We start from the raw sequence: 57,671 nt of genomic DNA on the forward strand, positions 1-57,671 counted from the left end.
CTTGTGGTCCTGCTAGTCCTTGTCTTGTGGTCCTGCTAGTCCTTGTTCTCCCTGTGGTCCCGCTGGTCCTTGTTCTCCCTGTGGTCCCGCTGGCCCTTGTACTCCTTGCGGTCCTGTTGGCCCTTGTTCTCCCTGCATTCCTATCGGGCCTTGTTCTCCTTGTGGTCCCGCTAGTCCTTGCTCTCCCTGTGGTCCCGTTGGTCCTTGTTCTCCTTGTGGTCCCGCTGGTCCTTGTACTCCCTGTGGCCCTGCTGGTCCTTGCTCTCCCTGTGGTCCCGCTAGTCCTTGCTCTCCCTGKAGTCCTGCYGGTCCTTGTTCTCCCTGTGGTCCTGCTAGTCCTTGTTCGCCTTGTGGTCCCGCTGGTCCTTGTACTCCCTGTGGCCCTGCTGGTCCTTGCTCTCCTTGTGATCCTGCTGGCCCTTGCTCTCCTTGTGATCCTGCTGGCCCTTGCTCTCCTTGTGATCCTGCTGGCCCTTGCTCTCCTTGTGATCCTGCTGGCCCTTGCTCTCCCTGTGGGCCCGCTGGTCCTTGTTCTCCCTGTGACCCTGCTGGCCCTTGTACTCCTTGGGGTCCTACTGGTCCTTGTTCTCCTTGTGGTCCCGCTGGTCCTACTGGGCCAGGAGGACAAATACAATCACAAAATTCACAACAATCACACGGTCGTATGCCCATAGTGAATAACCTGCCTTTCATCCCATTTATGACAGATTATGCTGTTGTTTATTGACTGCTTGGACAAATGTAGAAACAATCGAAAATTCTTAAAAACAAGATAGTGACGCAGGGATGGTCTAGAAGGTTTCGTTTAAGCTGCGGTAGCATTAGGGACGATTCTCCTGCTTCTAATTACAAACGGTTGCTCTACTTAAAGAATAGATAAAAAAAAGATCAAGGCACTAATACCTTAATCTTTTCTTGAACATGCATTCCCCGTATGAAATTAGGAATTACAAATAATATTGACGTTTTTTGTTGTGTTTGCTGTAACAAACAAACATAAAAATCATGGGTTAGGCAGTTTGGGTATTTACTTCAGCTGGTTCACATTGTTGTAAATCGTTTAATACTTGCTGATTGATGACTTGATTAAAATCAGAAGGTGGCTTTAAGGAAATTCCTCTCCGATTTGCAACAGAAATAATTATTCCTAGTTCATAATACATACATTTTGAAAGAATGCCCGTTTCAATATTTTCAATAACTTGTTTATAGAAACGGATTAAAAATTCAACAGGTAACTTTTCATAAAAGTCCATTTTTACTCACCTCTAAATTCACTAAAGAAAGCCCTTTCATTTAGTATACCATAACTAGTTAATCAATTGTGTATAAAAGTCAAAAAAATCAGAATATGGATCACAATAACGATTGGCATAATTTACTGGTTGAAAAATGACCCTTGGTAATTATTATTAGTATTAGACAATATTAAACTAGGTCTTAAGAACCTAGTCTAGGGTATTTTACATAACAGGGAGAAATATGAAATACACGGGAAGAGTGACTTTATTATTACTATCGCTTACAGCTTCAATAATTGAGTTTTTATTAGGCATAGACATAGAAAGATTTGAAGTATACTTTGATATATCTGCTGCAGCTTTAGCTTGGTATGTTGGTGGACTTTACGATAAATTAAAATTTCTATCTTTTAAAGATTATTTAACCAAAATTAATAATAGAAGATATGCGGATCAAGTGATCCCCAAGTTACTATACAAGGGAAAGTTGATTAAAAAACCTATAACATTATTCAGTTTAGATATGAACAATTTTAAAAGCATAAATGACAATTATGGTCATGGTACAGGTGACAATGCCATAAAGAAAATCTCAGAATTACTAGTAAACAATATTCGCAAAAATGATTTAGTTTTTAGATGGGGTGGAGATGAGTTTCTTATTGTTACTCCAAATATAGGGAAAGAAGGCGCTGAGAATCTTGTTCATCGTATTAATCATGCAGTCGATAATGAGATGAAAAAGTTCAATAATGCAAACATTAATTTGGGAATATCTATCGGGTTTGCCGTATTTCCTGAAGATGGAAAGACCTTCGATCAATTGCTCACAATTGCAGATAAGAAAATGTATAAGGTAAAGGTTTCAAACAAGTAAAAGTGAATTACATTATATCCATAAACTCTGTTACTACCGGGAGGCGACGCTTAAAAAAGCATCACCTTTTTCTAGTTTGATTATAAAAACAGATTGTGAAGAAAAGCAAATAAAGTAATTGGATGGTTCTTAGCTGTGATCGATTTGAAAAAGATGAATACATAGATGAACTGATATATAGAACCCCCCTGGGCACTCAGGTTGGCAGCAAGACTATTGACTAAGCCACCGTGGAAATTTTTGTGCTATCAAAAGCTATGTTTTTGGGAGGAAATAAGATTTAGAAGATAACATTCCGAGGATATCCAAAGAGTTTGTAATAATTTTCAAATTACATGCCATAACGAACATCCCCATAACCCGGGAACTTACTCACCCTTATTACAAACGCCGCTTTCGACTATTATTTCACCTAAAATAAAACAAAAGCCTTTATAGCAACTGAATTCTCGAATCTAATCAAACGTTTAATTAGCACAATAATATTCAAACAAACGATTGATTAGATGCTAGAAACCCCCTTTAATTAAACGAACTCTTGCTAGTTTTTAGGAGCAATTTCTGTCGAGGAACAGTCACTGGCTTTGATCTACTTCTTCTATAAAAACATATAAAAACTATAAATCTACATAATTTGACACGTATTGAAACTAATCAAACGATTGTATAAAAACGGAAACAAACCTGGTAATAAAGAGATTTGATTATAAAATGGGTAGAATTTTGTCACTCAGATTTATTGTAAGAACGTCAAGATTGTTTAATTGTTTAGCTCCTCCCAATTCATCAAATTGGCTGTTAGATCCTTCCACTAAAGTGGTGCGTCAGGAGTAAGAAACCAGCACCTTTATTTGAACCACCTAAATAAAACTAGTAATCCTTAAGAAACTAATGATAAAGATAAGGATAAGAAACGTAAAGAACCGCAATATCAAATCAGCCAGTTTCAACTATTCACAAGTCAAAAGTCAAAAGTAAGCGTCAAATAGCCCCTTATCCTGATTTTAGGATAAGGGGTTATTTGACGCTTACACCATTTAAAACTCAATTCTTTAATGGATGTCCTTTTAATGGATACAATACTTTCTTTCTAAGAGTGATTGATCAACCGCTCCAAATCTCACGATACGGCTATTGACTTCTGGCAATAGAGTGGGTGATGTTTTTCTGCACCGAAAGGTGCAGGAAAACACCGCCTATTCCCCCCTCTAATCTAGCGTATTGGTTAAGTGCAGTAGAACCGTCCCCTTGCATACCCTTGCATACTATAATCGTTGAATTAATGTCATAACAGGTTAAAAAATCATCATATCTCTTAGCAGGTAATAGTCCAAGCCTTCCATATTTATGAACATATATTATTATAATTCTCTAAGAAAGGAAGTGTATGAATGGGAATTATATGTCCTGGTTGTAGTGGGATTGTGAATGGAACCATTGATGATGCCACAGTTGTTTTTATTGATAATCAAATTTCAGAACAAGGTACAATCACTTTTACAGGAAATTTGTGTTCAGCTTCACCAGAGCTTAGTACCTTAACTATTACGTTCTTAGATATTGGTGGTTCACCCGCTAACAGAAGTTTCACCTTTACCGCAACTTCCTTTACGGGTATATTCTGCAGCCCACAACCAAGTGGTACCTGTACAATGTTTGTAAACGGTTTTGGTGAATTTGCTGGTGATAATAATCAATGGAGTTTCCATGTAGAACTAGGAGATGGAAATGATATAAATCCAGACTACGGGGCGTTTGAAATATCTAATTTTGCATTTCAAGCGATTACCAGTACTCCTGTACTAGCAACAGGTAGTATAGAAATTGACTGTTTGAACTAGGTTTGTTGCAAAGATCTACTACCCTTTTCTAGCAATGGATACCTATCAATCTTCGACAAATTCGGGGAGTGACATATCGTACTAAACAGAGAATTATAGATAAGCAAAAGCTTAGAATCCCTAATGTAAAATGATTTTATGAATTACATGTCTCTTCAAACATTTGTCTATCAGCATAATCTAAGTTAAATTAATTATTTGTTCATGAATGGTTTAAGTATTTATCTTTAATAAATTCGGGCCCCTCTAGGGCTTTAGATCACATTGTATTAGGTGTTTGAGACTATAGACCTCGTGGGTGTCAGCGTTATGAGTCTTGTCCTGCAAATACGAATAATACGTGAAAATCAGAGTTAATATTTGCTAGGTGATATCACTGCAGGATGAAAACTCGAGATCCCTTCACGTTCTAGAGGAGCCCTATATATAGTTCTTGATAGTCGAATCTTCCAAAAATGGATATGGGAGGTTTATTTAAGTTCGGCTGAACCAAAATTAACCTCAAACCGTCCCATGGTCTTCCCTAGGTCTTTTTACTTTCTCCCCGAAGACCCAAATAGCCTCATTTTCCCGATGATTGTATTTTTCACGGCTTCTCGTCCGGAGGCGAGGTAGCTTGTGGCATCGTAGAGGTCAGGATCCCGACTTAGTTGGTCGCGGATGACTTTGGTAAATGCCAAATGGTTATCAGCGTTCACATTAATTTTTGCCGTTCCCATTGAGATGGCCTTTTTAATTTGTTCCTGGGGCAGACCGGAGCTACCGTGTAAGACTAATGGTATGTTCGTTAAGGCTGCGATTTCCTTCATACCGTTAAAGTCTAATTTAGGTTCTCCTTTGTAAATCCCGTGGACAGAACCTAATGCTGGGGCAAGGAAATCAACACCGGTTTGTTTAACCAATTTTTCACAGTCCTTTGGATTGGCATAGACGGGATTGGATACCTCCACCACACCGTCTTCTTTGCCACCGATATTCCCGACCTCCGCCTCGACCGAGACACCATGTTGATGGGCGTAGTCGGTAACCTTCTTCGTGATTCCAATATTTTCGCTTAAAGGAAAATGTGAGGCATCAATCATCACCGAAGTAAATCCGGCATCTACCGCCATTTTACAGCTATTAAAACTAGACCCGTGGTCCCAAATGAAGAGCAACCGAAACCGTGATCTTCATTTCTTTTACTAACGCTTTTACCAATTCAACAACAACAGAATAACCGCCAAAATAGCGCACGGCTTGTTCCGTTACCCCTAAAATAACTGGAGACGTTTCTTCTTCTGCAGCAGCCAAAATGGCTTGTGTCCATTCGAGATTGTGTATGTCAAAATGGCCAACGGCATAACCGTCTTGTAACGCCTTTACCGCCATTTCTTTGACCGAAACAAGCGCCATCTCCATCCTCCTTCCTTCCCTGACTTTCACTCTGGCTTTACTGAAGCTTTGCTAGAAGCTCTCTTATGAATGCAGGTTCGTCCTTCGGTGTTCTGGAAGTAATGATATTTTGGCTGACAACAACTTCTTCGTCGATATAATGGGCACCGCTATTCATCACGTCATCACGAATGCCTATGTAACAGGTGAGTGTTTTTCCAGCTAATATATCGGCACTAATCATTACCTGTGGTCCATGGCAGATTCCAGCCACCACTTTTGAGTTTTGATTTAGATCTTTCACAAACGAAACAACACCCTCGTTTACCCTTAATTCCTCGGGTGCACTGCCACCTGGAATGACAACCGCATCAAAATCAGCCGCATTTGCCTCTGAAGCCGCCAACTCTGTGGTATAGGTGACAGTTTTCTGCTTTCCCTCACAAAGAATACCCTTTTCTGTGCCAACGATAACCGCTTCATGACCGGCTTCCTTAATGGCCTCATACGGATTTTTTAATTCAGAATCCTCAAAATCACTTGCTACTAAAAATGCTACTTTCGCCATGGTAAAAATTCCTCCATTATTTAGTATTTTTAAAAGCAAAGCTCCTACCCTAAAGTAGAAGCTTTTTTTACAATCAATTAATTAGTAAGATGCTGGTAGTACTCATATGCTTCTTTATCTGTATACCCTTTATGAACAACCATGTTAACAGCTTGAATCATCTCCTCTGGATAAGCGGATTGGAAAATGTTTCTTCCCATATCTACACCAGCTGCTCCACCTTGAATCGAGTTGTAAGCGAGCGTAAGCGCATCTGCCTCTGGAAGTTTCTTGCCGCCTGCTACCACTAACGGAACAGGACAAGCCGCTGCTACCTTTTCAAAGTCCTCACAATAATAGGTTTTGACGATTTGGGCACCAAATTCAGCCAGCATCCTTGTTGCTAATAAGAAAAATTTAGAGGTGCGCTCCATTTCTTTTCCGACTGCAACAACACCCAACGTTGGAATGGAATATCTCATACCCAGGTTAACAGCCTTGTTTAACTCTTGAATCGTTTCCTTTTGACCGTCAGCACCAATGAAGGTTTGGATCGCGATGGCACTTGCATTCATCTTAATCGCATCTTCAATATCAACCACCATGGATTCATGGCTCAGGTCATCCTGGAGAACACTGGATCCGGAAGAAGCCCGTAAGGCAATCGCCTTATTAAAGGTTGCAGGAACGCTGCTGCGAATCGCACCCCTCGTACCCATTAAACAGTCTGCATAATTAGCCAGGCGTGGAATCAGCAGATCCAATCTTTCTAACCCGGAAGTTGGCCCCATGAAATATCCATGGTCAAACGCCAGCATAACCGTTTTACCTGTTTCAGGGTTAAAGATCCTTGATAACCGGTCCTTCATACCCCAATCATAATTGTTTGCACCTTTAACATGGAAATTACCATTGTTTGCGAATGGAATAGTCTCAGAAAAATCCTTTGCGTTTTTGTTTCCAATAATATCTGCCAATTCTCTCTCTCCTTAGAAATTGTAGTCTTTTGTATTATCTTTCGTGAACACAATTCGCTCTGGCAATACAATGATTCCGGAATCATCTGCTTCATAATCGTATCCTTGAATATTGTTTGACTCTACCTTAACAGAACCCATATCAGGAACATCAACAGAGTCGCCGACTTTTAGATCATTTCCTTTTGCTAACCAGTAAGCCACGTAAACAGCAAGAGCACCTTGGTCTTTAACATCCCATAAGCCATGGTTGTTAATCGTTCCATTTTCAATAAATGATCTCATTGAATTTGGAGAAGCAAATCCTGTAATAATAACATCTTCAGCCTTCAACCCTTTATTTTCAGCTGCTTGTGCCATTGCAGGAAGAGCAGTGGAGTCTGGGCAAATAACCGCATCAATATCAGGATATGAATCTAGGATACTTTCTCCAACCTGTAGTGATTTTTGTTCATTAGCATCACCATATTGAGTCGTAACAACCTCCCATTTTGGATAGGTTTTCTTGATATATTCGTTAGCATAAGTTACCCAGGCGTTTTGGTCCGGAACAGTTGGGCTTGAATAGAACCAAGCAATCTTTTTCGCTTCATCAGGGTTATCCATTTGTTCTGCAGCCATATCAACAAGCATTTTTCCTAAGATTCCCGGTGTACCTTGGTTGATATATACCGAACGGAATTTCGGATCAACATCGGAATCCCATGTTACAACTTTAATGCCGGCATCCAATGCCTTTTTCAAGGCTTGATTCAAACCGTCAGAAGAGACAGATGAGATGGCAATCGCATCCGCACCGCTGTTTACAGCACTATTGATAATTTGTACTTGGTTGGCAACCGTACCTTCAGGTGCGCCATCGTACTTCACTTTGAAACCTACCTTTTTTGCCATCTCTTGTGCACCATCGTTACCAGATTCGAAGAAAGCATTTCCTGTCATTTTCGGGATAAACACAACTTGAATATCTTTATCATCTTTTTCCTTTCCTCCGTCGCCAGAGGTACCTTCATTGGAACTACATGCAGCTACAAATAGCATCATAATTGCCAATACGATTACTAGTTTAAAAGATTTCTTTTTTCGCATTGCTACTTAACCCCCAATAGTATGATTTTTGGTTTTCGTGATTCTTTTAATATTGAATCTGAAATCAGGATTGATTCCCAAGAAAGCAACTGACACAATCAGAAGGACCCCTGTAGCCAACCCGATATATTGAGTTGATACTCCAGCCATTTGTAACCCCACCTGCATGAATCCCAAGATAATGCTGGCTAACGCTGTCCCGATAACACCCCCTTTACCTCCAGTGATTAACGTTCCTCCCAATACAACAACCGTTAGGATGGGCATAAGATACTCAGCACCATAGTCAGATCTTGCACTTCCTAAATAGGAAGTTAAAACAACCCCCGCAATACCCGCAGCCATACCGGACAAAACATAGGTACTGGCAATCATTCTCTTCGTATTAATGCCAGCGTACTCTGCTGTATTTTGATTAATCCCTGTCAGGTAGATATATCTGCCATACCGCGTGCGGTGCAGAAGGATATACGCGATGATAAACATAATAATGAAGATAACCACTGCGTTCGGAAGTCCGAAGACTTGACCGTTGGCAAGTTGGCCAAACATTTCCGGAAACCCGGAGATCCCTTCATACGTACTGACACCAGACATTCCCACCAACACAATCGCAATTCCGCTATATAACAGCATACCGCCAAGGGTGATGACCATCGCCTGAACCTTTCCATAAGCAATCAGGATGCCATTTAGAAGCCCGCATAATCCGCCGATTAAGACGGCACACAGGACTGAAATCCAAATATTTAGACCCACCACTTGAGACAACAGGCCCATCACAACAGAGGCTAACCCAATAATGGATACACCTGATATGTCAATTCCTCCAGTAATGATGACCAATGTGACAAAAAATCCAATAATGGCGATGGGGATAAAATCATTAAAGCTATTAAGCAGGATGGTGACATTCCAGAATCTTGGATTCAACATCCCAAAAACCACAATTTCCATCACGATTAAAAATACCAGCATGAGGTTCCATTTCGGAATTTTCTTTAACATGTCAACTCTAAGCCTCCTTCTGCAGCACTCTTGCATTTAACCGTAGCTTCTTCGCTTTTTTGCTAGCATTTAAGGCAAGCAAAGCGTCGACCACTACAATGATGATTAAGAGTGAACCCGAAATCGTATCATTCCAGAATGCAGGTACTTTCATATAAATAAGAGCAGAGTTGATCGATACTAAGATAATGGCTCCCAATGCCGCCCCGACAACCGTTCCAATGCCGCCAATCAAGGACACACCGCCAAGGACACAGGCCGCTATGACCGTTAACTCAATTCCTGCTCCAGCATTTGTTGAGACAAAGCCAATTTGACTAACAAAGATCAGTCCAGCTAAGGAAGCACAGATTCCTGAAACAACAAAAGAATAAGCAATGTAACGGTTAACGGGGATACCCAAGGAAACAGCACCATCCTTGTTGTCGCCAATTGCATAGTAATACCTTCCCCTGCTGCTTTTAGACAGGAACAACTGAACGAGAACGACCCCGATAATCACCATCACCGTCAATAAATTGACCCCAAAAATTTCCGTATTCGAGAGCCCTTTCACATTGGCAGGGATATTTTCCACCCATTTACCATCCGTGTAAATCACTTGAACGACCCGCGTAATTGAGAGAACAGCAAGCGTCATAATAAAGGAAGAAATTCTCAATTTGATAACGCCAAATCCATTAATCAGACCAATAATTAATCCAATCACTATGGCCGCAAGCACGGCAACAAAAATATTTCCGCCGTCCCTGAGGATGGTTCCACTAACCGCCGCACTTAAGCCCAGTGTTCCGCCGATGGAAATATCTAAATTCCCTGTTAAAAGAACAAAGGTCATACCGACAGCTAGAACGATATAAAGCAAACTGCTTTTCAACGATTTATCGATATTCTGCAAGGATAAATAGTCAGAGTTGATCATGCCCACCACAACGAACAGAATAACGAGAAATAGGAGGGTTCTAAATTCCCGAAGTTTGATTATGTTTGTAACCCTAGACATGCGCCTTATCACTTCCTTCGTATGTTCCAAAAGCTGCTTTCATCACATTGGTTGCATTAATTTCGTCCAAGCTCAAGACAACATTGCTCGTCCCTTGATAAACGGCATAAATGCGGTCGCTGATTCGTTCAATCTCTTCCAGGTCGGAGGAAATGAGCAGAATCGAAAATCCCTGTTTTTTCAATTCGGTGATGATGGAATAGATGTCCCCCCTCGCAGCAGCATCAATCCCTCTTGTCGGTTCATCCATGATGATTAATTTCGGGTTCATCGATAAAGCCCTGGCGATCACCGCCTTCTGTTGATTCCCACCTGATAGCGATTTGAGTTCATCATCTTGAGAACTCAATTTAATTCTTAATCTATCAATATACTGACTTGCCACTTTCTCTTCTAGTTTCTTCTTTATAAAGAGACCTTGTTTTTTAATAATCTGTGCTGTGATATTATTTCGTACTGAACTTATTGAAAAAATACCATGCAAGAACCGGTCTTCCGGTATGTAAGCTAACCCACTGTCAACGGTTTCATTAATCGATAGCTTCGTAATATCTTTTCCATCAAGAGAAACACTACCTGACTGGATCGGATTAATTCCATAAATCGCTTCGGCAATCTCCGTCCTGCCTGCTCCGACAAGACCGGCAAGTCCAACAACCTCACCCTTGTAAACTTCAAAACTTATATTTCTGAATCCATCACCCGTGATATTTTCGACCTTAAGGATAGGTTCCTCCCCTTTACGGTTAATGATCCCTTTTTCAAATTGATCCTCATAATTTGCTTCGTTTCCAACTGGAAGCAATCCTTGGATTAACATATCTTTTGTAAATTCTTCGATTCTTCCTTTTAGCGTTACTTTACCGTCTCTTAAAATGACAGCATGTGTGGAAATCTGAAAGACTTCATCAAGACGGTGAGTTATATAGAAGATTCCTACCCCGTTTTGCTTTAGCTGCTGGATCACCTTGAATAAAGACTCTGTTTCAGAAAACGTCAAGGTAGAAGTTGGCTCATCGAGAATTAATACTTTTGAATTTCGTAAGAGTCCTTTAATAATCTCTAGTTGCTGTTGTTCAGCGATACTTAAGGTTGCAGCCATACGATTCAAATCGAGATTCCAGCCTAACTCTTTGATGAGTTTACTAGAATCATCTCTTACTTTATTTTTACTTTTTTTAAAGCCAATCGTCAGGTTTTGTTCAACTGTCATATTGGGAAATAACAACGGTTCCTGAGGCACCAGATAAACGCCTTGTTCATGAGCCGAGTTCGGATTTAAGTGACCAGCCCTTTCACCATTTATTTCAATGGCTCCTGCATCGGGTTGATAAATCCCTGTAAGGATTTTCATTAAGGTACTTTTCCCTGCACCATTGCCGCCGATGATTGAGATTACCTCAGACTCATTCAACTCTAGTGAAATCCCCTGTAAAACTATATTCCTATTAAATGACTTGTGGATATTCTCCAATCTCACTAAGTTCTTCGGTGTTTTCATAATAACCCCCTACCTTAGCACCGTTTTATGTAACCGTTTTCTATATTTTATAAATTCATTATATTCCAACACATTTTATTAATCAACAATCTTTTTATTTGTTTCAAAACTTTTTATTATTTTTCCAACTTCTTAGTTTGTTAAAAGTAGATTCATTGACTCCCCCTCTCAAAACATTAGTAATACCAAGGTTTTATCTGTAAAACCGCTGAAGTATAAGCTGAATTTAAAAATAAAACAGCAACAAAAATAGGGTCAACACGTATTGACGAAAGGAAGATTTTGTTGGTATATTTGTTTTATCACCAAACATTAGTAGCACAATAGTTTTTAAACGAAACTTTTGTTAGCTTTAAAAATAACCAGTAAAGAGTGAATCACATGACATACGAAAATAGCCTCATTATAAAAATTGCATGGAAATATTACAATGAAGGAATGACCCAAAATGAAATTGCGGAGTCGCTAAACCTGTCCAGAATGAAAGTGATTAAGTACCTGGATATCGCGAAAGCAAATAACATTATCCAGTTTAAAATTAACCTGAACCAATTCGTTGACATGGATCTGCAGAATAAAATCAAACGGAAATATGATTTACAGGATATTTATATCGTTCCAGCTGCCACCCAAAACCCGCTAGACAGTCTAACCATAGCAGCAGCCCAATATATAGAAGATAGAATTACCAGTGACACGATGATTAACGTCGGGTACGGGCAAGCTGTCTCCAGGACGTTGGGGCATTTAAATATCTCTACTAAATATAAGGTCACCTTTGTCTCACTATCCGGCGGCGTAAGATTTTACATCCCGACAGCTGTCGATTCATCATCCGATTATTATACAAATCCGAATTACAGCCATTACATAATGCCAGCTCCCTTGGTGGTATCTGATCATCGGCTTGCCGAGCAGCTGGTCAAGGAACGCCCAATCAGGAAAATTTTTGAGATGATTCCTTATTCCAATATTACGATTATTGGAATCGGAGCTGTAAATGATAAGGCCACCCTTGTGAAAGAAGGATATTTAAGCACCACCGAAATAGAAATCTTTAAATCAATGGGTGCCGTAGGGGATTTATTGAGCCAATTTTATGATATTAATGGCAATGTTTTAGACCATAAATTGCATACACAACTGGTCAGCACCGATATTAATCTGTTGAAATCACTGAACCAAGTCGTTGCCGTAGCCGGAGGTTTGGAAAAAAGAGAAGCCATTATTGGTGCATTAAAAGGAGGGTATATTGATGTATTAATTACCGATGAAGAAGTCGCCAAAAGCCTGCTGGAATAAGAAATAGATTAGATGGTGGTAGAAAGGGAGATGGAATCAATGGAAAAGTATTTAATGGCGATCGATGCCGGAACCGGCAGTGTCAGAGCCATTCTATTTGATACACTAGGCAATGAACTTTTTGTAACCCAAGCAGAATGGACACATAATGAAGACAAACGATATCCTGGTTCAATGGACTTTGATATCAACAGAAATATTGAAATCATTATCGGACTAATTAAAGAACTGCTAGCTAAAAGCCAGGTGAATCCAGAAGACATCGCAGCCATCTCCACCACCAGTATGCGTGAAGCAATTATCCTTTATGATGAAGATGGCAAAGAGCTTTGGGCCTGTGCCAACGTTGATTCACGGGCAAATGATGAAGTGGCCAATCTTTATCAAATCAGCGACACCATTGAAGAGGACATTCATCAGATTTCTGGACAGACGTTTTCTTTAGGGGCCATTCCACGTATCCTGTGGGTGAAGAAAAACATCCCTGAAACGTATGACAAAATCAAATACGTGACCATGCTGAATGACTGGATTACCTATCGTCTAACTGGTGTTATTTCAGTTGAACCTTCCAACGGCTGCACAACCGGGCTGTTTAATCTAAAGAAAAGAGTGTGGGATCCAAGCATCTCGGAGAAAGTCAGCCTGAGAATGGATATTTTTCCGGTTGTAAATGAAAGCGGCTCCATTATTGGCCCTGTAACCGAGGAATTCGCGAGGCTGACCGGACTAAGCGTGCAAACACTCGTTGTTGCCGGCGGCGGTGATGCCCAACTAGGCTGTATCGGCATGGGCGTGATCAACGAAGGTGATGCCGCTGTTTTGGGCGGTAGCTTCTGGCAATATGAATATACATCCAACCAAGTCGAAATCAATGATTCTTGTAATGTCAGAGTAAACTGTCACGCCATCCCTAATACGTGGCAATATGAAGCCATCGCCTTCTTCCCTGGACTAATCATGCGATGGTTCAGAGATACGTTTTGTGAACTCGAAGCCTATTTACAGAAGGAAACTGGGGAAAGCATTTATACTCAAATGGAAAAAAGAGCAAAGGATGTTCCTGCCGGCTGCCATGGAATGGTCTGTACTTTTTCGGATAAAATGGATTACTTCTCCTGGAAGCATGCGGCACCAAGCTTCATAGATTTTAAGATTGATAGTTCCTTTAATAAGGCAACCTTCTATCGGGCCATCATGGAAAATGCAGCGTTTGTCACGAAAGGAAACATCGAATGTGTATCCACAATTACCAACAAGACACCAGAATCAATTGTTTTTGGCGGCGGGGCCTCAAAAAGTGACCTTTGGTGCCAAATTGTATCCGACGTTCTCCAAATGAACGTGAAAGTTCCCGTTGTCAAGGAATCTACAGCTCTTGGCGCAGCGATATGTGCAGGGGTAGGTGCTGGTATTTACGGAAGCTTTAATGAAGCTATCGACCAAGTGGTTAAATTCGAGAAAAGTTTCGAGCCAAACGAAACAAACCGCGCTGTTTACGAGGAATTATACAAAAAATGGGAAGCTGTTTACAAAGTTCAATTAGAACTAGCAAATCAGGGCATTACCGATCATATGTGGATTGCCCCTGGCTTATAAACGATTAAAAGGAGAGATGAGAAATGACAGTGATCAACGAGCTTGAAAAAGAATACCGATTTGGCGACAGCGGCCCTAAGTATCTATTAAGAGGGCCACGCATGAACTTTGGAGTCGTCGCCCTTCAGCCAGGACAGGATTTCACCGCCCATTATCATAACATTATGGAAGAAAACTTCTTTGTCCTCGAAGGAGAACTAGAAATTCATATTGATGGTGAAATCTTCCAATGCAAACCAGGCGACTTTATTCACGTGGAACCAATGAAAGTCCACTACTTAATCAACAAAGGTGACACCGTCTTCAAAGCCACCTTCATGCTCGCGCCTTATCAAATACAAGACAAGGTGGATGTTGATTACAAGCCGTACGCGAAGTGAAAGCACTAAGGAAACGGTTCTTATAGCGGACAACAGAAATTTTGCACGCAAAAAGGCACAACTAGCATTAATAGCTAGCTGTGCCTTTAATGTTTTTTAAGCAGAAGATTCATACTCAAAATTCCTGGTTGTCAGACAAGAATGAAGTCGCGGCCTCTGGTTTGTTGGCATCCACTCTGCAAGAGAACCGTCCCTATGTACTTTTTCATCAGTTTAAATACCGTACTCATACCAGCCAAAGAGCTGCTTAAAAGAAAACTCTAACTTTCCAGGGTCACATCAGAACCGTCCCTATCCACTTACTCCATTAATAATAAGAGGTTGTTTATAAATTGGTCGTAGGTTTTTGATTTTAGTAGTAGGTGTACATTTTCTGGGTCTGATAGGATTTTGATGAAGCTATCATAGATATCGCGAAAGATGCTTCGTTCGTCTTTGTTTAAAGCAATTAGGGCAATAATTTGGACAGAATGGTTTCCCCAATTAACGGGTTTGTCATTTAATACGATCGAAATCGCTGACTTGACTGCGTTCATTTGCATCGAGTGTGGCACAGCTACATTGTTATTAAAGGAAGTGGAGGACATTCTTTCTCTTTCAATGATGTCGTCAATACCCCTGTTTTCAATAAATCCTAACTGAACCAACTTATCTCCAAGAAACCTAATGATTTCAAATTCATTATTTAAGTAAATATTATGTTGAAACAAATGGGGATCGAAGAGGCTGATTAGATGATTTTTCAACTTCGTGCGACTACGTTTCTTGTTAATTTTCGTTATGCCCTGTTGAATTTTCTGAATGTCCTCTTCTAAAATAAATGGGTTTAAATGGACCATTTCATGTTCGGTTATTTTTGGAAAATGAACCGTTGTGATAATTAATTCGGAGTCAATTTGCTCGAAATCACTATCAATTTTGGTAATCACTCTACTGATCTCAATTTGTTCTCCGAATGAATCCTCAATTCTTTTTAACATCGGGATGTGCATATTATAATACTCCGGGCAGATAACCGTGCAGGTTATTTTATATTCTAGCGCTTTTTGTCTTTCTAGAAAGGCACCAATATGGAAGGCAATATAGGCAATCTCGTCTTCGTTGATTTGAATATTTTCCTTTTTTTGTATCTCATTCGAAATAAACACGGCCAAATCATAAATAAGTGGATATGAAGATTTAATCTGCTTAGTTAATGGATTTTTGGACAAATAATTATGCCTTGCCCGGTTGATTAAATTGCGTATGTGTAGGATAAATTTTATTAGAAATTCATCCCCATACATATCCACCAGATAATATTCTTTTACTTTTTGGATGATTTCATTTACTAAGTGAATATAACGCTGCTCAATATATTCCCCTAGGTTTTCGTTGTTTAAGTTGTCATAACTTAATATGGTTGCCTTGCTAATTAATAGAATCGTTAAGTAGTTAAGCTCTGCACCTTCAAACGTTGTCCCAAATTTAGATTTTATTAACTTGGCGATCTCTAATGCTGCCTGATATTCTTTCGTATTAGTTAATGCCTTTATATTTTCTTCCGAAATGGTTCGATGCTGGCTGACCCGTTCTGTTGCAATGACGATATGAAGCAGGATGTTCCCGATTGTGTACTCATTTATATAAAGATTATAGGAGGACAACACTTTAATCAGTTCGTCCTTGAAATCTTTTAAATCATAACCAAAAGCGGCTTGGATACTTCCTATACGCAAAAAATGGTCCTTTGTTTCTTCGTAAAAAATATGGCTCATCAACTTTCGTTTATCTTGTTCAAGTCCACTTAAAATGATTAAGTCACCGTCTCGTTTGAAGGATAAATTAAATTTCCCCAAAAGGCTTTTGGCCTTTTTTAAATCACCTTCAATCGTAGATGTACTGACATAAATTTCCTCACTCACGTCAAATATATCCATACCTTCAGAGTGGGTAAACGATTGCTTTAATAGGTAATATAGACGCTCTAGCGGTGTCAACCCTCTAGGTGTTTCTGTAGGATTTTCCCGCAGAAGCCCATGGTAAACGCTTTCGTTTATTTGGTACCCAAGGTTAGAGGATATGATTAATAGGGACGGAGAGGTGTTTTCATTTATTTCATTGATATATTTACGGATACTCCTGGTCGATACAGAGAATTGTTTAGCTAAGATATCCGCCTTTACCCAATCATTCTTATTTAACAAGAATTGTACAATCTCTTTCTCTCTCTCCTTTTTCATGCTACAAAAACCCCCACAGGTCTATTTATCGTTAGTTTTCCACTTATATAGTGTAGTAAAACCCATACTAAAATGAAAGGTTAAAAAAGTTCCTACCCCCCGGAACTTTTTTAACTTGAGATGGTGCTCTAAAAAGTTAGACAATAGCCTCAGAAAGTATCATTCAAAATGGGAGGAATTAATGATGACAGAAAAAACAATTCTTTTAGTATGCGGTGGGGGTGCTTCCAGCGGATTCATGGCCCAAAACATTCGAAAAGCAGCGAAAAAAAGAAATATTGAACTAAATATAATCGCGAGAAGCGAGTCCGAGGTAGAAGAATATCTGAATGAGATCCAAGTCCTGCTCATCGGCCCACATCTATCCTATATGGAAGTGGATTTACAAGCCAAGGTGAGCGCCTATAACATTAAGGCTGCGGTGATCCCGCAAACCATTTATGGTCTTTTGGATGGGAACAAAGGTCTGGACCTGATTTTAGAGCTTCTTGGCGAAAAATAAACTAGACCGGGGGTTATACGATTGAACACATTTATTAATTGGATGAACCAAAACTTTACGCCAAAAATGAATAAAATAACGAGAAATGTGTGGGTTTCTTCAATTCAGGAAGCCATTATGGCGATTTTGCCGCTGATTCTTGTAGGATCGCTGATTACATTGATTTCAATCTTGAATAATTATTTTTCAAACATGCCCAATTTTTCACCGATCACTACGTTTTCATTTGGTCTTATTAGTCTATTTGTTGCACTATTAGTTCCTTATTTTATTATGGAAAAAAAGAAAAAGAATGATCGAAAAATCATCTCAGGATTAACAGGTCTTTCCCTTTTTCTCATGCTGCTTACGCCTAAGCTTACAGACGACGGCGGGATCACCTTCACGTTGGAACGTTTCAGCGGAAACGGCATGTTTGTTGCTTTGATTGTCGGCCTTTTAGTTGGAGCATTCATGTATCTTTTCTCTAAATTCTCTTTCTTTAAAGGTTCAAGTTCGCTTCCAGATTTTATTATTATATGGTTTGACACGATAATCCCGATCACGATTCTTTTGCTGTTCGGATGGTTATTTACCTTCCAGCTGAATGTTGATTTGTATGATTTAATCATAAAAGTTTTTGAACCCGTTACATCAATTGCCCAAAGTTTCACCGGGTTTGTATTCATCGCTTTTCTTGGTGTTTTCTTTTATTCTTTTGGAATTAGTGCCTGGGTTCTGTACTCCATTATTTTTCCGATTATGCTGGAGGGTATTCAACAAAATATCGATGGTGTCGCTCAAAATATCAATACAATGGAAACTCAAACGGCTTGGGTATGGATTGGAGGTATGGGAACCACATTACCTTTGGTACTGATGATGTTATTCATGGCAAAGTCCAGCCATTTAAAAGCCATTGGTAAAGTAACGATTGTACCGTCTATTTTCAATATTAATGAACCTGTCATTTTCGGTGCTCCGGTAGCTTTTAATCCGATTTTAATGGTTCCGATGTGGTTGAATGGTTTAATTATACCTGCAATCACGTACGTGGCACTCACCTGGGATTTTGTGACAATCCCTGAGAGACTTTTTCAACTATGGTATATGCCGGTTGGAATTTCTTCCATGCTAATTAACTCCGATTTCCGCGGATTAATTTTATTAGCTGTCGTTGTAGTCGTATCTTGGTTGATTTGGTTTCCGTTTTTCAAGGTGTATGACTTGCAGCAGTTTAAAAAGGAAAAAGAATAGTAGAAATGAATTTGGAGGTTTAGACATTGAACGACCACAACACAAATGATATCAATGAAGTATCGATGAAGATTATCCTACATGCCGGTGACGCAAGATTAATCATTAAAGAAGCACTGGACTGTGTGGCAGCTTGTGAATTTGATGCGTCAAAGCAAAAGCTCGTTGAAGCGAAAAAGAAAATTACCGCTGCCCACGCTGCACAGACTGAAACCATCCAAGGTGAAGCCCGTGGTGAACAGATTGCTTTCTCCCTGTTGTTTGCCCATGCCCAGGACACTTTAATGACCATCATGAGCGAATGGAATACGGCCAATCATATCGTTCGCCTATTTGAAGTGTACGATGAACGCTTAAAAAAGCTAGAAGAAAAATTTTAAATCAACAGTAAATGCCAGGTGGATCGTATAGTCTGGCATTTACCTTTTCAGGAGTTTGTCAGATTAGGAGGAGTGAGCAGGTATGAAAAAATTAGAATTTCCAAGAGACTTTTTATGGGGGGGCAGTATTGCTGCTCATCAATGTGAGGGTGCATATCAGGCTGATGGAAAGGGCCTTGGCCATATGGACTTTGTAACAGCGGGAAGCTTTGGAATGGAGCGTAAAATCACGAAGACCATTGAGGGGGGAAATGTCTACCCTTCACACGATGGGATTGACTTCTATCATCGCTATAAGAGTGATATTGCATTGTTTGGTGAGATGGGATTTAAAGCCCTGCGTATTTCCATGGACTGGTCCCGTATTTTCCCTCATGGGGATGATGATTCACCAAATGAAAAGGGATTGGCTTACTATCATCAGGTCATCGATGAACTTCGAGCACACCAGATTGAACCGATTATTACGCTATGTCATTTTGAGATGCCGATAGAAGTGGTACATAAATACCGTTCCTGGCTAAGCAGGGATACGGTTGAGTTATATCTTCGGTTCTGTGAAACCGTGATGAAGGAATATAAAGGGAAGGTACGCTACTGGGTAACTTTTAATGAAATGAATCATTTAGAAATCCAGAGTGATTTTTCTAATACTTTTACTTATATGATTACAGGCCTACAGTATTCTGATCTAGATGATAAGGAGCAGCAGCTTGCGACAATTGGATATTATATGACTTTAGCGAGTGTGAAAGCAGTTAAACTCGCACATGAAATTGATCCGGATAACCTGGTTGGCTGTGTTTTTGGCCTCACCCCTTGTTACCCAAAGTCTAGTAAACCCGCTGATGTATTGCAAGCTTTTAAAGATACGGAAAGGGATCTATACCAAGTTGATGCGATGTGCAATGGAACGTTTCCTTTATATAAACTGAAAGAGTATCAGCGGAGAGGTATTACGTTACCAATAGGCGAAAGTGATCATCGTGCCTTTAAGGAAGGAAAAATAGACTTTATCGGGTTAAATTATTATTCCAGTGACGTTAGTTCGGCTGAACGTGATGAAAATGCTGATTCCTCTTTGTTTGGTGGAATAGCGAATGAGCATCTAGAGAAGTCATCATGGGGTTGGTCCATCGACCCAACGGGATTACGGTATATGCTGAATTACTTGGATCATCGATATGGCCTTCCGATTATGATCACCGAAAATGGTTTAGGTGCTGTCGATCAAGTGGAGGAGGATGGCAGCATCCAAGATGATGACCGCATCGATTATCTGCAAAAACATCTAGATGCAGTAAAGGCTGCTATACAAGAAGATGGTGTCGATTGCATTGGCTACTTAACGTGGGGACCCATCGATTTAGTTAGTGCAACCACGGGCGAAATGAAAAAACGGTACGGATTCATCTACGTCGACAAACAAGACAATGGCAGTGGAACACTCGAGCGAAAAAAGAAAAAAAGTTTTTACTGGTACAAGAAACTAATAGCTACAAATGGGGAGTAACAAAGATGGGTTCTGCTGCCTTTTTACGGAAACAGCAGAACCGCGTCCCCGCGTACTTGAAAGAGGTTTTATAATAAAATGGTGAAATTTCCAATATCCTTAACCCTCTGAAGTGCATGTTCCTTATCGCCATTTTTGATGCTAATCAACGATTAATTAAATCCACCACAACCACCGATAAACAAAGGTTTTCTTCTGAGCAGAGCGGGTGTCTGACCTCCTCACAGGTTTCCATCATTATCTACTGCTAACTGAATTAAGCGGCCATGCTCAAAATAATATAAAAAAGCCCATCACGGGCTAAGTGATGAGCTTAATGAAACGACTATCCTCCACACAATATTACCAATTTATTTGAATATGAAAATTTCGGGTCGCGCTGTGACGTGGATCCACATCTACACCTTTTTCCCATATCCAAAAGCACCATATGTTTCACATGTATTCCCAGCAGAAATGGAAGCACTTTTTAAAGCGGTGGTAATATCCTGGGTAACGAAATAGGATGTGATAAACCCAGCTATAAATGAATCCCCTGCTCCCATCGTATCAACAACTTCTGCCGAAATTGGTGACTGTAGGTACTTGTTCCGGCCATCAGAACAAATTGCCGGCTTTGCTCCCTGTGTTACAATCACAATCTTAACACCCAATGTATGGACATATTTGATTAATGAACCAATTTCTTCATCACTCATACCACTTCCGGAAAAGAAGGCAAATTGGATATAAGGACAAACCATATCTAAATATACCTTACTCCACTTGCTCTTTGTTGAAAAATCAAAAGAAATGGGCTTAAAGCTTAACCTTTGTAATTCATGTTCAATATAACTGTTTATACTTGTATGAATCACGTCAAATTCGCCAATATAGTTTAGGTCATCCTCCGTAAATCGCAGGGTTACTTTTGATTGTACGCGCGAATCCCTATTTGTCCCTTTAAAGACCCGATCTCCGTTTTCATCTAAAGCAACATATGCTTTTCCGTTTGGTCCATACATTTGGCGAATTCTTGTCGTATCCACCTGTTCCTGTTGCAATACATCAAGAACATGCGCAGCTTCTAGATCATTACCGATTATCCCTATATATCCATTCCTTTCAGCACCATTGCGTTTGCTGATCACTGTTACATTTAAGGCATTCCCACCTGGATAAAAGGTGTTTTGATCTTCATATAAATCAACTACATTATCACCTATTCCGACTAAATTCATAAACGGTTCCACTCCATGACTTCACGATAGGTCAATCTCAAGACTATTTCTCAATGTACGTTTCTTCAAGAGTTACACCTGATTGGAAGGATAAGAATCCATTAAGATTGACAAAACCATTTACATTTTTCTGCATTCCGTAGCTTTGTTCTCTCCAGTTTAAATAAACAAATGGTGATAATTCCATCGCTCTTTCAATCAGTTGTTTGTAAATCTCCTCACGTTTAGCAGGATCGATTTCCTTACGACCTTGTTCTAATAAACTATTAATTTGTTCATCGTCAAAGTTTGCTGAGTTATTAAGTCTAGCCGGTCCACCCTTATAGAAGTTACTCATCCAATCGCCATCCGTAATATCTCCTGAAGTCCCAGCTACTACGAACTGATAATCGCCTTCAACGTTCTTATTAATTCTTGTTGCCCAATCCGGAAGCTCCAATTCTACCTCAATACCAATTTTCTTCAACTCAGATTGTACAGCAACAGCTGTTTGTTCATGCATACCATACTGTGACGTAGATAAAAGCGTTGCTTTAAATCCATTTGGATAACCAGCCTCAGCAAGTAACTCTTTTGCTTTCTTTACATCATGCTCAAAGTATTTCGTGTATTTTTCGTCATAGCCCATATAACCTTCTAAAGTGGCCATACCATAGATTGGCTTTCCACGTCCACTAAATGCCGTGTTAAGGATGGCATTTCGGTCAATTCCATAAGCAATCGCTTTCCTTACCTCAGGCTTGCTAAATGGCTCAAAGTCCGTATTAAATTGCAGCGCCATAAATGGTCCATTTGCACTTGCAAGTTTCAAATTATCCGTCTTTCCAATTGATTCTGCATCTTTCCAAGGCACAGTTTCAATTAAATCAACATCACCCGCACGCAAAGCATTTACGCGTGTATTTTCTTCCGAATAAAATTGAAATTCAATTTTATCTAAGTAAGGCTGCCCTTCCTTATAGTAATCCTCAAATTTTTCAACAATAATTTTGCTTCCTTGGGTCCATGATGCAAACTTAAAAGGTCCAGCTCCCATTGGCTTTGTGGCAATATCGTCAATGTTAGCTTCTGTATAAGACTTTGATACAATAACAGACTCAGGAAGTGCAGTAAAGTGAACGAAAGGAGCAGACGGCTCTTTTAGATTAAATGTTACCGTTTTATCCCCTTCAACTACAATGTTATCAATAATTGATAATTCCGTCTTAAACGTTGCCTTACTGTCTGGGTTAATAATACGATCGAACGTATATTTGATATCCTCTGCAGTAACAGGATCACCATTATGGAATTTTGCATCTCTTAGCGTAAAGGTATAAGCAGTCAAATCATCATTGCTTGTATAAGATTCTGCTAGTTCTGCTTCAAGTTCTCCTTTTTCATTGTAGTTATATAAACCTCTGAAAATAGCCAATTTTACCGTTCTGCCATGCGTTCCATTTTGCATATAAGGATCCATCGTGGTTGGCTCTGCAGCTAAGCCAAATGTGAGAGAACCGCCTGATTTATCTCCATCTGATCCCACGTTTTCCTTCTCCTTTGAAGAAGTTTCATTATTGCCTGAACAAGCCCCCAATAATCCAACTACAGCAAACATTACAATAAAAATTGCTATAAACCTTTTTACCATGCACACACACCCCTTTTAAATTTTTTTATAATAGTTAATCAGTGATTCTGCTAATCTATACTCTTTATTTATTTTTCAGCTTCGGGTCTAAAATATCCCTAAAGCTGTCACCCATTAAATTAATGGCCAGCATGGTTATCCCTAAACAGATCGATGGCCAAATAACATACATTGGATTGTTATAAATATAGCCTCGCGCATCACCGATCATCTGACCCCAAGAAGGATTCGGCGGTACTACTCCTAACCCTAAGAAACTTAAACCAGATTCTAGTAAAATGGCAGCAGCAATCGTTAAACTTATCTGGATAATTAAAGGTGACATGATATTCGGTAATATGGCCTTTGTAATCACTCTGAAATGAGAAGCTCCTAATGAAAGTTCACTTTGAACATATTCCAGTCCTTTTACTTGAAGGGTAGCTGAATGGGTAATACGGGCAAAGTACGGGATATACAGAAATCCAATAATGATAATTAAATTTTTTACCCCGGCACCCCAAAAGCCTACTACCATTAAAGCCAATAAGATCGGTGGGAAACATAAAACAATATCAATGATTCTCATGATCATTTTTTCTGTTTTCCCACGGGCATATCCGGCTATGACACCTACCGTAACTCCACCAATAAAGGCAATGATGGTTGCACCAAATGCAACGAGCATGGTAGGGCGGATTCCTAGAATTAAACGACTTAAAATATCTCTTCCATATTCATCTGTGCCTAATAGATGCCCTGGTAAACTGCCTTTAAGGACAGCGTTCTGATTAATCTCAAGGGGATCATGCGGAATAATTAAAGGGCCTATTAACGCAACAATAAATACAGGAAGCAGGATGACAAAACTTACTAAAAACGTTTTATGTTTAAGAAATTTTCGAAGCATCCTTCTGCCCCTCCTTTCCTAGGAATACATGCTGTTAGCGAGTCCTCGGGTCCATCAAACCATAAATAACTTCTACAGTCCGATTAATTAATATGTAGAAAGCAGCAATCACAATAATAGAGCCCTGAATAATCGGATAATTTCGATTATTAATTGAATCTACTAGTAAGGTACTTAATCCAGGCCAATTGAATAAAAATTCGATTAGCACCGTTCCACCTATTAAATTTGCTAACTCCAAACCTATTACAGTAATTACGGAAATAATTGCATTTCTTAGTACGTGCTTATAAACAACAAGTTTTTCAGATAGTCCTTTTGCTCTCAACGTTTGAACAAAGTCTTTCCCTAAAACCTCAAGCATCGAACTTCTTGTCATTCTGGCAATCGATGCAGCCAAAGGCAATGCAATCGTAATGGCTGGTAACAACAGCCTCTTAAAATGAGCAACCGGGTCTTCCGAAAAGTCAGTATATCCGCTAGCTGGAAGCAAATTCAATTGCAAGCTTATGAGTAAAATAAAGGCTGTCCCTGTTACATATACTGGAAATGCCATTCCCGCTGCGGCAATGGTTGAGACAATAAAGTCTACAAAACTGCCACGCCTCACAGCAGCAACAATACCGAGGAATATACCAATTACAGACCCAATTATAATGGCAGCAATCGCTAATTCTAGTGTTTTGGGAAGTCTTTCTGCTATATACGCAGTGACATCAATGTTATTAAATAGAGATTGTCCAAAATCCATTCTAGCAATATCCGTAATCCATCCAAAATATTGTGTTATTAAAGGCTGATCCAATCCTAGTGTTGCCCGCATCTCTGCAACCGCTACAGGATCCGCACCTCTCTCTGTTCCAAGAACGAGTAACACCGGATCACCAGGCATAAAGCGAAGTAATAAAAAGACAATCGTTGCAACTACAAATATTTGAACTACAGCCACCCCAATGTTTTTCGTTACAAAACGTAGCAAGATTCTCCCCCCTAACTTGATGCAATATGATCTAACTCTTCTAATTTTGAATCCGAGAATAAGTGGCAAGCAGCACTTTGGTTCGGCCCTAAGTTCATAAGCTCAGGTTTCTTTTCTTTACAAATTGGCATTACATAAGGACATCTTGAACTTAATCGACAACCACTTGGGGGATTTACTGGACTTGGGAGATCTCCTTCTAGAATAATCTGCTTCTTTTTAAAGGTAGGATCAGGTACTGGAATCGCTGAAAGTAACGCTTGAGTATAGGGGTGCTTAGGATTTTTATAGACGGTTTCTGCTTCTCCCATCTCAACCATTTCTCCTAAATACATCACACCAATCTTATCGCTTACATGCCTAACCACGGATAGATCGTGTGAGATAAATAAATATGTGAGTTTAAACTCTTTTTGCAAATCATTTAATAGATTTAATATTTGCGACTGAATGGATACGTCTAGCGCAGACACAGCTTCATCGCAAATAACTAATTTAGGATGAAGGGCAATGGCGCGGGCAATGCCAATTCGCTGCCTTTGGCCACCTGAAAATTCATGAGGATAACGATTCAAATACTGCTGACTCAACCCAACCATTTCAAGTAATTCTTTTACCTTCCGCACTCTTTCTTGCTTACTAAATACTCTGTGTATATCAAAAGGTGCGCTAATAATCTCCGCAACAGTCATTTTCGGATTCAACGATTCATACGGTTTTTGAAACACCATTTGCATGCTTTTTCTTGATTTACGCAACTCTTTCCCGCTTAAATCAAGAAAGTTTCTGCCTTCGAAGTTAATTTCTCCGCTGTCAGCTTTGATTAATCCCATGATTAACCGTGCCAGCGTACTTTTTCCACAACCCGATTCCCCTACGAGACCAAATGTTTCTCCTTCATTAATCGAAAAGCTGACATCATTTACAGCCTGAACGTAGTGTTTTTTAGTTGAAAACATTTTTTTGTCTTGGATAGGAAAATACTTCCTTACGTTTTTAACCTCTAAAAGAGTGTTCCTATTCACTGTTACATCACACTCCTTCGTCAATATGCCAACATTTAACTTTATGTTGAGATTTGATTTCTTGTAGTTCCGGTTCCTTCTGTACGCATAAATCGGTAGCAAACGAACACCTAGGATGAAACCTGCACCCGTTTGGCATTGAACTAATACTTGGGACAGAGCCAGGGATACTATATAATGTTTTGTTCTGGTGATGTAATGGAGGAACTGATTTAATTAACCCTTTTGTGTAAGGGTGTTTCGGGTTTTTAAATAAGGTATGTACATCGGTTTCTTCGACAATTTGCCCTGCGTACATGACAGCCACTCGGTCAGCCATTTCCGCTACTACACCCAAGTCATGGGTAATTAATAAAATCCCCATATTAAATTCTTTCTTTATCTTATTTAATAAATCTAAGATTCTAGCTTGTACTGTTACATCTAAAGCTGTCGTTGGTTCATCGGCAATGAGTAACTCAGGATTACAAGATAAGGCCATCGCAATCATCACACGCTGACACATTCCTCCGGAAAGCTCATGCGGGTATGCATCAAAGATCGTTTCAGGATGAGGTATTCCAACTTGTTTCAATAATTGGATTGCGCGATTTTTAGCTTCTCCTTTTGAAATCTTCTTATGAATTTGGATGGCTTCCGTTATTTGACTTCCACATGTATAAACGGGATCTAGAGCTGACATAGGATCTTGAAAGATCATTGAAATCGCTTTTCCCCTGAACCTATTAATCTCTTTCCTAGTAAGTTTTACTAGGTCAACGTCTCGGAAAATAATCTCACCTGATGCGATTTTTCCAGAAGGAGGCAAAAGCTGCATGAGAGACATGGAAGTAATCGTTTTGCCACTACCACTCTCACCTACCACACATAATGTTTCTCCTTTTCTTAGGGATAAGTTGACATCTTTTATGGCAGGAAAAACCCCTAATTCCGTATTAAACACAGTAGATAAACCTTTTATATCAAGAAGTGCATCCCCCACGCTCATCCCTCCTTAAGCCTTTTCAAACATAGTTAATTGTATTAGGTTGTTACAATATATTATAGTACCTATTGGGCGAAAATTCAATATTATCTGAAAAATATCTCCATTGGATAAAAAAAGCGCTACCTACAATTAACTACTAGAATCTTTGTAGCTAGCGCTCTAGGACTAGATAATCAGATGCTGTTTTGAGCTAACCCAAGCCTGTATTGCTTCGTTTCTTCCTCGGCGATTGTATAGATACCATTTTCATCGTTTATCTTAACACCATAGTCTACCAATGCCTTTTCAACAGAGACCTTTTGATCAACTACATCAAACAAAACTAACTCTGGTGATCTTTCGAAAGGTGAGCCAAAGCCGCCCGACCCCGGTGAACTAACACTTACAATATCGCCTTTGTTTAACTGTAACTCTGACACTTTTGAACTAAGCAGGAGTTCTTTTCCGTTTTTAATGGTTGAGAATTTTCCTGGGCTTCCTTCCTTACCGCCACTAATACCCCAAGGTGCGAACTTATGTCTGTCACCAAGTCCAGTATAGGATATATTATCCGTTAAAATTCGATAATCTCTTTGAATTCCTAATCCCCCGCGGTGTAAGCCTGCTCCACCAGAATCTTTTCTGAGTGCATATTTCTCAATAAGAATGGGGTATTCCCTTTCAAGAGCCTCGACTGGCAGGTTAGAGGTATTGGTCATATGAACCTGTACACCACTTAGGCCATCTCCAAATGCATGAGCGCCTGAACCTCCTGCAATGGTCTCTAAATAGACGAAATAATCATCTGTATTTGGATTCGTCCCAGAGAAAATCGCAGAAGTAACCACACTATTACAGGCAGCTAGAACACGTTCTGGAGCAACCTTCGATAAAGCTCCCAGCACGACATCAACCACACGTTGAGAGGTATCAATCCGCTGTCCAACAGGAACAGGCAGCGTACAATTCACAATTGAACCTTTTGGAGCTTTTACCGTTAATGCACGGTATATACCTTGATTTGAGAATACATCTTGACCGGCAATCGCTTTAAAGCAATAAAAGATTGTCGTAACTAATCCTGAAAAAACCATATTTAATGGCCCCGGCACTTGAGGGCTGGTACCTTCAAAGTCAACAATTGCATTACTATCATCAATCGTAATCTTGGCCCGAATTAAAACTGGATCTGGCGAGTGTGTGCCTGCATCATCTAAATAATCCTCAAACGTGTAGGTGCCATCAGGCAAGGACCGGATTCCAGATCGCATTAATTCTTCCGCATAATCAAGCAAGCCATCTGTACAGGTCTGAAAAAAAGATACCCCATATTTTTGGATAACTTCTTTTAATCTTCTAACTCCAGCATGATTGGAAGCGATTTGCGCATCCAAATCCCCTTGTCTTTCGACTGGAGTTCTTGTATTTAATCGAATAAAATCATAGCTTTCTTTTACTACTTCACCCTTGCTGCATATTTTAACGAGAGGTATACGAAGACCCTCCTGATAAATGGTGGTCGAATCAGGGGAAACACTACCTGGGACCATTCCACCAATATCAGAGTGGTGGGCAATATTTGCCACGAACCCTACCAATTGGTCATCAGAAAATACCGGTGCCACCATGGTGATATCAGGTAAGTGGGTTCCGCCTCCAGAGTAAGGATCATTCGTAACAAACATATCTCCTGGAGATATGGATTCGACTGGATATCTCTTCAGCACTTCATTCACCACATCTAACATGGATCCTAAATGCATCGGCACATATTCAGCTTGAGCAGTCATATTTCCCTTTGCATCGAAGACAGCTGTAGAGCAATCCTTCCGTTCTTTAATATTTGTTGAAAAGGCTGTTTTTACTAGAGTGATACCCATCTCTTCAGCAACAGAAAGCAATAGGTTTCCAACAATTTCTAATGTAATCGGATCGACCTTCTTTTTCATACCTCTACTCCTCCTCACCAAACGTATTAATAATCAGATTCCCATATTCATCAACCTTCATCGTTTGCTTAGGCAGGACTAGAATGGTTGTATCCATTTGTTCGATAATTAAGGGACCCTGAACTTTATCTCCAGGCACTAGATCTTCACGCGCAAAGATTTTCGTTTCGTAATACCCCGGCTCATCTACTTCTGTAAAATAAACTTGACGCGTATCTCTAGGTGTAGCGCCATTTGATGTTTTCGTAGATTTATTAAATGATGCTTTTGGAAGCTGTCCTACAGCTGTTAGTCTGTAGTTGACAAATTCGAGCACACCCTCTTTTTTAGCATAGCCATAAATCTTTTCATGTTGCTCCTGGAATCGCTTATTTAACGTTGAAAATCCAAATGGCGTTAATTCTTCCCACTCGACCGGAATCGGAATTTCATAGTTTTGACCTTTAAATCTCATATCAATAACGAGTTCATATTTACGTTTTGATTCAGGGATATTCTCTTTATCTAGTAATTTAATGCCTTCTTCTTTTAACTTCTCAAACTGGTCTGTAACAACGATCATACCTTCAGGCGATGCCTCCAGCAAAGATGAACTAACATAATCGGTTCGAACATCCGTCACTAATAAGCCAAGTGAACAGAACGTTCCTGGTGAAGGCGGAATGAGAACCCGAGGAATATTTAACTCTTTTGCAAGGGCGCTGCAGTGCAAACCACCCGCTCCGCCAAATGAGACCAGCGTAAATTCTCTCGGATCATGCCCCTTTTGGATCGAAATCAAACGAATAGCTCTCGACATGTTCGCATTTACGACCGAAATAATACCGGCTGTTGCTTCTTCCAATGTAAGCTGCGAATGATCACAAATATGCTCTTTTATCGCTACTTCTGCAGCCTCCATGTCTAGGCTCATTCGGCCTCCTAGGATTTCTTTAGGATTTAACCTGCCTAGCAGCACATTCGCATCGGTAACCGTTGGCTTTGTACCGCCACGTCCATAGGAAGCAGGTCCTGGTGTAGAACCCGCACTCTCAGGTCCAACCTTCAATGCTCCACCTTTATCGATATAAGCAATAGAGCCTCCACCGGCACCACAAGCATGAATATCAAGCATCGGGATCCGAGCTGGGAATCCTTCCACTTCTCTTTCCATAGAAATCTTCGGTTCTCCATCCTCAATTAAGCTAAAATCTGCTGATGTTCCGCCCATATCAAATGTAATCATATTTTTATAGCCAGTTAGTTCTGCTAGATTCTTAGCTGCTACTACACCAGCTGCAGGGCCAGAAACAGCAGTTCGCAACGGAGATGAAACAGATTCATGAATGGATATAATTCCACCATTTGATTGTGTAATGTATGGCTCTACAGGTATTCCGTATTCCTTCACTGAATTCAGGAAGTTTTCCATGTAATTTTTCATAACTGGACCTAAATAAGCATTCAATGTGGTCGTACTTAACCTTGAATACTCACGGAATTCAGGAACAATCTCATGGGAGGCGGATACAAACACTTCTGGAAATTGCTTTTTAATCGCTTCAACTGCAATTTTTTCATGCTCAGGATTCAAATAGGAGAACAAGAAACAAACAGCGATTGCTTCTACTCCTTTTTCTTTCAATTCATAAATGGCTTTATGTAGGCTCTCTTCATCAATAGCTCTATAGACTTCACCGTTTGCTAGAAGTCTTTCATTTACTTCAAATCGCAAATTACCTGAAATAACAGGTTCAGGCTTTTCCGCGAAGAAGTTATATAAACTTGGACGTGTCTGACGCCCTATTTCGAGTAAATCTCGGAAACCCTCTGTTACGATAAGTCCAGTAACAGCACCCTTCCGTTCAATTAATGCATTGGTCGCAACAGTGGTACCATGTGCTAAATATTGAACATCTTCAACAGCAATGTCATTCATACCAAGAATTTCTCTTATCCCCTGCATAATTGCTCGAGACGGATCATCAGGAGTCGATGACACTTTGTGGTTTTTAATTTCTCCATTTCCACTATCCACTAATGTAACATCTGTAAAAGTACCTCCAACATCTACCCCTACCATATAGCCCATTCTGTTTCCTCCTTTGGAAAGTGTCTTCTCAATCGTTGCCTTCTACTATGCACTCATTTATTAAAAACATGATAAATTGCCTTGTAACGAGAAATTCTCCGCATTGCCACTATCTAAATTAAACACGGTTATAATATGAAATTATGATTTAATAATACCAGAGTAATACAACCATTGAATATAATAAATTTAGAATAATCATATAATTCCCTATAGTCTAAATTCTAGTAAGAAAGCACTAAGGACTTTGAAATGAGTGTACTTTCTAAATATTCTGAAGAGGTTGTTAGAATATGATAGATACTATTTATATTATAGTAAAATACCGGAAATGAAGGTTTGCTATCGTCAAGGTACTATTTTGTACAAGTTGTATGGTAATATTGTTTAAAAAAAGCCCCCCAAATCTTTAGGAGGCCAGTTTGGTTCTAAGACTATTTAATGAAATTTGCGATTAATATGCTACTTTCCACATATATCTGCGGTCTTCCATCGGATGGTTATTAGCAAGAGACATTTGGTAGACAAAAAATCTCTCGATTGGAATCATTACGACAGAATTAAAGAATTCAGCAACAGATGAATCGATTTGATTCAATCCGATTTCTTCCGCATCAATAATGATATAACGTTCCGCATATTCCTTTAAGAATGTTTCTACTCGATCATCCATCGGTCGAGTTCGCCCTACACTCTTAAGAAGCACCAGCGCCACTTCCTTATCAGTTGTTTCAAATGGTCCATGAAAGTATTCACCTGAATTTAACGTGATGGCATGTTTCCACTGCATCTCCATAAAGTGACAGCAAGCCATTGTATAGGCTGTACCGAATAGCGGGCCGCTTCCTAATACATAGAATACTTCATCCTTTTTAAACTTCTTAGCGAATTGTTGCGCTTGAGGCAATAAATTTACTTTACCATGTTCAACAATCGCGTCGATTTTATCATAAGCACTCATTGCCGCATCGTATTTTTCATAATTTTCAAATTGGTGAAGAATCTCAAATCCTAATTTTAACGCGAGCGCTTGGTTTGCTTGTGAATAAACTTGGTTATCACCGTTAGAATAAACGACTTTGTATTGACCATTCTGGGCCATTAGTGTGTCAGGTGATCCTGTCATAGCAATAGTTATCGCACCCTTTGCATTTGCCACTTTTACAGCTTCTACTGTTTCAGGGGTAGCATTTAAGGAACAAATGATACAAATAGTCTGTTCATTTAACGACGCCGGAGTAGCATGTACAAACTCATTACTATTATAAATGGCGGTGGCGATATTTTTTGCTTCACTTTGGATTAAATAATTCGCTGGATAGATAGCTGCTTGTGAGCCTCCACATGCCACAAAGTAGACTGCCTTCAAACCTCCTGCCGATTCAATCTTTTGTTTGATTTCACTAATTATTGGTTTCATGTTCATCTGTTATGTACTCCCTTTCTTTATTTAATGTATTTAATGTATCTATAACATTATAATACCATTAATATTTCAATTTTCAATAACATTTTAAATTTTTAGATAATTTTCTACGTAGGTTATCACTTTCTAGTCTACTAAATAAAAAAGCACATATCTCAAACAAATAAGTAGTTATTTGTTTGAAATATGCGCTATTAATGCATTGCTATAGCCTTTTCAGATAATAAATTGAAACTTATCACCAACAATAAATTGCATAGATCGATGGGACGGAACCCCTTCTTTATCAGTTGAAACAGCTGAAATCGATAAAAGCGGGTATCCTTGTGATAAATTAAGATAGCGTGACATCTCATATGTCGCAAACACTAGCTCAATCGTTTTCCTTGTATCCATAAAGACAATACCATACTTTTCAGACAAAATGGAAAACATGGAGGTATCATTTAAGTCTTCATTTAATAAAAAGGTAAACCGCTCAGGTAACCGCGAAACTTCTAATGCAACAGGAACATCATCCGCGTAACGGATTCGTTCAATCACAATTATTTTGGAGCCCGGTTCTAATTGTAATACTTCAATATCCTTATGATTCGCATCTTCAATAATGCACTTTATTACCTTTGCACCTGGTTTACAGCCAATTTCACGACACATATCAGAAAAACTTTGTAAACCATGAATACCCCTGCTGAGTTTCTTTGTGTTGACGAACGTCCCTTTTCCCTGTTTACGAATTAACAAATTTTCTTTGGCTAATTCCTCTAATGCATTACGAACTGTAACCCGACTTACATTATATAATTTACTCAACTCAACTTCAGTTGGGATTTTTTCACCCTTTTTGAACTTCCCTTCTTCAATATCCTTTCGAAAAATGTCGGTAAGCTGCTTATATAATGGTAAAATGTCCTGTTTATTTAGCGGCATATTTAATATCCCCATATCCAATAATTATATAACCTTACAATACCATTTAAATGTAATAAACGCAATAAGCTAGAATAAAGGTGATATAATCATATAATTTAGAAACAGATTATTTGAATACCACTCAAAATGGTATTATATTGTCTTGGATAATGTTCCTCACTGACTATGAAACAGAACGGAAGAACGGATCCCAGTCTAGCAATCTTTACATATTTAAACGTTTTCCTAAAAATGAACCACCCAAAGCGGAAACATTGAACCACCTAATTAAAACTAGTAATCAGTTGATTTTAATAGTTGAACACTTTGAATTACATTTTCTATTTCTTTACTTACTTTCCTCTGTTGTTTTATTCAAAATATATCCCTCTCTTCGACCTTTCACGTTTTGATGCTAATCAAACGTTTGTGTAGAACCGGAACAATCGTCGGAAATTAAGAGGTTTTGCTATAAAAACAGGGAGAAATTTGTCACTGTACAATTTATGTAAGAACGGCCGGCTTCTAATCAGGGACCGTCCAATCGTGCACTTCCTTAATCTTTTAATAAGTGATGGATAAATCTGTCTTTATCTTCGAAAAACTGTTTCATTAATTTATAGTGCCCAGTGTCTTCGACGCTGGTCTTCCTTATTCCGTTTTCTGTAAGCTCTAATATGTTTGAGGATGGATACGACATTAAGATCGGCGAATGAGTCGCAATAATAAATTGCGAATTTTGGTTAACCAATTCGTGAATTCTGGATAGCATGGACAATTGCCTGAGTGGTGACAGCGCAGCTTCTGGTTCGTCCAAAATATAAATGCCATTAGCTCCGAAACGATTCATAAAGGTGGAAAAAAAGGCCTCACCGTGTGATTGATCATGAAGCGACACCCCGCCAAATGAATCAATGATCCGTGAACCACGCATCGGTTCTCGGTCTAATTCTTCAATATTTGACGCTAAATTGTAGAAACTTTCCGCACGGAGAAAAAAACCATCCTCTGGTCTATTTAGTCCCTTTACAACAGTAAGATAATCGCTAAGGTTTGAATAAGAATCATACGTAGAAAAATTAAAATTTAAAGAGCCGCCTTCAGGATTAAAACCGAGTACAATCGAAATCGCTTCTAACAATGTCGACTTTCCCATTCCATTTTCACCAACAAGGAACGTTACATTTTCGTGAAAGGAAAGCTCTGTCATTTTTCGTATACTTGGAATTTGAAAAGGATACTCTTGAAAAGAAGGAACAGACTCTTTGATTAAACGAATACTTCTCAAATAACGGCTTGAATATATATCCATCCTAATACCTCTACAGTCAGTTTTCAATCATCATACCATAAACTGCAGGGACGGTTCCTACCAAAAAAGGTGACAGGCACCAACCACTTTTTTGGCTGGTGCCTGTCACTTGTTATTCTCAACTAACTCCTAATACATCTCCCGCAGCAACCGCTTGGCGCGAAATAATCTTGTTTTTATAGTGGAAACCTTGATATCCAATTGGGTTTGAATTTCTTTTAATGATAGGTCCTTAAAGTAGTAAAGTGTAAGGACCTCCTTGTATTTTGAAGGAAGCTGCTGTAATTTGCTTATGAGCTCTTCTTGCTCATACAGCGTTAACACCTCAGATTCTGGTGTACACTCAACCATATCGTTACACATAGGCTCCATATCTTCATGCAGCAAAACCTTGCGCCGGTTAGCTTTTCGCAAGAAATCAATGCAATGATTCCTCGCAATCCGCGATACCCATGCATGAAGGGAACACTCCCCGTTAAACCTTTGATGGGAATAGTAGCATTTTACTAGAATCTCATGGGAGAGGTCTTCCGCCAGGTGCCGGTCTTTTATAAAGGAAAAGGCAAGGCCATACACTTTGTTTTTAAATTCCGCATACAGTTCATTTACATCTCTTTCAACGCTTACTTTTGTGTCCACATTTGCCACCTCTTCCTCATAAAAAGAAGACTCCTCCCCTCCCAGATTCCTTCATACACTTATTTTACGTACACCTCATGAATAGCTAACTCGAAATTCTTCTTTTTTTCGGAAGGATCTTTCAAAGCCAGTTGACCTTTAAAAAGTGTCTCCCCGGTCTTAACATCCGCAACAACCACTTCCGAATCCATAGTCGAAGTCATTTGCGGGGAAACCACATAAAGTTTACCGTCTTTCACCAAAGTCGTTCGACCATGCATCAGCCCCTCTTTTCCCGATAATTGAACTCGGAATAGCTGACCAACTTGATGATCTACTAAACTATATGGTGTAACAGCCAAGTCTTCTCCAGCAACACTCATAAAGTAAATGGTAGAACCATCAAAATAGTACAATCGGTTTTCATCTAACTGTAAACCCGGGACATCAATTTTCGTCGTTTCCTTCGTATGCAAATCGTAGGAATAGACTTCTTGACTGATTAACTTTTCTTGTCTCGATTCCTCATCTTCAGTAAATCTCCAGTCTGTCTTTATAAATATCAGCTGTTCCATCGCCTGTGTAGGATTGGTAGGTACCAAATGTACGTTGGAACGGATATCCTTCTGTTCCTCAGACACCTGAATAATCGCTTCATCGCTACTTATTTTCTGATTGGCAACATCAATCGTATAGATGTGTTCTTCATAATAGAGATGGTCTTTCAACATTCTCACCGCATTTTTGGTGATTACATATAACTCATCCTCAATCATTTGCACATCCTCGACAAAGAAATAATCCAGTTCCTTCCCATCTGGAATTTCAATGGTGAAGGTGTTGATACTAGCATCTTCTTTGTTTAACACAGATAAATCAAGGAAGAATCTAGTCGATAAGCTTCCATGTTGATAGTTATCAGCGGCATAAGCGATAAACTGTTCGTTTTCAAAAAATGAAGGAATATACGAATTTTTACCGCGCATAAAGGAACGATATTCTTCCCGTAATTCCTTAATCAAAGTCGGAGGCTGTCCAATCACCTGATCTAAGAAGGAGTTACTCGCGTATGTAGACCCTTCTTCACTGATTTTGACATTCGTCCCTATATAACTTCCAGCGGTGGTATCCGCTGCATAAGCTCCCTCTAACACCAAAGATTCTATCTCTTTTGCATCACCACTTTGTGCTTGAATCACGAACTCTGGATATGGTTCCGCTGACAAAGCAGAGGTCACATAGAAGGTTCCAATGCTAAGCACAATAACAACGATGATGCTAGTTAATTTCCAGTATTTTTTCAATGTAAACACCCCTTAAACAGTGACCTTTTTTGCTAATAAAAACCCACTCATCAGAATCGATGCAGCCAGTACAAGCAATCCCATGACGATCTCAAGCACAAGCAATTCAATCGGATAGAAAAAACCATTTAACACAAACTCTTGTAGAAGTAGCGGCAAGATTAAGACCACGACAGCTAGAATGCTATAAAGTAGTCCTGCCACAATCCCCTTCCACTTGAAACTTCTCTCCATTAAGATAGCCGTAAACAAGATGGATACTGCTAACAATCCTGCACCGTAGGTTAAAATCAGTTCAGTCATACTGCTTGGAATGATAATCGATAACTCAGGAAAGCTGATCACGATTTCCCTCACACCCAAATCCGCTCTAAATTCGTCAGGCACTATTCCCTTCATCACTAGCATCTCGATCGGCATGATCATCAGTTGAACAGCGACTAAACCCAATGTCATCAGGAGGATTGTAGTAATTTTTGCAAAGAAAATACTTAATCTTGATGTTGGGAGCAAGAGTAAACGGTAGACAAAGGTGTTTTTTCCAAGCCAATCACGATACCAAATGAAGAATATGTATAATCCTACCCCAGCGATACATAACGCAATTGGCCCCACGAACCATACACTTCTGACAATCTGGAAAAAACTCATTTGACCATAGGTTTCGAGAAATTGTGCTATCGACATCATCTCTTCATAGATGTTTTCATTTGCCCTGTTAATATACTTTTTTGATTCCACAACAGCGCCGATCATCTGCACCACGAAGGTAATCCCTAATAAAACAGCAAATAGTTTCGCAATTCGGTTCACTTCAAAGTTTACGAGCTTCAAGTAATTTTTCATCGCTGATACACCTCTCTCATGACATCAATGACAGACTTCCCTTCGGTTTCACGTACCTCTTCCGCATTAAATTCCTTAGTCACCATTCCGTCATCGAGTAAAACAACCTTGTCGATTAAATGTTCAATATCCCCGATTTCATGGGTGGTAATGATGACACCTCGGTTCTCAATCAAATGACTCGTGAACACATTGGCAATCTCTTCGCGGCTGAACATATCAATTCCTGAGAACGGCTCATCCATTAACACATAATCCACATCAAGGGCCAGCCCTAGTAACAAATTCACCTTTGCCGTATTTCCTTTCGATAAGGAAGAAATCCGGTCACTTCTATTCAATCGGAAAAATTGCAGCAGCTCGTTTGCCCGATCCTGATTCCAACACGTATAGAAGTCCTTCATAAACTCCATCGACTCGAGGATTGTCATCGACGGCAGCATCGTAATCGCATCGGGGATAAAGGTTATTTTTTCAAAAGTATGTTTATCGACTGGTTTTCCATCTATTAAGATTTGGCCCTTTTGGATGGGAGTTAGAGCCATAATGGCATTTAAGATCGTTGTTTTCCCTACCCCGTTAATCCCGATTAAGCAGGTAATTTCGCCCTTGTTGGCAGTAAAGGAGACTCCTTTTAAGATTTTCTTTCGTCCAAAACTCTTTTCAACCGCTTTTACTTCAATCATGTTTACGCCTCCTGATTCCCGTTACTCGTATACTTCTCCCGAACCAAATCAAGCAGCTCCTCCACCGGAACATTGATGGAACGGACAGAAGTCACAAACGTATCGACCGCCTCCAAAATCAGCTCTTCTCTCACCTTTCCAAGTATCTTTGTATCTGTAGTAATTTTGCTCGGATGATTCCGCTCTGTAGTAATCAACCCTTGTTCCTCCATTTCCTTATACGCTCGCTGCGCAGTATTCGGATTCACCTTCATTTGGTTCGCCAGCTCCCGTCGTGATGGAATTTCCTCTCCTGGCCTCAACTCACCGTTCACAATCTTCTCTTTAAAATAACGAATGATCTGCAAATACACCGGATCACGATTATTAAAAACAACATTCATAGAAACAACTCCTATACAACTTTCAACAGGTGTGTGTATTAACTAATTCATACACTTTAGGTGTATTATATGGTTAATACAGCATCGTTGTCAAGGGTTTCATGGGGACGGTTCTACTGCTCTTTTTGCAGGAGAAAACCGCAATCGCTTCTCGGTGTTAGGACACTTTTTCACCTTTATTACACAGGCAACTTCCGACTATTTTCTCTTATCTAAAAGAAAACAAGTGCCTTCACACCAAGGAAAAATGCAAATCCAATCAAACGTTTGATTAGGGCCATAATTTCCAAATAAACGATTGATTAAATGCAGGAAAACCCCTTTATTTAAACGAACTTATGCTGGTTTTCTGGAGCAATTCTTGTCGAGGAATGGTCACTGGCTTCGATCTACTTCTCCAATAAAAACAGATAAAAACTAGTAATCTACACAAATCAGCACGTTTTGATACTAATCAAACGATTGTGTAAAACGGAAAATAGGAAGACAACAAAGAGGTTTTATAATAAAATTGGGTAGAATTTTGTCGTTGTAAGATTGGTCCGATAGATGTTGGTGTTAGAGAATAAAATAGGGCATGTATTCCGCCCCTTGAGGTGCAAGAATGCATGCCCTTTTCAACTTCTAGAACAAACCCCGTGCAAGTACCACCCATTTTTACGGTTGGCACCTTACACTAATTTTGTTACTTTTTAATCTTAATTTTCAATTTGCCTTTTTTCTTTCGGGAGTTAAAGGGATTAGTAGGTTTAAATTTAACAGCAACCTCAATATCTTTTTGAAGTTCATTTCCCTCATTGATAAGATTATTAGCCTCTACTAGTAATTGGTCGATATCACTATAACCCGTTTTTTTAACTGGCCTAACCATTGTCACCATTAAAATTCCCTCCCTTACGTATAATTATTATCATTAATTTTACCATATAAAAGCATGGATGTGCTCAATCTAGCATAAAATTCTACTGTTCTTAAGTCCGCATCACCAAAACCATTTTCCACTTCTGATTGCAGGCATAGGACCCCGAGAATATTGTTTGTTATCCACCATTAATGGAAATCCAAGTATTGAACCTATTGGAGTTGCAGGTATTCCACCATCAGTAAACCTCTTATCCTCCTGTCCAATACAGTTAACAATTTCCGCCTCCCTTATACCCCAAATATAGCCTGCAAAACTTTCATCTTTTCCAAACGACCTTTTTGCAATAGATTCTGCATTTATCCGAACACTTGCTTTAATAACTAACCTATCCTGATTCACCTCAAATAATGAGATAGATTTATCACTTTGGTCTCTTTCGAGAACAGTAATACACTCTTCGAGAATATGGTTTAGCATTTAACTCGGGAAGTACTGTGACCATCCTTCTTGGGATACAAGAAAACCGCCTTAATAGGCGGTTCTTTGATTAGAATAGAGAAAAAAGGCGAAAGCTGATTTACATACAATTCAGCTTTCTCTTTCTCATTGATTATTAACTTACCTTTTCCTTCGTCTCCTCATCAATCGCTGTAAATGCATCACGAATATGTTTTTCTAATTCTTGTTTATATAAAAATTTCTGTTCTACTGTCCAATTTAAAGAAGCAGCCATATAGTTTATGACTTTATCCTTCCATTCCCTAACCCAATTAATATCAAATAATAATGTACCCGTTCTTCGATAGAAAAAGTCAGTCGGTTTGGCTATCATTTCATCTTTAATGGAATAAATAAGTTGTAAAAACACATAAAGCGGCAATTCAATTTCCGAAGAGTTTTGCAAATAAAATCTATGATACTTAAATACCTTATCCACATTTGACCCATATCTTTTAACCATTTTTGCAGCTTCTTCAGGTGTTAAGCCTAGGTGTATACCTATCTTCACCTTTTCCTCTATAAAGGCAGGAAAGTTTTTAGACCCTCCTACATCCCCGCCTGAAATCGGTAATGTCCTAGTCTTACAAGATGAAAAAGTTCTGCCTTCTTGATTGTTTAAATTTTTTGCGAGTAGATCCACAACGATTTCAGCCATTTTACGATAACCTGTTAGCTTCCCGCCTGCAATGGTAATAAGCCCTGACTCGGATGTCCATATTTCATCTTTACGCGATATCTCAGAAGGATCTTTTCCATCCTCATGTATTAACGGACGTAAGCCGGTCCAACTGGACTCAATATCTTTTACCGTTATTTTCAATGTAGGAAACATATAGTTAATAGCATTTATTACATAATTGCGGTCAGCTTCTGTCATCCTTGGGTGGGCAATATCTCCCTCATAAACGGTATCTGTTGTTCCTACATATGTTTTACCTTCCCTTGGAATGGCAAACACCATGCGTCCATCCGCAGTATCAAAGTAAACGGCTTGATTGAGCGGAAATCGGCTTTGATCGATAACAAGGTGAATTCCTTTCGTTAATTGCAATGACTTTCCTTGTTTAGAATGATCTTTTTCACGCAATGTATCTACCCAAGGACCTGCTGCGTTAACAATTTTCTTTGCAAATATTTTATAGGACTCCTTGGTTAATTGATCTACAACGATGACACCTTTTACAATCCCATTTTCATAGATAAATTTCTCCACTTTTGTGTAATTGATTGCATTAGCCCCTTGATTCACTGCTTCTTTCACTACCTCAATCGTTAAACGTGCATCATCTGTTTTATATTCTACATAATAACCGGCACCTTTAAGACCTTCCCTTTTCAGTAGAGGTTCACGCTTAAGAGTTTTTTCAACACTCAACATAGATCGGCGCTCACTACTCTTTACTCCTGCTAAAAAGTCATAAACTAGAAGGCCAATTGAAGTAGAGAATTTACCAAATGTCCCTCCCTCGTGAATCGGAAGAAGCATCCACTCCGGTGTTGTTACGTGTGGCCCGTTTTCGTAAACAATTGCTCTCTCCTTCCCAACTTCGGCAACCATCTTCACTTCAAATTGTTTTAAATATCTTAAACCACCATGAACTAATTTCGTTGATCTACTAGAAGTACCTGCAGCAAAATCTTGCATTTCGAATAATGCTGTTCTCATCCCCCGTGTGGCTGCATCAAGGGCTATACCACACCCTGTAATGCCCCCGCCTATTACAAGAACATCATAAACCGTCTCTTGCATTTGTTTCAAAATATCAATCCGATTCTCACTTGAAAAAACCATTCCTTTTCACTCCTTTTTTCTTTTTTCTATTTGTACAGCCAAATAAAAAGAGACCACAAAATCTATTAATCGTAAACGATTAAAGGTCTTATGGTCTCTCAAATTTCTCCTACCGGAATATTAACTTATCATTAATTAAATCATAAATTAATTGGAAATTCAATCCTGACCATTGCCCATTCGGTATATCTAGCTTAAAAGTTTTTATCTGATTATTTAAATATCCTTGCCGCTTGTACAGCCTTTTTCCAACCCGTATACAAATTGTTTCTTGAGGTCTCATCCATCTGTGGTGAGAGGGAAAGATCTCGATTCCACTGAAGAGAAATCTCTGCTTGGTCCTTCCAGAATCCTACTGCTATACCAGCCAAATAGGCTGCTCCTAATGCGGTTGTCTCGTTTACCGCAGGCCTTTCGACCGGAACATCTAAAAGATCACTTTGAAATTGCATAAGGAAATGATTTTTTACAGCCCCGCCATCTACACGTAACGTTTTTAGTTGAATACCAGAGTCCAACTCCATCGCACCTACAACATCTTTTGACTGATAAGCGAGCGATTCTAAAGTAGCCCTTATAAAATGTTCTTTTGTTGTACCTCTTGTTATTCCAAAGACAGCTCCCCTTGCATCACTGTCCCAATAAGGGGTGCCTAACCCAACAAATGCCGGTACCACATACACTCCATCCGATGAAGGTACTTTCTTTGCATAATCTTCACTATCTTTCGCATCCTTGATCATCCGCAAGCCGTCTCTAAGCCACTGAATGGCTGAACCCGCTACAAAAATACTTCCTTCCAATGCATATTCGATTTTTCCATTAATTCCCCATGCGATGGTTGTCAATAATCCATGACTAGAGGTTACAGCTTTTTCGCCAGTATTCATTAGCATAAAACATCCTGTGCCATATGTATTTTTAGCCATCCCTTTTTCATAACAAGCCTGGCCAAATAACGCTGCTTGTTGATCCCCTGCTACACCGGCAATCGGTATAGACTCCCCAAAGAAGTGATATTCAATCGTATGTCCGTACACCTCAGAAGAATATCTCACTTCAGGAAGCATAGACTTTGGGATATCTAATATGCTGAGAAGTTCATCATCCCAACGTAAGTCATATATATTAAACATCAACGTTCTAGAAGCATTAGAATAGTCCGTTACATGGGCTCTTCCTCCCGTTAACTTCCAAATAAGCCATGTATCGATGGTTCCAAATAATAATTTTCCCTTATCCGCCCTTTCTCTAGCCCCCCCAACATGATCTAAAATCCATTTCGCCTTCGTTCCTGAAAAATAGGGGTCGATTAATAGACCTGTTTTTTGGCGAAAAATCTCACTATATCCTTTTTCCTTTAACACTTCACAAATATGGTCCGTTTGCCGGGATTGCCAAACAATTGCATTATAAATCGGTCTTCCTGTTTCTTTATCCCATACCACTGTTGTTTCACGTTGATTGGTTATACCAATGCCAGCAATCTGTTTTGCTTGAATACCCGATTCTGATAAACAAGATGCGATAACAGATAGTATCGAACTCCAAATTTCATCCGGATTATGTTCCACCCATCCTGGCTTCGGAAAATATTGAGTAAACTCCGCTTGTGATTGATACACAACCTCCCCTTTTTTGTTAAAAAGGATGGCTCTTGAACTAGTCGTTCCTTGATCTAGCGCTAAAATAAATGTTTCCATTCTTTAAAACCTTCCTTTGTTTCATCATGTATTAATAAGATAAGCGCAAGCGCCTTAGTCAGCCCCGACAGGAGCCTTAGCTGGACAATTCTTAAATTCAAATTTTCTTTCTTTACTTCCACCTAATAGGCTTTCCAAAGGTTTTGTCTTGAAGTAGTAACAGCCGTCGCACCAGCTGTTAAAGCTTGAAGCACGTCTTGTTCGCTTTTTATGAATCCCCCTGCCAAGATTGGTATCCCTGTTTTTTCATGTACTTCTTGTATAATAGAAGGAATGATTCCAGGCAGGACTTCAATATAATCAGGCTTTATTTTTGGGACCATCTTGTAGGTTTTTTCAAGAGAGGTACTATCTAGTAAAAAAACCCTTTGAATAGCATAAACACCTTTTTGTTTTGCTTTTAAAATAACATTCGATTTAGTAGAAATAATTCCAGCTGGTCTTAAATCTTGACATAAAAATTCTACGGCATATTCGTCTGCTTTTAAGCCGTTAATGAGATCCACATGTAAGATTAATTCTTTCTGTGCCTTTCTCACGACATTCATAATTCCGCGTAATTGTCCTAAATGACTATCCAGTAACAGCCCGTACTTATAATCACTTTCTAAAAACCGCTCAAGTTGCTTCATTTCCCTAAACGCTGGCAAAACCTGTTGTTTGTGAAACGGCATTCACGAACCTCCTCACCACATACCCTACTTTACAAAAGAATCTCATTAACATTTAATTAATGAGATTCTTTGTTAATAGATAAGATATATAGTTGCTTCTACTATAAAACAATCATAAAAATGACAGGTAAGGTAGCTAAACTTAGAGTTGTACTAACGAGCGTTGCACTTGAAACAAACTCAGGTTCTGTATTGAATTGTAATGCGTACATCGTCGTATTCGCTGCTGTAGGCATAGCTGCCATAATAATCATGATTTGCTTTACCATATCGTCAACTGGCAAAGCCAAAGTTAGAAAATAGGCAATAATTGGTGATATGGCTAATTTCGTAATAAGAGAAAGAGAAACTTTTTCCCTCTCTAAATTTTTTAATGAAATTCTAGCAAGCTGCATACCTAATACAAGCATAACGGTTGGAATGGCTGCATTGGCGACCATATCAACTGCTTCAGTAATGGAAGCTCCAAGTTTAACATGCATGACTTGCAGGATTGAGCCTGCAATTGCTCCGTAAACCATTGGCATACGTTTAACGGCCCGTACGGCAGAACGTATGCCATTTCCATCTTTACCGCCTTTGGCTGCATAGTACACACCTACTGTACACATGGCAAGCTGTTGAATGACCATTAAAATAATCGCATAATCAAGACCTGTTGCCCCAAATAACAATAACACGACCGGAGTTCCGTAATTTCCATTATTCATAAAAGAGGAAGCTAATATCATTCCACAGGTTTCTTTAATGGAGTAATGACGTATAAATGCAATCATATATACAACAATAATTAAGGAAAAACAAAGTGCAAATGTATAAAGTGTCATATATAAATAGGTTAAATCAAATCTTATAGAATAGAAGGTCCGAAACACTAAAACAGGTGACATTAAATACAGAGCCATTGTCGAAATAGTTTTCGGTTCGAACCCTATTTTTTTTTGACCGATAAAACCGAGAGCAAATATGCCAAAGATTGGAATAAGGATAAGGAAGAAATCCACTGATTCACCTTCATTCCTAAAAAATATATAATTACCTTTCGTATTAATAGATTATAAATTTAATACAATAATACGCTCTTCCGTCATTTCATCAATCGCGTATTTCGGTCCTTCTTTTCCATTACCACTATTCTTTACTCCCCCATAAGGCATATGATCCACTCGATAGGCCGAGGCATCATTTACAATTAGACCACCTACCTCAATTTCACGGGCAGCTTTCATTGCAAATTTTAGATTATTTGTGAAAAGACCAGCTTGCAAGCCATAATCGGAGTCATTTACTTTCGCAATGACCTCGTCGACTTCTTTATATGTCGCTACTGAAACCACTGGCCCAAATACCTCTTGTCGGCATACTTTCATATCATCATTTACATTTGTTAGAATAGTAGGCTCAAATAGTGCGCCATTACGATTACCGCCTAATGCAATAACAGCACCCTGCTCAATGGATTCCTTTACCCAGCTTTCAACACGCTCGGCCTCACGAAGACGGATCATAGGGCCAATATCTGTTAATTCATCTAAAGGATTTCCGACGACAAGTTTTTCAGTATTTTTCTTTAATAACGTGATAAATGGTTCAAAAATATCCTCATGAACGTATACACGTTGCACAGATATACAAACTTGGCCAGCATTATTGAAGCTTTTTTGAGCGATTAAAGATGCAGCTTGTTCTAAATTGGCATCATTGTGTACAATCGTTGCAGAGTTGTTTCCTAATTCCAATGCCACTTTACGTAAGCCAGCTTTTGAGCGAATATATTCCCCTACACGCGGACTTCCAGTAAAAGTGAACATATTTACATCCTTATTCGCTAAAAGCCATTCTCCAATTTTAGCTCCATCTCCTGTTAAAACCTGAAGACGACCTTTTGGAAGACCCGCTTCTTCCATTAAATCCGCTAACATTAAGGCACAAACGGGTGTTACCTCTGCAGGCTTTAGCACAACACTATTCCCCGCCGCTAAGGCAGGTCCTATCTTATGACAAACTAGATTAACCGGTACATTAAATGGTGTAATAGCAGCAATCACTCCAACTGGTACACGAACCGTAAAGGCCATTCGGTTTTCAGAACCTGGTGCTGCCTCAACAGGAATTCCCTCTCCGTGGATACGCTTTGCTTCTTCCGCTGAAATGACTAAGGTTTGAGCAGCACGTTCGATTTCTCCTCGGGACTCGCGTATCGGTTTACCCACTTCTACAGCAAGTACTTGTGCAAATTCCTCGCGGCGTTCTAGTAATAACTGAGCGGCTTTCATTAATACCTCATAGCGGGCATACGGTGAAAACGTACTCTTTAGCGCTTTTTTTGCACCTTGGACGGCCGCATCTACATGTTCTTTTTCGGCAACAGAAATATATGCAGTGACTTCCTGCGTATATTTATTTAATACTTCCATCATTTCAACAGTTTGTTCCCCTTTTCCATTAATATATAAACCATATTGTTTATTCGCAGTAATCGTTGACAATTTCCCCACTCCTTAAGGTTCTTTTTATGTTATTTATTTATCTAAAAAGCTCAATTTGATATTGGTATTTTTCACTACAGAATTTTGTAGTTGTAAATTCTATTGGTCTCTCTTCATTGCCATAACTGATTCTTTCCATTACTAACAACGCCTGCCCGCCTCTGATTCCAAGTAAATCGGCCTCTAATATCGTTGCATTGATAGAAGTAATCTTCTCATTTGCATGTTTTAGGGTAATGTTGTTTTTCTCCAATATTTCATAAAACGTTGCGCGATTTAAATCCTGATGAATCAGCATTTTTCCAATATCATCAGGCCAACACGAGCGCTCAATCGCAATGGGTGTCTGATCAGCAAAACGCAGACGTTCAATGACCACTATTTCTTCTTCCATTGGCACCTTAAGCATAGACTTTTCATAATGTAAATCGCTGCACGTCTTCACTACTAGTAATTTAGAGGCTGGAACCATCCCTATTTCCATTACCTCTTCAGCAAATCCTTTTAACTTCCCTAAACTTCCGATAAATAACTGGGGTTTTACAATGGTCCCTTTCCCCTGCTTTTTCTCTAGGATTCCTTCCTGAACCAGTATAGAGATCGCTTGTCGTATGGTTGTTCGGCTTACATTGAACTCTGCCATCAATTCATTTTCGGTCGGAATCATGGTATTTGGGATCCATTCCTTTTCTTGAATCCGTTTGATAATCGTATCTTTCACTTGTACATAGAGAGAGATACTTTTGTCAGGCTCGAAACTGCTTCCCACTTATTCAAACTCCCTTCAGCACGAATGACTCCAGCCATTATGGAAGTAACACGTCTTCCTTTTTAAACAAAAACATTCGTTTCTAAATTTAGCAGACGTCCTAATTCAATTAGTTGTTTAGTTACATCACCATATACTAAAGCAAAGTGAGGCTCATAGCCGGCATTCATTAGATCATAAAGTGTACTTGTCACATCGGTTGTTAAGGCTACTTCTACTGAGGTACCACTAAAAGGTTGTTCCACATCAAGTGCATTCCCTTTCATGACAAGAAGCCGATATCCGTCAGGTGTATGACTAACTCGGAAAATGGTCACTTCCCCCGCCTTTAAACCGAAATCCATCGCTAATCCCATCTTACGGTTTGGATGTAAACCAGCCTTCGCTCCTGTTGATGGGTGGGCAAGTGAGTACGCTCCAGCTCCGCAATGCCAAAAAACAACTGAGTTTTTTTCCTCATTTACATGGACCAAGTCACCTAAATAGGGTGCACTGCCTCCCGTTAACTCCCGTAAAATATACATAGAAACAGATCCGTGTATATCTGATTCACAAGAAGAAACCATTCCATCCTCGGTGAACTGTGACAGTACCGAACATGGTGCTGCACCTAAATCATTGAAAAAGTCCGGCCAACATCTCATGGCGATGGATTTAATCTCTTCCTCTTTGATCTGTTTTTTTATGTAAGTTGAGAACTGGGCGAATTTTTTGACTGTTTCATCCTCACGATTCAAACCAATTACTTGTTGTTCTGCCCGATCAACTTCACCAATCCATTCTTCTTCAGGAAGCTCTATACATTTTCTAAAAGCCTCTTGCAAATCCATCTTATGAAGAGTGACACCCAGTGCTTCTTTTAGTTCGCCCTCGTTTGCGTCAGAGAAAAAGAAGCCAGGCGGATATTCTCCAACAACTCCAATCTTCAATTGATTTAAAGATTTCAGAACACGCATGACATCGAATTTCTCGAGTAATTCTTTTTGTAACTTTTCTTCATCCGGATTTCCAAATACAAATGCAAATGGATGCTGGTGATTGCGCAGTACATTACTTGTGCTATTTCCACCCGTCAACGAGTTAAGTCGTAAACGACCGCCTACACTTGGTTCACGAACGGACCATACAATCACTGGTTCCTTAAAATACTCAAGGGTCTTCACCATGAACTCCCCATCTGCAAAGGTCACACTTTGATAGAGAATGGTATTGATTTCAGTGGAAGCTGCTGTTTGTAAAAATTGTTCGAGTTCTTCTACTGAAGTGAGGATTTCAGTGGGCGCTACAATCGTATGACCACTTTCTTGAAGCCATTTCATACTTTGACTGCGGTACGTTTCTGCTGCTTCAAGATCAAATGTTTTTCTTCCGATTGGAAGGTATAAAATTACTGAATTGGTCATCACATAATTCTCCTTTTAGGCTTTTTCCCATTAACGGTATTCGTAATTATAACAATAAATTCATCATTACCTTTTACTGCAAAAAAATATATCTTTTAAACCTTTTCCGAAAAGATAGTTATCTTTGTTGAAAAGTAGGTATCTTTAATACTATAATATGAAAACGTCTACAGCTTTTCAAGTACTTTTTCAAAATATTCTTCAATTTTATTTTGACTGGATTTATGAAGACGTTACCGGCAGAGCTTCTGGAGGCAGCAAAAATAGATGGGGCGAATGAATGGAAAACCTATTCGCGAATCGTGATTCCTTTGTCACTTCCTTCCATTGCAACTGTGACTATTTTTGCATTTGTGATTGTATGGAATGACTTGCTTCATCCCTTATTACTGTTAAAATCTGCAGAAGTCAAAACACTGCCGATTGCACTTCTTAGTTTTCAGGGACAATACTTAACAAATTACCCGATGATCTTTTCTGGTGTAATTATTGCTTCTGTTCCTATGATTTGTGCTTATGTATTCCTGCAAAGATACTTTATTGCGGGAATGACTGCCGGTTCAATTAAGTGAAAATTACATCATTACGTTACAATGAAATAGGGATAGAAAAGGACAATGATCTTGATCATTGCCCTTTACCTCGTAAGTTCAATATTATAATGGTATTTATCACTACGATATTTTGTTGTAGAAAATTCAATTGGTCTATCATCGAGTCCGAAGCTTAATCTTTCCGTCTCGAGCATCGCTTCCCCGCCTCGTATTCCTAACAGGTCAGCCTCATAAATAGTCGCATTAATGGCAGAAATCCTCTCTTGTGCACGTTTTAAGATAATTTCATTATTTTCTAATATTTCGTAGAACTTTGCACTGTCTAAATCCTGATGAACGAAAATCTTTCCAATATGAGCCGGCCAGCATGTTCGCTCAATGGCGATGGGCACCTGATCGGCAAAACGAATTCGCTCAATTACTAGAATTTCCTCATCTTCCGAGATATTGAGCATAGATTTCTCATGATACAGATCATTTTTAAACTCTACTCGCAATAATTTCGAATTAGGCGTCAGCCCTTTTTCCGTTACCTCTTCCGCAAATCCTTTTAGTCGCCCGTTCCCGGTTAGTTGTTGTGACTTTACAATGGTTCCTTTTCCTTGCTTTTTCTCTATTAGACCATCTTGTACGAGCATTAAGATAGCCTGACGCAGGGTGGTTCGACTAACATTAAATTCTTCCATTAACTCTTGTTCTGTAGGAATCAATGTATTAGGAGCCCATACTTTTTCTTGAATTCTTTTTATAAGAATATCTTTTACTTGGAGGTATAAAGCAATATTCTTATTAGGATCTACCTTACTTTCCAATTTAAAATCTCCTTTCTATAGGGTTTTACGTTCCAAAATTTATTTTCTATTTCAGCTATTATAGCACACACTTATCATTACTATTATAACTTACATCACTATCTTTCGATTATAAAGATGCCTGGACTGAATTGAAAACTTTAAAAGAATGGTTTAAAAAAGGCTGTTGATCGATCTCAACAACCTTTAAAAAATGAATTAAGTTAAATGTTTGATAATTGAATAAAAGTCTCTTTCCACTCAGATTTCTTACGGTAAAATACCGGTGGTTTTCCAATGGGTGCTTCGACGGTAACAAGGCCGCCATTGTACGCTTGACCACTCCAAAGGTGAACCCATTCATCTTCAGGTAAATACACTTCCCATTCTTTTTGACCCTCTTGATACACAGGAGCCACAAGTAGGTCTTTGCCATATAAATATTGATACTGGATGTCGTACGCATTTTCATCCTGTTCATAGTGCATAAATAAAGGACGTTGAACAGGAATGCCATGTTCAGCATTTTCCTTCACGAGTGACTTTGTGTAAGGGGAAAGTGTAACATAAAGCTCCGTCATTCTTGCTAAGTGTTCTAAAGACTCATCATCATCATCATATTGGAAGCAATCATCTGGACGATTTCCTTCGTGGGTTCTCATCACTGGCGTAAATGCCCCCATCTCAGCCCATCTCATAAGCAATTCCTTGGAACGCTTATTACCATGTAAGCTTGTATAACCTCCGATATCACTGTGATGCAATCCACAGCCTATCATCCCTGAAGATAATGCAGCAGGAATGACTGATGCTAAACCATCATCTAATGTCCAATCCACACTCTGATCTCCACCCCAGAGAAGCGTGCAATATTTTTGCACTCCTGTATATCCTGCACGCATGAAATAAACCACTTCACCTAATTTGTTTGATTCAGAAACAGCTTCATAATTGATCTTTGCCCACATTGTAGGCCATGCATTATGCATCATTTTTGCATCGACACCATTATGGAGAACAACATCAGTTGGCAAGTATTCACCGAAATCCGCCATCCATCCATCTATTCCAAAGTCAATCATATTATCTTTAATGACCTTTTTATACCACTCACAAGCTAAAGGATTGGTAAAATCAACGACCCCGCAATAAAACTCACCAAAATCAACCAGATACGTTTCACCTTCTGTTGTTAGAGCTAAATATCCATTTTCATTTGCATATTTATATAAATCTCCCTCTACTGCCACATAAGGATTGATATATCCTAAAAAACGAATGCCTTTTTCTTTCCACTCTAGTATTTTCTTATCAAGACTTGGATACTCATTAGGGTTCCAGCGCCAGTTCCACATTAAACGTTTTCCAAATGATGTGATACGCTTTCCCTGCCAATCTTGACACCAAACACCGCCAACCTTAACTCCTTTCGCAAGAGCCTTCTCCAACTTCGCTTCTACTACTTCTGTTCCACCTTGAATCCCTAACCAAATGCCATTATAGGTCCACTCAGGTAATTCTGGCTGACGCCCAAATCGCGCAGTGATTTTCTCTACTAAACTAATAAAGGTAGAGGCACCTTCAAAAATAATTTCTTTCGGAACTTCCCAAACTTGAAGTTCATGAAAATCAGATTTTCTGAAATCAAAGTCAGCGTAGGCTGTTGTTTCAACGTGGCAATAATACTTGTTGCTTGATACAAAGGTCGGTTGAGGGAAATTAGTATTATAATAATCTCCGCCAGCATTATCTTTCACATCAGCTTGCCATGTTACATATGTTTGTTTGTTTCGGCCAACACCAGGCTCTGAGGTCCAAAGAGGAAAATTCTTTCCTCTCATATTAAAATAAGACAACTGTTCTCCGCACCCATATACTTTTTCTTCTTTATCCGCTTCGATTCGAAACCAGAATCTATTTATTTTTTCTCCCGATTCAACAACCTGTAACCTTGCTTGGCCATTCTCTAGTTTTAATGAAAATGTTAATGCTGGGATAGCACCTTCATACTTACTCAAGGAGATAAAAATGGTTCCGTCCTCATTTACTAAGGTTTTAACATAACGAAGAGCTGTTCTCTCAATCACATAATCGCGAATATCAAAATTACCTCGGTACATGTCAATTTCTTCTTCTCCGTAACCTATATAGACAAATGGCTTTGTAGAAGAATGCTTTAACAATGTCTCACCATTCCATGTTAATTCGAACCCATCTGTAAATAATTCTATTGCCATTCCTGTATTCGTTTTAGTATTGCTCATGCTTGTCTACCTCTTTCTCGCTAATAACCAAGTACAGAACGACCGTTGACAGCGATCGTTCTGTACTTTATTAAGCTAGTTTTTTATGCTTCTTAGCAATTTCTTTATTCTGCTGCTTTTCTAAGTAACGAGCATATTTTATATTCCAGCTATTTATAGAAAAATAACCTAATATAACCGCAATTACTGTAACAGCTATCATTGCTGGCCAAAACATTGGGGAAACTAATGAAGTTCCATATGCCAGACCAATTGGTGAGAATACAATATACGTCATCACAATAAGTGTTAATAGAGTGACTGTAACAAGTAAGGAATATTTCCAAGGCTGAAGACTTACTTGAGCATTTGACTTGAAAATATACGGTACTTTCATTGGTCTCTTTTTTCCAATAACCATCATTATTGCTACTTCAATACAGAATAAAATGGCGTAAATATAAATGAAGTTAATCGTGACTTGAACACCAAATAATTGGTTTAATCCCCAAACTAGCATATAATAGGTAATCACGTGGAACCCAATCACTACCTTTGCAGCAAGGGCTGGAATACGCTTTGAAAGCAAACCTACTAGTACGATTGTAATAATCGGAATGTTGAAAAACCCTGTAAAACGACGTATTAAATCCCATAAACCATCTGGTGCATTCATTAACATTGGTGATATGAAGAAGGAAACCAATGCAATAATTGTACCAAAAATTTTACTAATACGAATTAATTCTTGGTCCGAAGCATTCTTTTTCAAAGGTTTATAAATATCAAGTGCAAACATCGTTGCAGCTGAGTTTAGCAATGAGTTAAAAGAGCTTAAAACTGCTCCAAGTAATACTGCTAAAAAGAAACCAGACATATACAAAGGTAAAACCTTTGCAACAAGTGCTGGGTAGGCTAAGTCAACCGGCTCCATTCCTTCTCCATATAACTGGAATGCAATCAAACCAGGAACCATCATAAAAAGCGGAATAGCAAGTTTAAAGAAGCCAGAATAAAGCACCCCTTTTTGTCCCTCTGCTAGATTCGCTGCACCTAGTGTACGTTGAATTACATATTGATTGGTTCCCCAGTAGAAGAGATTGGCTAATATCATCCCTGTGAAAATTGTTCCAAATGGGACAGAATCTGTACTCGAACCGATCGCATTCAACTTTTCAGGATTTGCTGTAACTACTTTTTGCACACCTTCCGCAAAACTTCCGTCACCTAGTGTAATGAATCCTAACACTGGAACAAGGACACCTATAATTAATAGTCCAATACCATTTATAGTGTCTGAGATGGCAACTGCTTTTAAACCACCAAAGATGGCATAAATAGCTCCGATTATTCCGACTACCCAAACAATCAGCCAAATCGATTCTGCATAAGAAATGTTTAACATGGCTGGTACATCAAATAATTTTAAAATGGCTAACGCTCCAGAGTATAGAACAGAAGGAATGGTAACTAAAATATATCCCAACATGAAAAGTAAAACCGAAAGACGTCGGACTCCTTCATCATAACGGGAACTTAAAAACCCTGGTAAGGTTGTAAAGGCACCGCCCAAATATTTTGGAAGTAAGTAGAGTGCCATTATGACAACGGCAAAACCTGCGGTGACTTCCCATGCCATATTTGATAAATTGGCCCGGTATGCCTGACCATTAAGACCAATTAATTGTTCAGCTGATAAATTTGTTAACAATAAAGAACCGGCAATAAAGGTCCCCGTTAAACCACGACCCGCTAAAAAGTATCCGGCGGAATCGCTTACATCACCTTTAGACTTTAAATAGGAAATCCATCCCACTAAACCCATAAAAAATGCACAAGATAATAGCGTAAACCAAAGGTTTGTCATCTCCATAAATACATACCCCTTATTCATATTACTGCTGTATTTTAATAGTAGAAATTATTACAATCCCCGTCAAATCTATTTTTCTTCTAACAAACTAATGATAAAAGACTTGAATATTTTCCCCTTTAATTCCCGGATAAGCTCCACGACTGATTAACATTTCTCTTTCTGGATGTGCAAGAAGCCACTTATTTGTCATAAACAATAAGGTATCTTCCTCTGTTCTTTTTTCGATTTCTTTGTTCAATGGCCGATTCGTCCCAGCAGGTAAGATAACAATTACTTTAAATCCTTCATCTGTCACCTTACACGGCGCAAAATGGAGAGTTGTCCCATAAAGCTCGATAGCCGTACCCTTTGGAATATAAAAAGCACGAATCATTTGAGAATCATAGGAATTACTTTTGATATCTTGTACTTTTCCTAGAAGAAGCACAAGATCTGTTAGAGCGATATTGATCTCGCTCCCTTTATGATATTCCAAACCGTTTAACGTTGAATTTCTGCCATTACAATAACCAATCTGTATCGGTAAATGACCATAAAAATTACTTTGAACCTGTTCTTTAATCTTCGTCTCTTCCATTTCCGTTACAGACGGTACATATATATTTCCTTCTTCAGGAATATTTGTCTTCATCATATACGATTGTAACTCGTTAAAATCATGGTTGTATAGTATTTTCCCATACGGAACAAACTCTTGTTGATTTACATGAAAAAAAGAAATATGAGTGTTTAATGTTTTCAAAACATCAAAATTTTGCAAGGAAATTAACCTCCTTATTGCTTATCTTTAAAAGATCCTCAAAGATTATGATGTAATATCTTTGAGGAATCTTTATTTAGCGAATCATTATTTTAAAACCACTTCTTCTTTTACTGTTTGATCCCATGCATTCCGAAATACATTTAAACCATAATCTGTAAATGCATGATCAAAACTATTTTTATAGACATCGAATCCACAAGTTACAATATTCGCCCCTGCTTTAGCAGCATCAACAATTTGTTTGCCGGTACGTAATGCAGCAACGATAATCTCAGTTTCATATTGATATGTTTTATAAATACTAGCAATATCTTGAATATACTGTTTTGTATCTTCGCCATTATTCTCTTTCCAACCAACGAACGGAGAAACAAAGGCAGCCCCAATTCTTGCTGTTTGAATGGCTTGAGCTGATGAAAATACTAGCGTTACGTTTGTTTGGATTCCATCTTTTGCCAATTCCTTTGCAGCGATTAAACCTTGTTCAATGCAAGGGATTTTTATTACAAAATTTGATGAGAGCGCAGCAATTTTTTTTCCTTCAACCACCATCTCTTTTGCATCATTTAGATGGGGGTTAATTTCAACAGAAATAGGGAAGTTTTCAACACCTCTAAATTCACTTGCAAATTCATCTAGAATAGTTAAAAAAGGTTTTCCACTATTCATAATGTGTTTAGGGTTAGTAGTTACCCCATCGATTGCCCAATTTTCATATGCATAACGAATTTCTTTCATAATGGCACTGTCTAAAAAGTATTTCATTAACAATACCTCTCCCTTCAATTTGTTGTTATGTTTTTTATCCTCGTAATAACATAGTGACCTTTAATTAAAAGTTACTATCTTTATTAATATAATATGAAACCGAATTCAAAAATTCAAGTCTTTTTTCATAATTTATAATTAAAAATTTAGATAATTAAAAAATCCAACCATAAAAACAGCTGTTGTTTTGCATGTAGGGCATATGGGGACCGTTTATTGTTGTTATTGTTGTTCTTTTTCTTTTTCTTTATCTTTTTCTTAATCTTCTTCTTGTCCCCTTATCGTTACCGATGCGTCAACGAATCGGTAACTTATCGTCCCTAGCCAAACAAAACAGCTTGTTTAAGGACAACTTTTTCACCTTTACTACAAACACAACTTTCGACCAGTTTCTCACCTCTAAACAAAAACAAAAGCCTCTACACCAAGCAAATACGCAAACCCAAACAATCATTTAATTAACACCTTTATTTTCAATCAGACGATTGATTAAATGCTGGAAAACCCTTTTACTTAAACGAACTCTTGCTAGTTTTTATGAGCAATTTCTGTCGAGGAACAGTCACTGGCTTCGATGTATTTCTGCTATAAAATTATATAAAAACTAGTAATCTACACAAGTCGGCACGTTTTGATACTAATCAAACGATTGATTAAATGGAAAATCCGAAGTGAATAGAAAGGTTTTATTATAATAGAAAGGAAGGTAATCTGCATCTACTAAAAAGGAAGTGGAATTTCATGGATAAGCAAGTGATTTCTGTAATGGGGTGAGTTTGGGGTACATCTCTTAGTGTTCCACTAAGGATTGTATTTATCTGTTGGGTCAAACTCCTTTTCCACTTAGTCATGTAAATTACCTATCAATCATAAGACATACAAAAAGCGTAAGCGAGAGTATCCACACGGGCATAGGTTCATGGCCCCCACAAGGATGAAGGAAGATAGGAAAATTACGGTAGAATGGGCTCTGCTAATGGTCACCTCGCCCGTTTCTAGCGGTTGACGAAGCATATCAAGCGTCTTTTTTGTAAACTCAGCAATCTCATCGAGAAATAATACACCACGGTGGGCCATCGAAATTTCACCTGGTCTTGGGTTTGATCCGCCCCCAATGATGGCAACAGCTGACGCAGAATGGTGGGGATGTCGAAAAGGAACGGTTTCAATAGGAATTCGTTTAGCCTCCTTAACAGAAGCATCAGGCAAACCAACCACCACCATCGATTCCGTACCAGTCGATATCCGTACCTCAACCTGCACACGGTAGCCTTCCAAACCTTTCAAGCCAATACTTAAAACCTTAACAGTCATACAAAAGCCTCCAACCTATTTAATTTTCAAAATAAGAATGAGAAGTAAGGAAAAGAATGTAACAAAAGAAGGAAGATGAATCAAATGAGGTGTACTAACCAATAAACCCTCGACAAAAAACGGGGGTCACTGTGATCCCCCTAACTTCTCAACAGGAATATTTTTATGTATAATGGATATATAATAAAAAAGAGAAGTGCGTCAACACTTCTCCCTGCAACCTCTACCGTCAGGGTGATGGTTGTCATGTGGATTATTTGCGAGAACCACCCTTTTGCTTGCGACGGCGTAGGGTGGTTTTCTTGTTATCTAGACCGTTTTTCCGAAAGATATATGCCGTTAATTCGCGGACAATCC

At 39.0% G+C, this 57,671-nt stretch carries 50 protein-coding genes and 2 pseudogenes (1 of these 52 running past the window's edge); 10 read left to right on the forward strand and 42 right to left on the reverse strand.

The window, feature by feature from the left end; all coding sequences use genetic code 11:
• Positions 1-12 precede the first annotated feature (12 nt).
• Positions 13-672, reverse strand: coding sequence for a collagen-like domain-containing protein (locus BTR25_RS19570; protein WP_075689717.1), 660 nt, complete (start codon positions 670-672; stop codon positions 13-15).
• Positions 673-1,010: 338 nt separating this feature from the next.
• Positions 1,011-1,256, reverse strand: coding sequence for a hypothetical protein (locus BTR25_RS19575; protein ID WP_075689718.1), 246 nt, complete (start codon positions 1,254-1,256; stop codon positions 1,011-1,013).
• Between the two features lie 226 nt (positions 1,257-1,482).
• On the opposite strand from BTR25_RS19575, the gene BTR25_RS19580 reads away from it, so the two are divergent.
• Both BTR25_RS19580 and BTR25_RS19585 read left to right on the forward strand, forming a co-directional pair.
• The gene (locus BTR25_RS19580; RefSeq protein WP_075689719.1) at positions 1,483-2,118 is read left to right on the forward strand and encodes a GGDEF domain-containing protein; all 636 of its coding nucleotides are present in this window, start codon (positions 1,483-1,485) and stop codon (positions 2,116-2,118) included.
• A gap of 1,391 nt (positions 2,119-3,509) precedes the next feature.
• Positions 3,510-3,959: a hypothetical protein gene (locus BTR25_RS19585; protein ID WP_075689720.1), complete on the forward strand. Its 450-nt coding sequence runs from the start codon at positions 3,510-3,512 to the stop codon at positions 3,957-3,959.
• Between the two features lie 533 nt (positions 3,960-4,492).
• Here BTR25_RS19585 and fba read toward each other — a convergent pair.
• The 7 genes and pseudogenes from fba to BTR25_RS19620 form a co-directional block, all read right to left on the reverse strand.
• Positions 4,493-5,354, reverse strand: a pseudogene (fba, locus tag BTR25_RS19590) (class II fructose-1,6-bisphosphate aldolase).
• A gap of 37 nt (positions 5,355-5,391) precedes the next feature.
• Positions 5,392-5,901 carry a type 1 glutamine amidotransferase domain-containing protein gene (locus BTR25_RS19595; protein ID WP_075689721.1) on the reverse strand — a complete coding sequence of 170 codons (510 nt, stop codon included), beginning with the start codon at positions 5,899-5,901 and terminating at the stop codon, positions 5,392-5,394.
• A gap of 77 nt (positions 5,902-5,978) precedes the next feature.
• Entirely contained in the window at positions 5,979-6,857 is an 879-nt protein-coding gene (gene lsrF / locus BTR25_RS19600) for a 3-hydroxy-5-phosphonooxypentane-2,4-dione thiolase (RefSeq protein WP_075689722.1), read from the reverse strand.
• 12 nt (positions 6,858-6,869) lie between these two features.
• On the reverse strand, positions 6,870-7,946 hold the full coding sequence (lsrB, locus tag BTR25_RS19605) for an autoinducer 2 ABC transporter substrate-binding protein LsrB (RefSeq protein WP_075689723.1): 1,077 nt from the start codon (positions 7,944-7,946) through the stop codon (positions 6,870-6,872).
• A gap of 6 nt (positions 7,947-7,952) precedes the next feature.
• Positions 7,953-8,954 carry an ABC transporter permease gene (locus BTR25_RS19610; RefSeq protein WP_075689724.1) on the reverse strand — a complete coding sequence of 334 codons (1,002 nt, stop codon included), beginning with the start codon at positions 8,952-8,954 and terminating at the stop codon, positions 7,953-7,955.
• 7 nt (positions 8,955-8,961) lie between these two features.
• Positions 8,962-9,957, reverse strand: coding sequence for an ABC transporter permease (locus BTR25_RS19615; protein ID WP_075689725.1), 996 nt, complete (start codon positions 9,955-9,957; stop codon positions 8,962-8,964).
• A complete protein-coding gene (locus BTR25_RS19620; RefSeq protein ID WP_075689726.1) occupies positions 9,950-11,458 on the reverse strand; it encodes a sugar ABC transporter ATP-binding protein in 1,509 nt (502 codons plus the stop codon). The genes BTR25_RS19615 and BTR25_RS19620 overlap by 8 nt, the downstream gene beginning before the upstream one ends.
• Before the next feature lie 381 nt (positions 11,459-11,839).
• Here BTR25_RS19620 and BTR25_RS19625 point away from each other — a divergent pair, with 381 nt between their 5' ends.
• From BTR25_RS19625 to BTR25_RS19635, 3 genes are read left to right on the forward strand one after another with little or no spacing between them, the layout of a single operon-like run.
• Entirely contained in the window at positions 11,840-12,760 is a 921-nt protein-coding gene (locus BTR25_RS19625) for a sugar-binding transcriptional regulator (protein WP_075689727.1), read from the forward strand.
• 39 nt (positions 12,761-12,799) lie between these two features.
• A complete protein-coding gene (lsrK, locus tag BTR25_RS19630) occupies positions 12,800-14,359 on the forward strand; it encodes an autoinducer-2 kinase (RefSeq protein WP_075689728.1) in 1,560 nt (519 codons plus the stop codon).
• 23 nt (positions 14,360-14,382) lie between these two features.
• Positions 14,383-14,739 carry a cupin domain-containing protein gene (locus BTR25_RS19635; protein WP_075689729.1) on the forward strand — a complete coding sequence of 119 codons (357 nt, stop codon included), beginning with the start codon at positions 14,383-14,385 and terminating at the stop codon, positions 14,737-14,739.
• A 299-nt stretch (positions 14,740-15,038) separates the two neighbouring features.
• Here the strand turns inward: BTR25_RS19635 and BTR25_RS19640 are convergent, their stop codons facing one another.
• Complete coding sequence (locus BTR25_RS19640) at positions 15,039-16,961, reverse strand: BglG family transcription antiterminator (RefSeq protein ID WP_075689730.1); 1,923 nt, start codon at positions 16,959-16,961, stop codon at positions 15,039-15,041.
• Positions 16,962-17,142: 181 nt separating this feature from the next.
• Here BTR25_RS19640 and BTR25_RS19645 point away from each other — a divergent pair, with 181 nt between their 5' ends.
• The 4 genes from BTR25_RS19645 (at position 17,143) to BTR25_RS19660 (ending at position 20,592) form a co-directional block, all read left to right on the forward strand.
• Positions 17,143-17,463 carry a PTS sugar transporter subunit IIB gene (locus tag BTR25_RS19645; RefSeq protein ID WP_483295273.1) on the forward strand — a complete coding sequence of 107 codons (321 nt, stop codon included), beginning with the start codon at positions 17,143-17,145 and terminating at the stop codon, positions 17,461-17,463.
• Positions 17,464-17,484: 21 nt separating this feature from the next.
• Positions 17,485-18,699: a PTS sugar transporter subunit IIC gene (locus BTR25_RS19650; RefSeq protein WP_075689732.1), complete on the forward strand. Its 1,215-nt coding sequence runs from the start codon at positions 17,485-17,487 to the stop codon at positions 18,697-18,699.
• Between the two features lie 26 nt (positions 18,700-18,725).
• Positions 18,726-19,079, forward strand: a complete 354-nt coding sequence (locus tag BTR25_RS19655; protein WP_254842755.1) for a PTS sugar transporter subunit IIA — start codon at positions 18,726-18,728, stop codon at positions 19,077-19,079.
• 82 nt (positions 19,080-19,161) lie between these two features.
• A complete protein-coding gene (locus BTR25_RS19660; RefSeq protein ID WP_075689733.1) occupies positions 19,162-20,592 on the forward strand; it encodes a glycoside hydrolase family 1 protein in 1,431 nt (476 codons plus the stop codon).
• Positions 20,593-20,990: 398 nt separating this feature from the next.
• On the opposite strand, the gene BTR25_RS19665 is transcribed toward BTR25_RS19660, so the two are convergent.
• The 25 genes from BTR25_RS19665 to sftI all read right to left on the reverse strand — a co-directional run bounded on the left by BTR25_RS19665 (position 20,991) and on the right by sftI (position 49,005).
• A complete protein-coding gene (locus BTR25_RS19665; protein WP_075689734.1) occupies positions 20,991-21,812 on the reverse strand; it encodes a PfkB family carbohydrate kinase in 822 nt (273 codons plus the stop codon).
• Positions 21,813-21,855: 43 nt separating this feature from the next.
• On the reverse strand, positions 21,856-23,442 hold the full coding sequence (locus BTR25_RS19670; protein WP_075689735.1) for an ABC transporter substrate-binding protein: 1,587 nt from the start codon (positions 23,440-23,442) through the stop codon (positions 21,856-21,858).
• 64 nt (positions 23,443-23,506) lie between these two features.
• On the reverse strand, positions 23,507-24,331 hold the full coding sequence (locus BTR25_RS19675; RefSeq protein ID WP_075689736.1) for an ABC transporter permease: 825 nt from the start codon (positions 24,329-24,331) through the stop codon (positions 23,507-23,509).
• Positions 24,332-24,365: 34 nt separating this feature from the next.
• Positions 24,366-25,310, reverse strand: coding sequence for an ABC transporter permease (locus BTR25_RS19680; RefSeq protein ID WP_075689737.1), 945 nt, complete (start codon positions 25,308-25,310; stop codon positions 24,366-24,368).
• 11 nt (positions 25,311-25,321) lie between these two features.
• Positions 25,322-26,335: an ABC transporter ATP-binding protein gene (locus BTR25_RS19685; RefSeq protein WP_075689738.1), complete on the reverse strand. Its 1,014-nt coding sequence runs from the start codon at positions 26,333-26,335 to the stop codon at positions 25,322-25,324.
• A gap of 7 nt (positions 26,336-26,342) precedes the next feature.
• A complete protein-coding gene (locus BTR25_RS19690; RefSeq protein ID WP_075689739.1) occupies positions 26,343-27,317 on the reverse strand; it encodes an ABC transporter ATP-binding protein in 975 nt (324 codons plus the stop codon).
• Between the two features lie 179 nt (positions 27,318-27,496).
• The gene (locus tag BTR25_RS19695) at positions 27,497-29,251 is read right to left on the reverse strand and encodes a hydantoinase B/oxoprolinase family protein (RefSeq protein WP_075689740.1); all 1,755 of its coding nucleotides are present in this window, start codon (positions 29,249-29,251) and stop codon (positions 27,497-27,499) included.
• Between the two features lie 4 nt (positions 29,252-29,255).
• Positions 29,256-31,322, reverse strand: coding sequence for a hydantoinase/oxoprolinase family protein (locus BTR25_RS19700; RefSeq protein WP_075689741.1), 2,067 nt, complete (start codon positions 31,320-31,322; stop codon positions 29,256-29,258).
• Between the two features lie 454 nt (positions 31,323-31,776).
• Positions 31,777-32,748, reverse strand: a complete 972-nt coding sequence (locus BTR25_RS19705; protein ID WP_075689742.1) for an SIS domain-containing protein — start codon at positions 32,746-32,748, stop codon at positions 31,777-31,779.
• Positions 32,749-32,964: 216 nt separating this feature from the next.
• Positions 32,965-33,678 (reverse strand): GntR family transcriptional regulator, encoded by a 714-nt coding sequence (locus BTR25_RS19710; RefSeq protein ID WP_075689743.1) that lies wholly within the window; start codon positions 33,676-33,678, stop codon positions 32,965-32,967.
• A gap of 538 nt (positions 33,679-34,216) precedes the next feature.
• Complete coding sequence (locus tag BTR25_RS19720) at positions 34,217-34,972, reverse strand: AAA family ATPase (protein ID WP_075689745.1); 756 nt, start codon at positions 34,970-34,972, stop codon at positions 34,217-34,219.
• Positions 34,973-35,101: 129 nt separating this feature from the next.
• Complete coding sequence (locus BTR25_RS19725; RefSeq protein ID WP_075689746.1) at positions 35,102-35,611, reverse strand: sigma-70 family RNA polymerase sigma factor; 510 nt, start codon at positions 35,609-35,611, stop codon at positions 35,102-35,104.
• A gap of 59 nt (positions 35,612-35,670) precedes the next feature.
• Positions 35,671-36,894, reverse strand: coding sequence for a hypothetical protein (locus BTR25_RS19730; RefSeq protein WP_075689747.1), 1,224 nt, complete (start codon positions 36,892-36,894; stop codon positions 35,671-35,673).
• Positions 36,895-36,906: 12 nt separating this feature from the next.
• The gene (locus BTR25_RS19735) at positions 36,907-37,740 is read right to left on the reverse strand and encodes a hypothetical protein (RefSeq protein ID WP_075689748.1); all 834 of its coding nucleotides are present in this window, start codon (positions 37,738-37,740) and stop codon (positions 36,907-36,909) included.
• Positions 37,737-38,426 carry an ATP-binding cassette domain-containing protein gene (locus tag BTR25_RS19740; protein WP_075689749.1) on the reverse strand — a complete coding sequence of 230 codons (690 nt, stop codon included), beginning with the start codon at positions 38,424-38,426 and terminating at the stop codon, positions 37,737-37,739. Before BTR25_RS19740 ends, BTR25_RS19735 begins: the two co-directional genes overlap by 4 nt.
• A gap of 2 nt (positions 38,427-38,428) precedes the next feature.
• The gene (locus BTR25_RS19745; protein ID WP_075689750.1) at positions 38,429-38,809 is read right to left on the reverse strand and encodes a GntR family transcriptional regulator; all 381 of its coding nucleotides are present in this window, start codon (positions 38,807-38,809) and stop codon (positions 38,429-38,431) included.
• Between the two features lie 685 nt (positions 38,810-39,494).
• Positions 39,495-39,689: a hypothetical protein gene (locus tag BTR25_RS19750; RefSeq protein ID WP_075689751.1), complete on the reverse strand. Its 195-nt coding sequence runs from the start codon at positions 39,687-39,689 to the stop codon at positions 39,495-39,497.
• A 102-nt stretch (positions 39,690-39,791) separates the two neighbouring features.
• Positions 39,792-40,151, reverse strand: a complete 360-nt coding sequence (locus BTR25_RS19755; RefSeq protein WP_075689752.1) for a hypothetical protein — start codon at positions 40,149-40,151, stop codon at positions 39,792-39,794.
• A gap of 136 nt (positions 40,152-40,287) precedes the next feature.
• Complete coding sequence (locus tag BTR25_RS19760; RefSeq protein ID WP_075689753.1) at positions 40,288-41,967, reverse strand: glycerol-3-phosphate dehydrogenase/oxidase; 1,680 nt, start codon at positions 41,965-41,967, stop codon at positions 40,288-40,290.
• Positions 41,968-42,179: 212 nt separating this feature from the next.
• Positions 42,180-43,670, reverse strand: a complete 1,491-nt coding sequence (glpK, locus tag BTR25_RS19765) for a glycerol kinase GlpK (RefSeq protein ID WP_075689754.1) — start codon at positions 43,668-43,670, stop codon at positions 42,180-42,182.
• A gap of 122 nt (positions 43,671-43,792) precedes the next feature.
• The gene (locus BTR25_RS19770; protein ID WP_075689755.1) at positions 43,793-44,344 is read right to left on the reverse strand and encodes a glycerol-3-phosphate responsive antiterminator; all 552 of its coding nucleotides are present in this window, start codon (positions 44,342-44,344) and stop codon (positions 43,793-43,795) included.
• 101 nt (positions 44,345-44,445) lie between these two features.
• Complete coding sequence (locus BTR25_RS19775; protein ID WP_075689756.1) at positions 44,446-45,348, reverse strand: AEC family transporter; 903 nt, start codon at positions 45,346-45,348, stop codon at positions 44,446-44,448.
• 51 nt (positions 45,349-45,399) lie between these two features.
• Positions 45,400-46,764: an aldehyde dehydrogenase family protein gene (locus BTR25_RS19780; RefSeq protein WP_483295274.1), complete on the reverse strand. Its 1,365-nt coding sequence runs from the start codon at positions 46,762-46,764 to the stop codon at positions 45,400-45,402.
• A 106-nt stretch (positions 46,765-46,870) separates the two neighbouring features.
• Positions 46,871-47,602 (reverse strand): GntR family transcriptional regulator, encoded by a 732-nt coding sequence (locus BTR25_RS19785; RefSeq protein ID WP_075689758.1) that lies wholly within the window; start codon positions 47,600-47,602, stop codon positions 46,871-46,873.
• Positions 47,603-47,664: 62 nt separating this feature from the next.
• On the reverse strand, positions 47,665-49,005 hold the full coding sequence (gene sftI / locus BTR25_RS19790) for a sulfoquinovose isomerase (protein WP_075689759.1): 1,341 nt from the start codon (positions 49,003-49,005) through the stop codon (positions 47,665-47,667).
• Positions 49,006-49,217: 212 nt separating this feature from the next.
• Between sftI and BTR25_RS19795 the strand changes: the two genes are divergently transcribed.
• On the forward strand, positions 49,218-49,577 hold the full coding sequence (locus BTR25_RS19795) for a carbohydrate ABC transporter permease (RefSeq protein WP_368483005.1): 360 nt from the start codon (positions 49,218-49,220) through the stop codon (positions 49,575-49,577).
• A 65-nt stretch (positions 49,578-49,642) separates the two neighbouring features.
• On the opposite strand, the gene BTR25_RS19800 is transcribed toward BTR25_RS19795, so the two are convergent.
• From BTR25_RS19800 to BTR25_RS27775, 7 genes and pseudogenes are all read right to left on the reverse strand, one after another.
• Positions 49,643-50,371 carry a GntR family transcriptional regulator gene (locus BTR25_RS19800; RefSeq protein ID WP_075689761.1) on the reverse strand — a complete coding sequence of 243 codons (729 nt, stop codon included), beginning with the start codon at positions 50,369-50,371 and terminating at the stop codon, positions 49,643-49,645.
• A gap of 203 nt (positions 50,372-50,574) precedes the next feature.
• Entirely contained in the window at positions 50,575-52,614 is a 2,040-nt protein-coding gene (locus tag BTR25_RS19805; protein ID WP_083652478.1) for an alpha-glucosidase, read from the reverse strand.
• Positions 52,615-52,684: 70 nt separating this feature from the next.
• Positions 52,685-54,466, reverse strand: coding sequence for a solute:sodium symporter family transporter (locus tag BTR25_RS19810; protein WP_075689762.1), 1,782 nt, complete (start codon positions 54,464-54,466; stop codon positions 52,685-52,687).
• Positions 54,467-54,554: 88 nt separating this feature from the next.
• On the reverse strand, positions 54,555-55,229 hold the full coding sequence (locus BTR25_RS19815) for a DUF4867 family protein (RefSeq protein WP_075689763.1): 675 nt from the start codon (positions 55,227-55,229) through the stop codon (positions 54,555-54,557).
• Positions 55,230-55,316: 87 nt separating this feature from the next.
• The gene (locus BTR25_RS19820; protein WP_075689764.1) at positions 55,317-55,997 is read right to left on the reverse strand and encodes a transaldolase family protein; all 681 of its coding nucleotides are present in this window, start codon (positions 55,995-55,997) and stop codon (positions 55,317-55,319) included.
• 885 nt (positions 55,998-56,882) lie between these two features.
• Positions 56,883-57,182, reverse strand: a pseudogene (locus tag BTR25_RS28245) (ATP-binding protein); the annotation flags it as partial.
• A 385-nt stretch (positions 57,183-57,567) separates the two neighbouring features.
• Positions 57,568-57,671: the 3' portion of a hypothetical protein gene (locus BTR25_RS27775; protein ID WP_175596835.1), read on the reverse strand. It continues 49 nt past the right edge of the window; 104 of the gene's 153 nt are visible here — the last part of the coding sequence; its start codon lies beyond the right edge, outside the window; it ends in the stop codon at positions 57,568-57,570.

This window comes from Bacillus sp. MRMR6 (assembly GCF_001940785.1).
Lineage (GTDB): Bacteria > Bacillota > Bacilli > Bacillales > Cytobacillaceae > Neobacillus.

Excerpts from the sequence above, each read along its gene's own strand:
- BTR25_RS19585 (WP_075689720.1), top strand. The coding sequence starts at position 3,510 with ATGGGAATTATATGTCCTGGTTGTAGTGGGATTGTGAATGGAACCATT.
- BTR25_RS19660 (WP_075689733.1), top strand. The coding sequence starts at position 19,162 with ATGAAAAAATTAGAATTTCCAAGAGACTTTTTATGGGGGGGCAGTATT.
- BTR25_RS19805 (WP_083652478.1), bottom strand. The coding sequence starts at position 52,614 with ATGAGCAATACTAAAACGAATACAGGAATGGCAATAGAATTATTTACA.
- glpK (WP_075689754.1), bottom strand. The coding sequence starts at position 43,670 with ATGGAAACATTTATTTTAGCGCTAGATCAAGGAACGACTAGTTCAAGA.
- lsrB (WP_075689723.1), bottom strand. The coding sequence starts at position 7,946 with ATGCGAAAAAAGAAATCTTTTAAACTAGTAATCGTATTGGCAATTATG.
- BTR25_RS19625 (WP_075689727.1), top strand. The coding sequence starts at position 11,840 with ATGACATACGAAAATAGCCTCATTATAAAAATTGCATGGAAATATTAC.
- BTR25_RS19745 (WP_075689750.1), bottom strand. The coding sequence starts at position 38,809 with ATGAATGTTGTTTTTAATAATCGTGATCCGGTGTATTTGCAGATCATT.
- BTR25_RS19770 (WP_075689755.1), bottom strand. The coding sequence starts at position 44,344 with ATGCCGTTTCACAAACAACAGGTTTTGCCAGCGTTTAGGGAAATGAAG.
- BTR25_RS19720 (WP_075689745.1), bottom strand. The coding sequence starts at position 34,972 with ATGGATATATATTCAAGCCGTTATTTGAGAAGTATTCGTTTAATCAAA.
- BTR25_RS19760 (WP_075689753.1), bottom strand. The coding sequence starts at position 41,967 with ATGGTTTTTTCAAGTGAGAATCGGATTGATATTTTGAAACAAATGCAA.
- BTR25_RS19615 (WP_075689725.1), bottom strand. The coding sequence starts at position 9,957 with ATGTCTAGGGTTACAAACATAATCAAACTTCGGGAATTTAGAACCCTC.
- BTR25_RS19635 (WP_075689729.1), top strand. The coding sequence starts at position 14,383 with ATGACAGTGATCAACGAGCTTGAAAAAGAATACCGATTTGGCGACAGC.
- BTR25_RS19740 (WP_075689749.1), bottom strand. The coding sequence starts at position 38,426 with ATGATTGAAGTAAAAGCGGTTGAAAAGAGTTTTGGACGAAAGAAAATC.
- BTR25_RS19640 (WP_075689730.1), bottom strand. The coding sequence starts at position 16,961 with ATGAAAAAGGAGAGAGAGAAAGAGATTGTACAATTCTTGTTAAATAAG.
- BTR25_RS19700 (WP_075689741.1), bottom strand. The coding sequence starts at position 31,322 with ATGGGCTATATGGTAGGGGTAGATGTTGGAGGTACTTTTACAGATGTT.
- BTR25_RS19780 (WP_483295274.1), bottom strand. The coding sequence starts at position 46,764 with ATGATGGAAGTATTAAATAAATATACGCAGGAAGTCACTGCATATATT.
- BTR25_RS19645 (WP_483295273.1), top strand. The coding sequence starts at position 17,143 with ATGATGACAGAAAAAACAATTCTTTTAGTATGCGGTGGGGGTGCTTCC.
- BTR25_RS19665 (WP_075689734.1), bottom strand. The coding sequence starts at position 21,812 with ATGAATTTAGTCGGAATAGGTGATAATGTAGTTGATTTATATGAAGAT.
- BTR25_RS19575 (WP_075689718.1), bottom strand. The coding sequence starts at position 1,256 with ATGGACTTTTATGAAAAGTTACCTGTTGAATTTTTAATCCGTTTCTAT.
- lsrK (WP_075689728.1), top strand. The coding sequence starts at position 12,800 with ATGGAAAAGTATTTAATGGCGATCGATGCCGGAACCGGCAGTGTCAGA.
- BTR25_RS19705 (WP_075689742.1), bottom strand. The coding sequence starts at position 32,748 with ATGAACATGAAACCAATAATTAGTGAAATCAAACAAAAGATTGAATCG.
- BTR25_RS19810 (WP_075689762.1), bottom strand. The coding sequence starts at position 54,466 with ATGGAGATGACAAACCTTTGGTTTACGCTATTATCTTGTGCATTTTTT.
- BTR25_RS19735 (WP_075689748.1), bottom strand. The coding sequence starts at position 37,740 with ATGAAAAATTACTTGAAGCTCGTAAACTTTGAAGTGAACCGAATTGCG.
- BTR25_RS19670 (WP_075689735.1), bottom strand. The coding sequence starts at position 23,442 with ATGGTAAAAAGGTTTATAGCAATTTTTATTGTAATGTTTGCTGTAGTT.
- sftI (WP_075689759.1), bottom strand. The coding sequence starts at position 49,005 with ATGACCAATTCAGTAATTTTATACCTTCCAATCGGAAGAAAAACATTT.
- BTR25_RS19620 (WP_075689726.1), bottom strand. The coding sequence starts at position 11,458 with ATGAAAACACCGAAGAACTTAGTGAGATTGGAGAATATCCACAAGTCA.
- BTR25_RS19610 (WP_075689724.1), bottom strand. The coding sequence starts at position 8,954 with ATGTTAAAGAAAATTCCGAAATGGAACCTCATGCTGGTATTTTTAATC.
- BTR25_RS19755 (WP_075689752.1), bottom strand. The coding sequence starts at position 40,151 with ATGCTAAACCATATTCTCGAAGAGTGTATTACTGTTCTCGAAAGAGAC.
- BTR25_RS19695 (WP_075689740.1), bottom strand. The coding sequence starts at position 29,251 with ATGAAAAAGAAGGTCGATCCGATTACATTAGAAATTGTTGGAAACCTA.
- BTR25_RS19710 (WP_075689743.1), bottom strand. The coding sequence starts at position 33,678 with ATGCCGCTAAATAAACAGGACATTTTACCATTATATAAGCAGCTTACC.
- BTR25_RS19820 (WP_075689764.1), bottom strand. The coding sequence starts at position 55,997 with ATGAAATACTTTTTAGACAGTGCCATTATGAAAGAAATTCGTTATGCA.
- BTR25_RS19580 (WP_075689719.1), top strand. The coding sequence starts at position 1,483 with ATGAAATACACGGGAAGAGTGACTTTATTATTACTATCGCTTACAGCT.
- BTR25_RS19595 (WP_075689721.1), bottom strand. The coding sequence starts at position 5,901 with ATGGCGAAAGTAGCATTTTTAGTAGCAAGTGATTTTGAGGATTCTGAA.
- BTR25_RS19750 (WP_075689751.1), bottom strand. The coding sequence starts at position 39,689 with ATGGTGACAATGGTTAGGCCAGTTAAAAAAACGGGTTATAGTGATATC.
- BTR25_RS19675 (WP_075689736.1), bottom strand. The coding sequence starts at position 24,331 with ATGCTTCGAAAATTTCTTAAACATAAAACGTTTTTAGTAAGTTTTGTC.